We start from the raw sequence: 56,263 nt of genomic DNA, 5'->3' as shown, positions 1-56,263 counted from the left end.
TGATGAGCCACACCCACGAAGCCTGGATCAGCAACAACAAAGGCTGGATGAACCTGGTGCGCCGCACCCGCTGGCACCTCAGCGGCCTGCAAGGCCTGGACTATCAACACTCGTACCTGATCACCAGCAACCACCAGAGCTGGGTCGACATCCTCGTGCTGCAATACGTGCTGAACCGACGCATCCAGCCACTGAAATTCTTCCTCAAACAGGAACTGATCTGGGTGCCGGTGATCGGCCTGGCGTGGTGGACGCTGGGCTTTCCGTTCATGAAACGCTATTCGAAAGCCTATCTGGAGAAGCACCCGGAAAAGAAAGGCAAAGACCTGGAAACCACCCGCAAGACCTGCGCGAAATTTCGCGACAACCCGGTGGGCATCTTCAACTTCGTCGAAGGCACACGCTTCACCGAAGGCAAGCACGCGCAGCAGCAATCACCGTTCAAATACCTGCTCAAGCCCAAGGCCGGCGGCATTGCCTTCGTGCTGGATGCAATGGGCGAACAGCTGGAATCAATCGTCAACGTGACCATCCACTACCCGGGCGGACATCCCGGCTTCTGGGACCTGCTGTGCGGCAACGTGCGGGACGTGGTGGTGCATTTTGAAGAACTGCAAATCCCGCCGCAGTTCATCGGCAAGAACTACGACCAGGACGGCGAATACCGCCTGCAATTCCAGGGCTGGATCAACCAGCTGTGGCAGGACAAGGATGCATTGCTGGAGCAGATGCATCGCGAATATCCAAACCACCGCTGATTACCATGAGGGAGCCCCTGACAGAACAGGCCGGCCGTCAGGCTGGCTCCCACAGGAAAGCAGTTCGCTATTGGCTTTTCGCTTCCCACCACTCAACACGATGAGCGTTAGCTCGAGTACCGCTTTTGACGTACCGGCCCCATCGGAAGGCTGAGTGGAGGGGGTCATCCGGGGGTGGGCGCGCAGCGCCGTTTGGCGAAGCCAAACACATCGAGAGGAGGTGCAGCGAAGCAAACCGTAGGCGATGCCCCCGGATGAGTCCCGTAACGAAGGAACACCGAGCCTAGGCGAGGTGCCGAACGCAGGGGCCCAGCCTTTTGGTTACTTTTTGGCGTTTGAAAAAGTGACCCGCTGTAAAAGCGGAACCGCCAGCCGCAACACCCGAAGAAACGGATATACACTCCAACCAACCCAAAAAAAGCCCGCCGATGATTGCTCATCGGCGGGCTTTTTCTTGCAGCTTGAAGCTGGAAGCTTGCAGCTGTTTTTCTGGCTTAAATCGCGCCACGCTTACGCAGCAGATCCAGCACTTGCTTCACACCCTCTTCCAGCGACAGCGACTGGGTATCGATCACCAGATCAGCATCCAGCGGCACGTCATACGGGAAGGACTCACCCGGAATGTTATCGCCACCCGCAGCATACAACCCTTGCGGATCACGCTCGGCGCAAACAGTCGGCGAAGCCTGGACATAAACCGTCAGCAGACGCTCCTTGCCGATCAGGTCCCTCGCCTGTTCACGACCCTCAGCGCTCGGCGCCACAAACGCAGCAAGCGTCAGCAGGCCGGCTTCGTTGAACTGACGCGCCACATGCGCGGCACGACGCCAGTTCTCGGTGCGACCGGCGCGATCCTGCGGCAGACCTTTATTCAGGTCGTGACGCAGGTTCTGGCCGTCGAGTACAAACACCGCACGCCCCATGTCGAACAGCTTGCGCTCGACCGCGTAGGCCAGCGTGCTTTTACCCGCGCCCGACAGACCGCTGAACAGCACGGTGGCCGGTTGCTGACCGAAACGCTGGGCGCGCTCGGTGGTCGCTACATGGGCCAGTTTGCCGTGATGGGTGGCAGTGCCATGAGCCAGCGGCTGGGCGACGATCATGCCGGCGCCGACGGTGCCGTTGGTCAAACGGTCGATGACGATGAACGCGCCGGTAGTGCGGTTGCTGTCGTAACCGTCGAGGGCGATCGGCGCATCGAGCGCGATCTTCACCTTACCGATTTCGTTGAGCTGCAACGCGCTCGCCGGGCCTTCCTCGAGGGTGTTGACGTCGACCTTGTTGACGATGCTGGCAATGGAGCCCGGCACGTAACTGGTGGCGCGCTTGATGTCGTATTTCTTGCCCGGCAGCATCGGCTCCTCAGCCATCCAGACCAGCATCGCTTCGAAACTGTCGGTCACCGGCGGAACGTTGTCGGCGTGTACCAGCAGGTCGCCACGGGAGATATCGATCTCGTCTTCCATGGTCAGCGTCACCGCCTGACCCGGGCCGGCATGCTCCAGCTCACCTTCGAAGGTGACGATGGATTTCACGCGGCTGCTCTTGCCCGACGGCAGGACCACGACTTCGTCGCCTTTCTTGACGATGCCGCTGGCCAGGGTGCCGGCGAAGCCGCGGAAGTTCAGGTTCGGACGGTTGACGTACTGCACCGGGAAACGCAAATCGGTGAAGTTGCGGTCGCCCGCCACTTCCACGGTCTCGAGGATTTCCATCAGCGACTGGCCGGTGTACCACGGCGAGCGCTCGGACTTGTTCACCACGTTGTCGCCCTTCAGGGCGGACATCGGCACGAAGTGCATGCTGGTCGGCTTCATCTTCAAGCCTTCGGCGAACTTCAGGTAGTCGGCCTTGATCGACTCGAACACGCCCTGATCGAAGCCCTTCAGGTCCATCTTGTTGATGGCGACAACGATGTGCTTGATGCCCAGCAGGGAGGCGATGAAGCTGTGGCGACGGGTCTGGGTCTGCACGCCGTAACGGGCGTCGACCAGGATGATCGCCAGGTCACAGGTGGAAGCACCGGTGGCCATGTTGCGGGTGTACTGCTCATGGCCGGGGGTGTCGGCGATGATGAATTTGCGCTTGGCGGTGGAGAAATAGCGGTAAGCGACATCGATGGTGATGCCCTGCTCGCGCTCGGCCTGCAGGCCGTCGACCAGCAATGCCAGGTCGATGTCGTCACCGGTGGTGCCGACTTTCTTCGAATCACGGGTAATGGCTTCGAGGTGATCTTCGTAGATCATCTTCGAGTCGTGCAGCAGGCGCCCGATCAGGGTGCTCTTGCCGTCATCGACGTTACCGCAGGTCAAAAAGCGCAGCAGTTCTTTACGTTCGTGCTGGCCCAGGTAGGCGAGGATGTCCTCGCTGATCAAATCAGATGCGTGGCTCATTGCATTCAAGCTCCGAGCTGTAAGCTTCAAGCGGCAAGCTTGTCGGCGTACAGCTAGTCAGAAATTTTGTTGATCAACCCGCCCAGCATTCGAGAAAGCTCGCGAGTTTCCATAATCCAGTTTTCAGCCAGCGGGGCAGCGATGTATGCAATGTCTCGAGCGATAAGGACCTGGGTTCGCAACTCCCCACAAGAGCCTTTAGCAACCCAAAGAAAATGAATTTTCTCTCTGGCACTACGACGCTCCATGCCTTCAGCGATATTGGAAGGCACTGAGAGTGCTGAGCGGGTGATTTGATCCTTGAATCCAAAATCCCCACATCGTGCAAACTCTCTGTAGATCTCTACCGCCAAACATTTGCTTCGCTGCCAGACAACCAGCTTCTCGAAATCCATTACGAGCCATCCGATTCCGGCTCACAGCAACCGACTGCAAGCACCAAACTGCAAAGTTACGCATACCGCCTTTAACTCGCAGCTTGCGGCTTGTAACTCGAAGCTTAAAAGTACCCTTGACGTTTCTTGTCTTCCATCGAGCCGGCGCCATCGTGGTCGATGACACGGCCCTGGCGCTCGGAAGTTCGCGTCAGGAGCATTTCCTGAATGATGTCCGTCAGGCTTTCGGCCTCGGACTCCACCGCGCCCGTCAACGGGTAGCAGCCAAGGGTACGGAAACGCACTTTCTTTTTGACGATGCGCGCCTTGTCCTCATCGGACAGGTGCTCGAGGATGCGCTCGTCGTCGATCATGATCAGCGTGCCGTTCTTCTCGATCACTTCGCGTTCGGCGGCGAAGTACAGCGGAACGATCGGGATGCCTTCGAGGTAGATGTATTGCCAGATGTCCAGCTCGGTCCAGTTCGACAACGGGAATACGCGGATGGATTCGCCCTTGTTGACCTTGCCGTTGTAGACGTTCCACAGCTCCGGACGCTGGTTCTTCGGATCCCAGCGGTGCTTGCTGTCGCGGAACGAGTAGACGCGCTCCTTGGCGCGTGACTTCTCTTCATCGCGACGGGCACCGCCGAAAGCGGCGTCGAAACCATGCTTGTCGAGTGCCTGCTTCAGGCCCTCGGTCTTCATGATGTCGGTGTGTTTGGCGCTGCCGTGGGTGAACGGGTTGATGCCCTGCGCAACGCCATCCGGGTTGACGTGGGTGATCAGGTCCAGGCCCAGCTCTTCGACCATCTTGTCGCGGAACTTGTACATCTCCTGGAATTTCCAGCGGGTGTCGACGTGCATCACCGGAAACGGCAGTTTGCCCGGGAAGAACGCCTTGCGTGCCAGATGCAGCATCACGGCGGAGTCTTTACCGATGGAGTACAGCATCACCGGGTTGTCGAACTCGGCGGCCACCTCGCGGATGATGTGGATGCTTTCCGCCTCCAGCTGTTTCAGATGCGTCAGTTTGTCGACCATGGCTACTCACGAAAGCTTTCTTATGAACGGCCAGCGGGCCGTGTTCGAGCGGGGAATCCTAGCACAGCGCCCTTCTTCTAATCAGGGCGCGGACTAGAACGAAAGAGCATATGAATATGCCCGCCCGTTCGGGTGCTTTCAGGGAAAGTCAGATCGGATTCGGGCAGTCGATGAAGATGTGTTCCAGGGCAAACCGCTTCGCCAGATAATCGCCCAGCGCCTGCACGCCGTAGCGCTCGGTGGCGTGGTGGCCGGCGGCGATGAAGCTGATGTCGTTTTCCCGGGCACTGTGGAACGTCTGCTCGGACGCCTCGCCACTGATGAACAGATCGACGCCGGCGGCAATGGCGTTGTCGATGTAGCCCTGGCCGCCGCCGGTGCACCAGCCGACCCGGCGAATCATCGCGCTGCCCTCGATCAGCAGCGGCTCGCGGCCCATGCGTTCCTGCACGCGACGGGCGAAGTCGCGGGCGGTCACCGGCTCGTCCAGCGAACCGACCAGCCCGACGATCTTCAGGTTATCCGGGTCCAGCGGCCCTTCGACAGTGATGTCGAGCTGCCGGGCCAGTTGCACGTTGTTGCCGACGTCCGGGTGCAGATCCAGCGGCAGGTGATAGGCCAGCATACTGATGTCGTGCTTGAGCAGGGTTTTCAGGCGCCGCTGCTTCATGCCGGTGATGCACGGGTTCTCGCCCTTCCAGAAGTAACCGTGATGCACCAGCACCAGATCGGCCTCGGCTTCGACGGCGGCATCGAGCAATGCCTGGCTGGCGGTGACGCCGCTGACGATGCGCATCACCTGCGGACGGCCCTCGACCTGCAGGCCGTTGGGGCAATAATCGGCAATTTTCGCACTGCCGAGGTAGCGGTCGGCTTCTTCGATCAGGGTACTGAGGGCAACGGCCATGAAAGACTCCTGAAAATCCCGTTCAGAGGCGCGCGCGGCCTCGTATAATGCGCGACATTATGGGCGGTCTGACCCCGCCTGCAACTTTTCCAGGACGTGCTTAATGCTCAAGGCGCTGCGTTTTTTCGGCTGGCCACTGTTGGCCGGTGTGCTTATCGCTCTGTTGATTATTCAGCGTTACCCGCAGTGGGTCGGGCTTCCGAGCCTCGACGTCAACCTGCAACAGGCTCCGCAGACCACCAGCGTGCAACAGGGGCCGGTGTCCTACGCCGACGCGGTGGTGATTGCCGCGCCGTCGGTGGTCAACCTCTACACCACCAAAGTCATCGCCAAACCGGCGCATCCGCTGTTCGAGGATCCACAGTTCCGCCGTTTCTTCGGTGACAACTCGCCGAAACAGAAGCGCATGGAGTCGAGCCTCGGCTCCGGCGTGATCATGAGCCCGGAAGGCTACATCCTGACCAACAACCACGTCACCACCGGCGCCGACCAGATCGTCGTGGCGCTCAAGGATGGCCGTGAAACCCTGGCCCGGGTGATCGGCAGCGACCCGGAAACCGACCTGGCGGTGCTGAAGATCGACCTGAAAAACCTGCCGGCGATCACCGTCGGTCGCTCCGACAACATCCGCATCGGCGACGTCGCACTGGCCATCGGCAACCCGTTCGGGGTCGGCCAGACCGTGACCATGGGCATCATCAGCGCCACTGGCCGTAACCAACTGGGCCTGAACAACTACGAAGACTTCATCCAGACCGACGCGGCGATCAACCCCGGCAACTCCGGCGGCGCACTGGTGGATGCCAACGGCAACCTCACCGGCATCAACACCGCGATCTTCTCCAAGTCCGGTGGCTCGCAAGGCATCGGCTTTGCAATCCCGGTGAAGCTGGCAATGGAAGTGATGAAGTCGATCATTGAGCACGGTCAGGTGATTCGTGGCTGGCTGGGGATCGAGGTGCAACCGCTGACTCAGGAACTGGCCGAGTCGTTTGGTCTGTCCGGGCGTCCGGGGATTGTGGTGGCGGGGATTTTCCGCGACGGCCCGGCACAGAAGGCCGGCCTGCAACTGGGTGACGTGATTCTCAGCATCGACGGCGAACCGGCCGGCGATGGCCGCAAATCGATGAACCAGGTGGCGCGGATCAAGCCGACCGACAAGGTCACGATCCAGGTGATGCGCAATGGCAAGGAGTTGAAGCTGACCGCCGAGATCGGTCTGCGTCCGCCGCCGGCGCCAGTGAAAGAAGAAGAGTAAGTACAAAAAAAGATGGGAGCACATTCGCTCCCATCTTTTTATCGGCCAGTCACAGGTCGCCGAGACCGTCGATCAACGCCTGATTCTGCTCCGGCGTACCGATCGAGATCCGCAGGAACTGGGCAATCCGCTCCTGCTTGAAGTGGCGCACGATCACACCCTGCTCACGCAGTTTGGCCGCCAGCCCGGCCGCATCGTGTTGCGGATGCCGTGCGAAGATGAAGTTGGCCGCTGACGGCAGCACTTCAAAGCCTTTGGCCTGCAACTGGGCAACCACCCATTCGCGACTCTCGATGACCAGTGCACAGGTCTTGTCGAAGTATTCGCGGTCCTCGAACGCCGCCGCCGCACCGACATTGGCCATGCGATCGATCGGGTAGGAGTTGAAGCTGTTCTTGACCCGCTCCAGCGCCTCGATCAGGTCCGGATGGCCGACCGCCAGACCGACCCGCAGGCCCGCCAGCGAACGGGACTTGGACAGGGTCTGGGTCACCAGCAGGTTCGGATAACGGTCCACCAGACTGATCGCGGTCTCGCCGCCGAAGTCGATGTAGGCCTCGTCGACCACCACCACCGAATCCGGACTTGCCTTGAGGATCTGCCCGACCGCTTCCAGCGCCAGCAGGCAACCGGTCGGCGCGTTCGGGTTGGGGAAGATGATCCCGCCGTTCGGTTTGGCGTAGTCCGCCGGGTTGATACGGAACTGTGCATCCAGCGGCACCGCATCGAACTTGATGCCGTACAGGCCGCAGTAAACCGGATAGAAGCTGTAGCTGATATCCGGGAACAGCAGCGGCTGATCGTGTTGCAGCAGGCCGTGGAAGATGTGCGCCAGCACTTCGTCCGAACCGTTGCCGAGGAACACCTGATTGCTCTGCATGCCGTAGTAGTTGGCGACGGCGTTTTTCAGCAGATCGCTGTTCGGGTCCGGGTACAGGCGCAGGTTGTCGTTGAGTTCAGTCTGCATCGCCGCCAGGGCTTTTGGCGACGGGCCGTACGGGTTCTCGTTGGTGTTGAGTTTGACCAGACGGGTCAGCTTCGGCTGCTCGCCCGGCACGTAAGGCACCAGATCCTTGACGAACGGGCTCCAGAATTTACTCATGTTCAGTTCCCCTTCACTTCGTCTTTGATGCGGTATTCGGCGCTGCGCGCGTGAGCACTCAGGGATTCACCACGGGCCAGGATCGATGCGGTCTTACCCAGTTCCGAAGCGCCGGCCTCGGAGCAGAAGATGATCGACGAGCGTTTCTGGAAGTCGTACACACCCAGCGGCGAGGAGAAACGCGCGGTGCCGGAGGTCGGCAGCACGTGGTTCGGACCTGCGCAGTAGTCGCCCAGGGCTTCGGAGGTGTGACGGCCCATGAAGATCGCGCCGGCGTGGCGAATCTGCGGCAGCCAGGCCTGCGGATCGGCGACCGACAGTTCAAGGTGTTCCGGAGCGATGCGGTTGGCGACTTCGATGGCCTGAGCCATATCACGCACGTGAATCAGGGCGCCACGGCCATTGATCGAGGTTTCGATGATGGTGGCGCGATCCATGGTCGGCAGCAGTTTGTCGATGCTCGCGGCGACCTTGTCGAGGAACTCGGCGTCCGGGCTGACCAGGATCGCCTGGGCGTCTTCGTCGTGCTCGGCCTGGGAGAACAGGTCCATGGCGATCCAGTCCGGATCAGTCTGGCCGTCGCACACCACGAGGATTTCCGACGGGCCGGCGATCATGTCGATACCGACCTGACCGAACACGTGGCGCTTGGCAGTCGCCACATAGATGTTGCCCGGGCCGACGACCTTGTCCACCTGCGGCACGCTTTCAGTACCGTAGGCCAGCGCTGCAACCGCTTGCGCGCCACCGATGGTGAAGACCCGGTCGACACCGGCGATGCACGCCGCCGCCAGTACCAGTTCGTTGACCTCGCCACGCGGGGTCGGCACCACCATCACCACTTCGGTGACGCCGGCGACCTTGGCCGGAATCGCGTTCATCAAGACCGACGACGGGTACGACGCCTTGCCGCCCGGCACATACAGACCGGCGCGGTCCAGCGGCGTGACTTTCTGGCCCAGCACCGTGCCGTCGGCTTCGGTGTAGCTCCAGGAGTCCTGCTTCTGTTTTTCGTGGTAGCTGCGAACGCGGGCGGCGGCTTTTTCCAGCGCTTCGCGCTGCGCCACGGTGATCCGGGTCAGAGCCAGTTCCAGACGTTCGCGCGGCAGGATCAGGTCTGCCATGGAGGCGACTTCGAGGCCATCGAATTTCTGGGTGAACTCGACCAGCGCCGCGTCACCGCGCTCGCGCACAGCCTTGATGATGTCCAGCACCCGCTGATTGACCGAGTCGTCAGACACACTTTCCCAGCTCAGCAGATGATCCAGATGATGCGCGAAATCCGGGTCAGCAGCGTTGAGTCGGCGAATTGCAGTCGGTGCGGTCATAGCGAGAGCCTCATAGGAATGGCAAAAACTCAGGCGCCCTAACTTAGCAGTCGTTTCCGCTTGGGCACCTGAGATTCTGGCTATGAGGCGGATAGACGGGCGCGACTTAACGTCGCGCAGGTACATCAGCCGCGGTGTCGAGACTCCACTGCCTTGCGCAGTGTGTCGATCAACGCCTGGATTCGGGCGTGTTGCATTTTCATCGAAGCTTTATTGACCACCAGACGCGAGCTGATCGTGGCGATCAGTTCCTGGGGTTCGAGACCGTTGGCGCGCAGGGTGTTGCCGGTGTCGACCACGTCGATGATCTTGTCGGCCAGACCGATCAGTGGTGCCAGTTCCATCGAGCCGTACAGCTTGATGATGTCGACCTGACGGCCCTGTTCGGCGTAGTAACGCTTGGCAACGTTGACGAATTTGGTCGCAACGCGCAGACGGCCCTTGGGCTCGACGGCGCCGACCTTGCCGGCGGTCATCAGCTTGCACTGGGCAATCTGCAGGTCCAGCGGCTCGTACAGACCTTGACCCGTGTATTCCATCAGCACGTCTTTACCGGCAACGCCGAGGTCGGCCGCGCCATGCTCGACATAGGTCGGCACATCGGTGGCGCGCACGATCAACAGGCGTACGTCTTCCTGGGTCGTGGGAATGATCAGCTTGCGGCTTTTGTCCGGATTCTCGGTCGGCACGATGCCCGCTTCGGCGAGAAGCGGCAGGGTGTCGTCAAGGATGCGGCCCTTGGACAGTGCGATGGTCAACATGGGAAACGTCAGTCCTTATCAAGGTACTCATGCCCGGTCGCAATCGGCGCCGGACATACATCGAGGGCGTTACCACCCCCGATCAAAACGAATTCAACGGACACTTCCCTGTGTCCAGATGCAGCGACTAGCCCGGAACGCGACGGATTTTGGCGCCCAGCATCTGCAGTTTTTCCTCGATGCACTCGTAACCACGGTCGATGTGGTAGATGCGGTCGATCAGGGTATCGCCTTCGGCCATCAGGGCCGAAATCACCAGGCTGGCCGAAGCCCGCAGGTCGGTTGCCATCACTGGCGCGCCCTTGAGGATTTCAGTGCCGGTGACGATGGCGGTGTTGCCTTCGACCTGGATCTTGGCGCCCATGCGGTGCAGTTCGTAGACGTGCATGAAACGGTTTTCGAAGATCGTCTCGATCACGGCACCAGTGCCTTCGGCAATGGCGTTGAGCGAAATGAACTGCGCCTGCATGTCAGTCGGGAACGCCGGGTACGGCGCGGTGCGCACGTTGACCGCTTTCGGGCGTTTACCGTGCATGTTCAGCTCGATCCAGTCTTCACCGGTGGTGATTTCTGCACCGGCTTCACGGAGCTTTTCCAGAACCGCTTCGAGGATGGTCGGATCGGTGTCCTTGACCTTCACGCGACCGCCGGTGACCGCAGCGGCCACCAGGTAGGTGCCGGTTTCGATACGGTCAGGCATGACCTTGTAGAAGGCTGAACCCAGACGCTCGACGCCATCGATGGTGATGGTGTCGGTACCGGCGCCGGAAACCTTGGCGCCCATGGCGTTCAGGAAGTTGGCCAGGTCGACCACTTCAGGTTCGCGGGCGGCGTTCTGCAGCACGCTGCGGCCTTTGGCCAGAGCAGCGGCCATCATGATGTTTTCGGTACCGGTCACGCTGACGGTATCGAAGAAGAAGTGCGCACCGCGCAGGCCGCCTTCAGGCGCCTTGGCCTTGATGTAACCACCTTCGACGTCGATGATCGCACCCATGGCTTCGAGGCCACGGATGTGCAGGTCAACCGGACGCGAACCGATGGCGCAACCGCCAGGCAGGGCGACTTCGGCTTCACCGAAACGGGCGACCATCGGGCCGAGCACCAGGATCGACGCACGCATGGTTTTCACCAGCTCGTACGGAGCGACCAGGGTCTTGATGGTGCGCGGGTCGATTTCGACGCTGAGCTTCTCGTCGATCACAGGCTCGATGCCCATGCGGCCGAACAGCTCGATCATGGTGGTGATGTCGTGCAGGTGCGGCAGGTTGCCGACGGTCACCGGGCCATCGCACAGCAAGGTGGCGGCCAGGATCGGCAGGGCGGAGTTCTTCGCCCCGGAAATGCGGATCTCGCCATCAAGACGAGCGCCACCGGTAATAATCAATTTATCCATAACAATCTCGACGCCCTAGGGCTCAGGTGCGCTCGGCCCAGGCCGCGCTGCTGAAAAATTTCATAGTGACCGCGTGGATGCTGCCATCGGCGATCCATGGGTTCAAATGGGCATAGATGCTTTGCTGACGCTTGACCGGGCTCAACGCCGCCAGTTCATCGCTAATCACGTTCAGCTGAAAGTTGCAGCCTTCGCCTTCAACTTCCACCCGGGTTCCGGGCAGATTTGCTTCAAGGAAGCTTTTCACTTCTACGGCCTGCATGCTCAACCTCAATCGGCGCCCTGTGCGCACGGGTCGGACATCATACAAAAAAGCCCCGCGCCTGCGAACCCCGCTGCGCAGGACTCTGACGGGGGGCTTCTTTATAGATGCGGGTTCAGGGTTGCGCCAACAGCTCGGTCAGCTCGCTGACCTGAGCAATTTCACGCATGTCTTCCGGCATCCCGCGGATGCTGACCGCCTTGCCGGCGGCTTTCGCATCGCGAATGAAGCACAGCAGCAACGACAGGCCGACGCTGCTGGACTTTTCCACTGCCGAACAATCGATCACCAATGCCGGGGCATTGCACGACTTGATCAGCGCCCGGCCTTGCTCGCGAAGGGCGGGACCGGTGCGGTAATCCAACACACCGGTGAGCTGAAGCTGACTGGCTTCGTCCAGACTAATGGCCGACTCGGTCATTGGGCAGGCTTCTCTTGTTTCTCGGCAGTCTGCTTGGCCTTGGCCACTTCGCCGGCCCAGCCGTTGATGGTCTTGTCCAGGTCGTTGCCGTTGCGCTGCATCGCGTCGGCGAACTGGTCACGGAACAGCTTGCCGATGTTGATGCCGTTGATGATCACGTTGCGCAGCTTCCACTCGCCGTTGATCTTCTCCAGCGTGTACTGAACCGGATAGATCGCGCCGTTGTTGCCCTTGACGGTCATGCCGACGCTGGTGCGGTCGCCCGACTCATCCTTCGGCGCATCGACAGTGATGCCCTGGTTGTTGTATTCCAGCAAGGCGTTGCCATAGAACTGGAACAGGCCACGCTTGAAGTTTTCCTGGAAGGTCTGCATCTGCGCCGGGCTGGCCTTGCGCGAGTACTTGACCGTCATGATGCTTTTGGAAATGCCTTCGGCATCCACCACCGGACCCACGATGGTATTCAGCGCGGTGTAGAAGTCCTGCGGGTCCTGCTTGTACTTCTCTTTATTCGCCGCCAGATCGGCGAGCATCCGGTTGGTGGTGTCCTGGACCAGATCGTGCGCCGACTGGCCGGGCGCAGCGTTCGCCAGCAGCGGCAGTGTCGCGAGCAACACCAACAGGCCACGTCGCAAGGTAGAGATCATTCAAAAGCTCCTCATTTGGCGTCTTTGCTAACGGTATTGAGCAGGAATTTACCGATCAGGTCTTCCAGCACCAGAGACGACTGGGTGTCGTGAATGGTTCCACCATCCTTGAGGCGGGTTTCTTCTCCGCCCACGCTGATGCCGATGTACTTCTCGCCCAACAGGCCAGCCGTCAGGATAGACGCTGTGGAGTCGGTCGGCAGGTTGTCGACCTTTTTATCCACCAGCAGGGTCACCCGGCCGGTAAAGCTGTCGCGGTCCAGATCGATCGCCGTGACCTTGCCGATGGTCACACCAGCCATGGTCACTTTGGCTCTGACCGTCAGACCGGCGATATTGTCGAAGTAGGCATACAGCTTGTAGGTATCGGTAGTCGAAGTCGGAGACAGGCCACTGACCCGCAGGGCAAGCAGCAACAAGGCCAGGATCCCTGCCAGCAGGAACAGGCCGACACCGATTTCCAGGGTGCGGTTTTGCATCAGAAATCTCCAAACATCAAAGCGGTCAGAATAAAGTCCAGGCCGAGCACTGCCAGCGAGGCGAATACTACGGTCTTGGTGGTGGCACGACTGATTCCCTCGGAAGTGGGCTCACAGTCATAGCCTTGGAATACGGCGATCCAGGTCACGACAAAGGCGAAAACGATACTTTTGATCACGCCGTTGAACACGTCGCTGGAGAAGTTGACGCTGTTCTGCATGTTCGCCCAGTAGGAGCCTTCATAGACGCCCAGCCAGTCGACCGCGACCCAGGAACCGCCCCAGATGCCGACCACGCTGAAGATCATCGCCAGCACCGGCAGGGAAATGAAACCGGCCCACAGACGCGGAGCGATGATGTACTTGAGCGGATCGACACCGATCATTTCCAGGCTGGACAACTGCTCGGTGGACTTCATGTTGCCGATTTCCGCCGTCAGCGCCGAACCGGCACGACCGGCGAACAGCAGCGCCGTCACCACCGGGCCCAGCTCACGCAGCAAGGTCAAGGCAACCATCTGCCCCACCGCCTGCTCCGAGCCATAGCTCGACAGGATGTTGAACCCCTGCAGCGCCAGCACCATGCCGATGAAAATCCCGGAGACCACAATGATCACCAGCGACATCACACCGACCGAGTGCAGTTGCTTGACCAGCAGGCCGAAACCGCCGCCTATGCCACCACGCCCCAGCAGGGCATGAAACAGGAACAGCGTCGCCCGTCCGAATACCGCGACGGCATCGATAGCCGATTCGCCGAACCGGCGTACGCGTTCTATTAATGAGATTCTGCGCATCAACGTTTCCCCAGAAGATCTGCGCGGTAATCCGTCGCTGGAAAGTGATACGGAACCGGACCATCGGGATCGCCGGTCATGAACTGACGGATACGCGGCTCATCCGAGTTCATCAACTCGTCCGGCGTACCCTGCCCCAGCACCTGACCATCGCCCACCACATAGATGTAATCGGCAATGCTCGCGGTTTCGGCGAGATCGTGGGAAACCACGATACTGGTGATCCCCAACGCATCGTTGAGCAGGCGGATCAGGCGCACCAGAACGCCCATGGCGATCGGGTCCTGGCCGACGAACGGTTCGTCGTACATGAGAATCTGCGGATCAAGCGCAATCGCCCGGGCCAGAGCCACGCGGCGCTTCATGCCGCCGGACAGCTCATCGGGCATCAACTCGATGGCGCCCCGCAGACCGACCGCCTGCAATTTGAGCAGCACGATGTCGCGGATCATTTCTTCCGGCAGCTGGGTATGAACGCGCAGGGGAAAGGCGACGTTCTCGAACACATCGAGATCGGTGAACAGCGCGCCGCTCTGAAACAGCACGCCCATGTGCTTGCGCGCATCGAACAGATCGCTGCGCGACAGCTTCGGCAGGTTCTGGCCGTTGACCCAGACCTCGCCCTGCGATGGTCGCAACTGGGCCCCCATCAGGCGCAGCAGCGTGGTCTTGCCACACCCGGAAGGCCCCATGATGCCGGTGACCTTGCCGCGCGGGATGCGGATATCGACGTTATTGAAAATGCTCCGCGCACCGCGCTTGAAGGAGACTCCCTTCAGCTCGACCGCGTAGGCGTTATCGGCACTCATCTAAACTCCTTGCGATGCAGCCTCTCACTCGGACGCCTGGCTTTCTGGAGAAAGCCCTTACATCCCGGGCAGGCCGAACTGGCGGCGAACTATATCACTGCAAAGGGCAAGCGCCCAAGGCCTCTCCCCGGCCACGTTCAGCGATATGACAGGCCCGAGGCTTCTATAAAAGGGTTTTAGTAACCGGGAATGACAAAGCACGACGAACTTGCGTGAGGCTTTTCAACATAACCGCTATAATCGCCGCCTTTTCATCGGGCTATACGATTTCTGACATGAGCCAAACCAGCGACCTGATTCAATCGGCACAACGCACCATCCGCCTCGAAGTGGAAGCCGTACAAGGCTTGTTGCCCCATATCGACGCCGATTTCGTACGCGCTTGCGAGATGATTCTGGCCAGCAAGGGCCGTGTAGTGGTGGTCGGCATGGGCAAGTCCGGGCACATCGGCAACAAGATTGCCGCGACCCTGGCCAGCACCGGCACCCCGGCGTTTTTCGTACATCCGGCCGAGGCCAGTCATGGCGACATGGGCATGATCACCCGTGATGACGTGATCCTGGCCCTGTCGAACTCCGGCTCCACCAACGAAATTGTCACCCTGCTGCCGCTGATCAAGCGCCTGGGCATCCAGTTGATCAGCGTGACCGGCAACCCGCAATCGCCTCTGGCAAAAGCGGCGGAGGTCAATCTCAACGTTCACGTCGAGCACGAAGCCTGCCCGCTGAACCTGGCGCCGACTTCCTCGACCACTGCCGCACTGGTCATGGGCGACGCTCTGGCCGTGGCATTGCTGGAAGCCCGCGGTTTCACCGCCGAAGATTTCGCCTTTTCCCACCCGGGTGGCGCACTCGGCCGACGCTTGCTGCTGAAAGTGGAAAACGTCATGCACGCAGGTCAGGAGTTGCCGCAGGTTCAACGCGGCACCCTGCTCAAGGACGCACTGATGGAAATGACCCGCAAGGGTCTGGGCATGACTGTCATTCTCGAAGCCGACGGCAAGCTTGCCGGGATCTTCACCGACGGCGACCTGCGCCGCACACTGGATCGCAGCATCGATATCCACAGCGCGACCATCGATCAGGTGATGACCGTGCACGGCAAGACCGCACGCGCCGAGATGCTCGCCGCCGAGGCCCTGAAAATCATGGAAGACCATCGAATCAACGCGCTTGTCGTCGTGGATGAGGACGATCGCCCGATCGGCGCCTTCAACCTCTCCGACCTGCTGCGCGCAGGAGTGATGTAAATGAGCACCGATCTGCTGCAACGCGGCAAAGCCATCAAACTGGCGGTTTTCGACGTCGACGGCGTCCTCACCGACGGACGCCTGTACTTCCTTGAAGACGGTAGCGAGTTCAAGACTTTCAATACACTCGACGGCCAGGGCATCAAGATGCTGATGAACGCGGGCGTACAGACCGCCATCATCAGCGGTCGCAAGACCCCGGTGGTCGAGCGTCGGGCAAAAAACCTCGGTATTCCGCACCTGTTTCAGGGCCGTGAAGACAAACTCGTCGTCCTCGACGGCCTTCTTGAGCAACTGGGCCTAAGCTATGAACAGGTCGCCTATCTCGGTGACGACCTGCCCGACCTGCCGGTGATCCGCCGGGTGGGACTTGGCATGGCGGTGGCCAACGCGGCGCCCTTTGTGCGCGAGCATGCCCATGGCGTTACCCAGGCCCGTGGTGGCGAGGGTGCCGCCCGTGAATTCTGCGAACTGATCCTGCGCGCCCAGGGCAGCCTCGATGCCGCCAACAACGCGTACCTGTGAGTCAAACCATGTTTAGCAAAAAGTTTCGCAACATACTGCTGTTCGGTTGCATCGCTGCGATTTTCGGCGCGGTCGGTTACTGGAACATCAGCCCGGAACGCTTCCTCGACAAGCCCCCTGTCTCGACAGCAGAGAGCCCGATCGACTGGTACGCGACCAACACCCACACCTTGCAATACCTGGAAGACGGCAAGGTGCAGTACGAAATGACCTCCGACAAGGCCGAACACGTCAAGGCGACCGACATTACACTGGTCACCAAACCCGACCTGAACATGTTCCGTGGCACCGACTTCCCGTGGCATGTGACCAGCGAGCGCGGCGAAGTGAATTCCGGCGGCACCGAGGTCGAACTGATCGACTCGGTTCGCGTCAAGCGCACCGATGAAAAGAACCGCGACACCCTGATCACCAGCACCCGTATGACGGTGTTCCCTCAGCAGCAATATGCGCAGACCCAGCAACCCGTTAGAATCGACGGCGCTGGCGGTGTATCGACCGGCGTGGGAATGAAAGCGTATTTGAAGGAAAGCAGGATACACCTGCTATCGAACGTAAGAGGACAGTATGAGGCTCGTTAAAACCCTCCCTATTTTGCTCAGTCTGGGCGCAGCACTGGGAAGCGTGAGCGCCTGGGCTCTGCCGAACGATCAGGAGCAGCCAATCCGCATTCAGGCCGACGATGCCCAGCTGGACGACAAGAATGGCGTTGCCACTTACAAGGGCGCCGTGATCATCACCCAGGGTTCGATGATCGTCAAAGGCGACACTGTAACGCTGACGCGCAACCCGGCCGGCGAGATCGACGTGGTGACTTCGGTAGGCAACCTGGCCTATTTCGAACAACTGCAGACCGCTGGCGACAAGAAACCCGTTCAGGGCTGGGGTGTGACCATTCAGTATCACGCGCAGCAAAACCGCGTCGTGCTGATCGACAAGGCCAAGGTCGTCGACAAGGACAACAACACCACTCAAGGCGAGAAGATCGTCTATGACACGGTGAAAAAACTCGCCAGCGCCGGTCGCGCTACCGGCAACAAGGTCACCGAGGCGCGTCCGCGCATCGACATGGTGATCCAGCCGAAGAAGAAAACCGACGAGAAAACCCAGTAATGGCAACTCTGAAAGCTCAGCACCTGGCCAAGGCCTATAAAAGCCGCCAGGTCGTGCGTGACGTCAGCCTGTCGATCGATAGCGGTCAGATCGTGGGCCTGCTCGGCCCCAATGGTGCCGGCAAGACCACCTGCTTCTACATGATCGTGGGCCTGGTGCAGGCCGATCAAGGCCGCGTGCTGATCGACGATCTGGACGTCAGCCACCAGCCGATGCACGGTCGCGCCAAGGCCGGTATCGGCTATCTGCCGCAGGAAGCCTCGATCTTCCGCAAGCTGTCGGTGGCCGACAACATCATGGCCATCCTCGAGACCCGCCAGGAGCTCGACAAGGCCGGCCGTCGCAAGGAGCTGGAAAGCCTGCTGCAGGAATTCCACATCAGCCATATCCGCGACAACCTCGGCATGAGCCTGTCCGGTGGCGAGCGTCGCCGGGTGGAAATCGCCCGTGCACTGGCCACCGCACCGAAATTCATCCTGCTCGACGAACCGTTCGCCGGTGTCGACCCGATCTCCGTGGGCGACATCAAGCAGATCATCCACCACCTCAAGGCCAAGGGCATCGGTGTACTGATCACCGACCACAACGTCCGCGAGACGCTGGATATCTGCGAAACGGCCTACATCGTCAATGACGGCCAGCTGATCGCCGAAGGCGACTCCGCGACCATCCTCGCCAACGACCTGGTGAAGGAAGTGTATCTGGGTCACGAGTTCCGCCTGTAAGCGCGACAGCATTCGACCAGCCATCCGGGTGCTGTAACGTTGAAGCGCATTTTTCTACGCTTTTATTGTTACAGCGCTCTAGGCAAACACGACAGTTTCAGGCATATAATTTGCTTAAGTTTGGCGCCTCGGCGCCCTGTAGTGGATGGCGCATAGCGCCGGCGAATAAGGTGTTAAGCCCCTGCCATGAAACCATCGCTAGTCTTGAGAATGGGCCAGCAGCTGACGATGACACCGCAGCTGCAACAGGCCATCCGCCTGCTCCAATTGTCGACCCTGGATCTGCAACAGGAAATCCAGGAGGCGCTGGAATCCAACCCGATGCTCGAACGCCAGGAAGACGGCGACGACTTCGACAATTCCGACCCGCTGGCCGACAACGCCGAACAGAAGCCCAATACCGAGATCCAGGAACCTTCCTACCAGGAAACCGCGCCGACGGTCGACAATCTCGAGGACGGCGAATGGAACGAGCGAATCCCCAACGAACTGCCGGTAGACACCGCCTGGGAAGACGTCTACCAGACCAGCGCGAGCAGCCTGCCGAGCAGCGATGACGATGAGTGGGATTTCACCACCCGCACTTCCGCCGGCGAAAGCCTGCAAAGCCACCTGCTGTGGCAGTTGAACCTGGCGCCGATGTCCGACACGGATCGCCTGATCGCCGTGACCCTGATCGATTGCATCAACAATCAGGGCTACCTCGACGAAACCCTCGAAGAAATCCTCGACGCCTTCGATCCGGAACTCGACATCGAGCTGGACGAGATCGAAGCAGTCCTGCATCGCATCCAGCAATTCGAACCCGCCGGCATTGGCGCACGCAACCTGGGCGAATGCCTGCTGCTGCAATTGCGCCAGCTGTCGGCCAAGACTCCTTGGCTGGCCGAAGCCAAGCGCCTGGTCACCGATTACATCGACCTGCTCGGCAGCCGCGACTACAGCCAGCTGATGCGCCGCATGAAGCTCAAGGAAGATGAACTGCGCCAGGTCATCGAACTGGTCCAGAGCCTCAACCCGCGCCCCGGCTCACAGATCGAATCCACCGAAGCCGAATACGTGGTCCCTGACGTGATCGTGCGCAAGGACAACGAGCGCTGGCTGGTCGAGCTGAACCAGGAGTCGGTGCCGCGCCTGCGGGTCAACGCCCAGTACGCCGGTTTCGTCCGTCGCGCCGACACCAGCGCCGACAATACCTTCATGCGCAATCAGTTGCAGGAAGCCCGCTGGTTCATCAAGAGCCTGCAGAGCCGCAACGAAACCCTGATGAAGGTTGCCACCCAGATCGTCGAGCATCAGCGCGGCTTCCTGGAATACGGCGACGAAGCGATGAAGCCACTCGTGCTGCATGACATCGCCGAGGCAGTCGGCATGCACGAGTCGACGATTTCCCGGGTGACCACGCAGAAATTCATGCATACCCCCCGGGGCATATATGAACTGAAATACTTTTTCTCCAGCCACGTAAGCACCTCCGAAGGCGGCGAATGCTCGTCCACGGCGATCCGCGCGATCATCAAGAAACTGGTCGCCGCTGAAAATCAGAAAAAGCCGTTGAGTGACAGCAAGATCGCTGGTTTACTGGAGGCACAAGGCATTCAGGTGGCTCGCCGCACCGTCGCCAAGTACCGCGAATCCCTCGGGATCGCGCCTTCGAGCGAACGCAAGCGGTTGATGTAAGCCACGTTACAGCGTTCCAGTGGCAGGCTTTTCGGCCTGCCGCTTTATGCACTGGCAACGAAGGAGAAGCTGTATGCAAGTCAACATCAGTGGACACCAACTGGAAGTTACCCAACCTCTCCGTGAATACGTTGAGCAGAAGCTCAAGAGGCTTGAGGGACATTTCGACAAGATCACCAACGTGCAAGTCACGATGTGCGTCGAAAAGCTGAAGCAGAAAATCGAAGCCACGCTGCATATTCCCGGCAACGAGGTCGTCGCAAACGCGGAACATACCGATATGTACGCAGCGATCGACGCGCTGACCGACAAGCTTGATAAACAACTCAAAAAGCATAAGGAAAAGACCCAGAGCCTGCTTCAGGGCGCTACCGGTCGATAACCCCCACCCCCATGATCCGACTTGAAAGCATCCTGACCCCCGGCCGTTCCCTGGTGAACGTGCCGGGCGGCAGTAAAAAAGAAAGCCCTCGAACAAATTGCCAACCTGATCGCCCGGGAAAAACCGGATCTGGAGATGCAAGATGTCTTCGAGGCGCTGATTGCCCGTGAAAAACTCGGTTCGACCGGTTTTGGCAACGGCATCGCCATTCCTCATTGCCGCCTCAAGGGCTGTGAATCGCCCATCAGCGCCTTGATGCACCTTGAAGCCCCTATCGATTTCGATGCCATCGATGGCGCACCGGTGGACCTGCTGTTCGTGCTGCTGGTCCCGGAAGCTGCCACCGATGCACACCTGGAACTGCTGCGCCAGATCGCCAGCATGCTCGATCGCAAGGAAGTACGCGAAAAGCTGCGTCGCGCCACCACCAACGAAGCCTTGTATCAGGTTGTCCTGGACGAGCAAAACGGGCACTAAACATGCGCTTGATCATCGTCAGTGGCCGCTCCGGCTCGGGCAAAAGTACGGCCCTGGATGTCCTTGAGGACAACGGTTACTACTGCATCGACAATCTGCCGGCCGGCCTGTTGCCGGAACTGGCGGAGCGCGCCCTAATTCATACGGAACTGTCTCAGCCACTGGTCGCGGTATCGATCGATGCGCGCAACCTGCCAAGCCACCTTTCGCGTTTTCCGGAGTTGCTCGAGGAAGTCCGCAGCCGGCACATCCAGTGCGACGTTCTGTACCTGGATGCCGATGAAGAAACCCTGCTCAAGCGCTTCTCGGAAACCCGTCGCCGTCACCCGCTGAGCAGTGCCAATCGCTCGCTGGCTGAAGCCATCAACGATGAAACAGCCCTGCTGGGCCCGATCGCCGATCTGGCCGACCTGAAGGTCAACACCACCAATCTGAACCTGTACCAGTTGCGCGACACCATCAAGCTGCGACTGCTGAACCAGCCGGAGCCCGGTACGGCGTTTCTGGTGGAGTCGTTCGGTTTCAAACGCGGCATGCCGGTAGATGCGGATCTGGTGTTCGATGTACGCTGCCTGCCCAACCCGTACTGGAAACCGGAATTACGTGCGCAATCCGGGCTCGATGAGCCGGTAGCCGAATATCTGGCGGCACAGCCGGAAGTCGAAGAGATGTTCCAGGACATCTATGCGTATCTGTTCAAATGGTTGCCGCGCTTCGCTGCGAGCAATCGTGCCTACGTGACCATTGCCATTGGCTGCACCGGCGGACATCACCGTTCCGTCTACCTGACCGAACGCCTGGGTCAGGCCCTGCAGAAAACCCTGAAGAACGTCCAGGTTCGCCACCGCGACCTCAGCTAAAGGATTCACACCGCGATGCCTGCTCTGGAAATCGAAATCATCAACAAGCTGGGCCTGCATGCCCGGGCGTCGGCAAAGTTCGTGGGCGTGGCGGGTCAGTTTCCCGACTGCACGATCAGAGTGGGTCGCACCCCGGAAACCACGGTAGATGGCAAAAGCATCATGGCGATGATGATGCTCGCTGCCGGCAAGGGCACCAAAATCCACCTGAGCACCGAGGGTCATCAGGAACAGGAAGCCATGGATGCTTTGGTGGCACTGATCAACAACTACTTCGACGAAGGCGGTTGAAAGTCCTTTGTGGCGAGATATGCGCCTCTCGCCACGCTTATCCCAGCGCTGTATCCATCACCATCATCAGGCAGAACCCGATCAACAATCCCAGGCTCGCCAGTTTGTCGTGACCATTGCGTCGCGATTCCGGGATCACTTCGTGGGTCACCACCAGCAACATTGCCCCGGCCGCCAGCGCCAACCCCAAGGGTAACAACAATTCCGCCAGGCTGACCAACCACGCACACAACAGCGCGAACACCGGCTCGACCAGACCTGACGCCGCCCCGATCAGAAACGCCTTGACCCGCGACATCCCCGCCCCGGCCAGCACCAGCGCAATAACCAGCCCTTCCGGCACGTCCTGCAAGGCGATCCCCATCGCCAGGCTGTCAGCGTCCGGCATGCCGCCACCCGCAGAGACGCCGACGGCCATGCCTTCCGGGATGTTATGGGCAATGATGGCAAACACGAACAGCCAGATCCGCGGCGGAATCACCGGATGCTCGACGGTGCCGATGAGCATTTCCGGTGAAGCACCGGACAACCTGCGGTCGACCAGATAGAGAGCGAAAGCACCGAGCATGATGCCGAAACAGATCAGGCCACTGGCGCCCCAAGGACTCAGCCCCAGACTTTCTGCGGCGGCAATCCCTGGAACGATCAGTGAAAATGCGGTCGCCGCCAGCATCACACCAGCACCAAACCCCAGCAATGTGTCGCCCAGCGCCTGCGGCATGTTGCGGATCACCAGCACCGGAACGGCCCCGAGTGCCGTGCCGAGCGCGCAGATCGCACCACCTTGCAATGCCCGGGACAGTTTCGGCTCCAGGTTCAGCCATTCGAGTCCGTGAGCCACCAGCAAGGTCATGCCCGCCAACAGCAGCAGCGACCCGAATGCGTAACGAAACATACGCCCACTTCCGATCGCCAGTGTTTCAGTGCCCATAGTCAGCCCTGGATTGTTTTTATAGGAGACTTAAACCAGTGCAGCCTGATAACGCGCAGCGACTTCAGGCCAGTTGATCACGTTGTAGAACGCGCTGATGTATTCCGGGCGGCGGTTCTGATAACGCAGGTAGTAGGCGTGTTCCCACACGTCGAGTCCGAGAATCGGTGTGTTGCCGTTCATCAGCGGGCTGTCCTGGTTGCCGCTGCTTTCCACCACCAGTTTCTTGTCCGGGGTGACACTGAGCCAGGCCCAGCCGCTGCCGAAACGGGTCAGCGCAGCCTTGGTGAAGGCTTCCTTGAAGCTGTCGAGGCCGCCGAGCTGCTCATCGATCGCCCTGGCCAGCGCGCCATCCGGCTTGCCGCCACCGCCAGGCACCATCACTTCCCAGAACAACGAATGGTTGGCGTGACCGCCACCTTGATTGATCACCGCCGCACGCAGTTTTTCCGGCAGCTGCTGAACGCTGGCGACGAGTTTTTCCACCGGCCACTCGGCGTATTCCGTGCCCTCGACCGCGGCGTTCAGGTTATTGATGTAGGTCTGGTGATGCTTGGTGTAGTGGATCTCCATGGTCTGCGCATCGATGTGCGGTTCCAGTGCGTCGTAGGCGTAAGGCAGGGCTGGCAGGGTAAAAGCCATTTCAGTGGACTCCATGGTGATGTTGGGCTGGGGCGCGGCGCGCATTGCCGGTATCCGGGTGCAGCAAGCGCTGGGTGCGCGGGTATTCGCCGTGTTCGCTGATGAAATTGAGCAGTTCGATATAGGTCTTGCTGCTCTGGCGCAACGCCGCTTCACGCAGGGCCGGGCGCAGACGCTCGTCCTGCATGGTCTGTAACAGCCGTTGATGGATCGCGCACAGGTATTCGGCGCTCTCCTCCGGCTGGTTCAGACGCAGATGCAAATCGGCGAGGTTGTGATGGGAAATGACGCAGGCCGCCACCGCTTCGTCGGCATCGGCCCAGCGCTCGAACAGCACCTGCGCCAAAGCGAGGGCCTGCAGATAGGCCTCGCGGGCGTCGATCAACTCGCCCAGCATGAAGCAGCGATTGGCCCGTTCGATCGTGCGTTTCCAGTGCTCCATGATGAGCCTCCAAAGCGGTTGCGGTGTTTACACGCCGCCGGCGGTGAGTTTCTCGGGATTGAGCAACTCTTCCAGCTGGCTGCGCGACAGGTCGGTGTGTTCCAGCGCGACGTCGATCACCGGACGGCCCTGTTTGTAGGCCTGCTTGGCGATTTCGGCGGCCTTCTGGTAACCGATGATCGGGTTGAGCGCGGTGACCAGAATCGGGTTGCGCGACAGCGCTTCCTTGAGCCGCGATTCGTTGACTTTGAAGGTGGCAATCGCCTTGTCACCCAGCAGACGGCTGGAACTGGCCAGCAACTCGATGCTGCTCAACAGGTTCTGGGCGATGATCGGCAGCATCACGTTCAGTTCAAAGTTGCCTGACTGACCGGCGATGGTGATCACCGAGTCATTGCCGATCACTTGCGCGGCAACCATGGCGGTAGCTTCCGGAATCACCGGATTGACCTTGCCCGGCATGATCGACGAGCCCGGTTGCAGGCCTTCCAGCTCGATTTCACCGAGTCCGGCGAGCGGGCCGGAGTTCATCCAGCGCAGGTCGTTGGCGATTTTCATCAACGACACGGCGGTGGCCTTGAGCTGGCCGGAAACGGCCACGGCGGTGTCCTGCGAACCGATCAGCGCGAACAGATCCTTGCCCGGGGTGAATTGCACGTTGGTCAGTTGGCTCAACTGACGGCTGAAACGCGCGGCGAATTCCGGATGCGCATTGATCCCGGTGCCGACCGCCGTACCGCCCTGGGCCAGGGATTGCAGGCTTGGCAGCAAGTCCTGCAAATGACCGATATTGGCCTTGAGCTGCTGCGCCCAGCCTTTGAGCACCTGGCTCATACGCACCGGCATGGCGTCCATCAGGTGAGTGCGACCGGTTTTGACGTGGTGATGCACCTGCTCGGCCTTGCGTTCGATGACTTGCACCAGATGCAGCAGCGCCGGCAGCAGTTGTTCGTGCAGGGCCAGCGCGGCGCTGACGTGAATGGTGGTCGGGATGATGTCGTTGCTGCTCTGCCCGCAGTTGACGTGATCGTTGGCATTCACCGGCTCGTCGAGCAGGCGGCTGGCCAGGGTGGCGATCACTTCGTTGGCGTTCATGTTGGAGCTGGTGCCGGAACCGGTCTGGAAGATATCCACCGGGAAATGCTGCATGAAGTCGCCTTCAAGCAGCCCTTGGGCCGCGTCGCTGATGGCCTTGCCTTGAGCGGCGCTGAGCTGATTGAGTTCGACGTTGGCCCGGGCGGCAGCGGCTTTTGCCAGGATCAGCGCGCGGATGAACTGGGTCGGCATCGGCTTGCCGCTGATCGGGAAGTTATCCACTGCGCGCTGGGTCTGCGCGCCGTAGAGAGCGTCCACCGGCACCTGCAGTTCGCCCATGCTGTCGCGCTCAATACGTGTCTTGGTCATCGGTAAATCCTTGGACTAATTCAATGAGAGGAATCGAGGGTTGCAACTCGCAGGTGGCGAGCTGCCAGGTGTAGCTTTGCCAGCGTTTGAGCCGGCATTTGCACAGCGACAGGCGTTCCATTTCACGCAGCGGGCGCCAGGCCTGATCGAGACATAGACTGCGCCAGTGCCACGGCAACGCGGTGTCGGTGGCCGTGTCGAGCAGCAGACGGAAAGAGGTTTCAGCGACAGTCCAGGGCGAGGTCGCCGTGCAACAGGCGAGGTACCGGCCTTCGGCCAGGTAGTGTTCGATCAGACGCGGTTCGTCGGGATCCATGGCGCAACGGATCTGGCGGCTCATCCAGCGCCAGCTTTCGAGGTACGGCTGCTCGTGCAAGGCAGAACTCATGATCCTGGGCTCATCCGATAATGAGATTTATTATTAAATGATAATGAGAACCAAAACAAGAGCGGCTTTTTTAGCTGCTCCGACCCGCTCAAACAAATTCCGGACACAAAAAAGGCGCGCCACCCAATCGGGTGGCGCGCCTTTTTGTATTGGCCCGGGCTTAGCTGCCGGCGACAGTCATCCGCTCGATCAACACCGAACCGGTGCGAATGTTGCTGCGCAGTTCCAGATCATTACCGACCGCGACGATCTGCTTGAACATGTCACGCATGTTGCCGGCGATGGTCACTTCCTGCACCGCGAACTGGATTTCACCGTTCTCGACCCAGAAACCCGCCGCACCGCGCGAATAATCACCTGTCACCATGTTCAGGCCATGGCCCATCAACTCGGTGACCAGCAGCCCACGGCCCATGCGCCGCAGCAAAGCCGCCTGATCTTCATCACCATGGGTGACGAACAGGTTGTGCACGCCGCCAGCATTGGCGGTGCTCGGCATGCCGAGTTTGCGCCCGGAATAAGTGCCGAGGATGTACGACACCAACTCGCCCTTCTCGACGAACGGTTTGGCATAGGTCGCCAGACCGTCACCGTCGTACGACGCACTGCCCATGGCACGCATCAGGTGCGGACGCTCGTCGATGGTCAGCCACTCCGGGAACAGCTTCTGCCCCAGCGTGCCCTCAAGGAACGACGACTTGCGATACAGGCTACCGCCGGAAATCGCCGACAGAAAGCTGCCGAACAACCCGCCCGCCAGCTCGGCGGAAAACAGCACCGGCACTTCGCAAGTCGGCACCGGGCGCGCGCCCAGACGGCTTGCGGCCCGTTGCGCTGCACGCTGGCCGATGGTCACCGGGTCGGCCAGCAAGCTGCCCTGGCGATTAACGTCATACCAGTAATCACGCTGCATCTGGCCATCGGCCTCGGCGATCATCACGCAGCTCAGGCTGTGCCGGGTCGACGCATAACCGCCGATGAAACCGTGGCTGTTACCGTACACGCGGCAGCCCTGATGAGTGCTCAACGTGGTGCCATCGGCATTCTTGATGCGGGCATCGGCGTCGAACGCGGCGGCTTCGCAGAGCAGCGCCTTCTCGATGGCCTGTTCCGGAGTGATGTCCCATTGGTGGAACAGGTCGAAATCCTGAATATCCCTGGCCATCAGCGCGGCATCGGCCAGTCCCGAGGCTTCGTCTTCGGAAGTGTGCTTGGCAATCGCCAGCGCAGCAGCAACGGTTTCGCGAATCGCATCCGGCCCGGTGGCGGAAGTGCTGGCCGAGCCCTTGCGCTGACCGACATACAAGGTGATGCCAAAACCCTGATCGCGGTTGAACTCGACCGTTTCGACTTCACGCTGACGCACCGAGGTCGACAGGCCCTGCTCCAGCGACACCGCCACTTCGCACGCGCTGGCACCCTGACGCTTGGCTTCGGCGATGATCTGCTCGACCTGTTCCTGCAGTGCCGGCAATGCCTGTGGGCCGACGCTTTCAACTGCACTCATGCTCATCTCCACTCAAATTCTGCTTTCGGCTGGGGCCTTCGAGCGACCGGGCCGGACAAGCGGCCCCCGACTGGTTATCATGGCGGCGTTTCTTTGCGGACTGCCACCATGGTTGATTCTTACGACGACTCCCTCGATACGGGAGAAAAAAGCAAATCCCAGGTCAAACGCGAGCTGCATGCTCTGGTTGACCTTGGCGAGCGCCTTACAACGCTCAAGCCCGACTTGCAGGCGAAACTGCCATTGACCGACGCCTTGCGCCGGGCCCTGGCCGATGCGCCCAAGCACACCGCGAACATCGCGCGTAAACGGCACTTGCAGTTCATCGGCAAACTGATGCGCGATCAGGACACTGACGCGATTCTCACCCTGCTCGATCAACTCGATGCCTCTACCCGTCAGTACAACGAGCGTTTCCACAACCTCGAACGCTGGCGTGACCGCCTGATCAGCGGTGACGATGCCGTGCTGGAAAAATTCGTCGTCGAGTACCCGGACGCCGACCGCCAGCAACTGCGCTCCCTGATCCGTCAGGCCCAGCACGAGGTTGCGCATAACAAGCCTCCTGCCTCGAGCCGTAAAATCTTCAAGTACATCCGTGAGCTGGACGAGACTCAACGCGGTCTGCGTTGATATTCGCCACCGGGTGGCCGCACCGCGCGCCACCCGAAGCTCCATCCCTTCTTACGCGCCCGTGCCACCCACGGTGATCGCATCGATTTTCAGCGTCGGTTGACCCACGCCCACCGGCACCGACTGCCCGTCCTTGCCGCACGTGCCCACACCGCTGTCCAGTGCCAGATCGTTGCCGACCATCGACACCCGGCTCATCGCTTCCGGGCCGTTGCCGATCAACGTCGCTCCCTTGACCGGCGCGGTGATCTTGCCGTCCTCGATCAGGTACGCCTCACTGGTGGAGAACACGAACTTGCCGCTGGTGATGTCGACCTGACCGCCACCGAGGTTGGCGCAATAGATGCCCTTCTTCACCGACGCGATGATTTCCGCCGGATCGCTCTGGCCGCCGAGCATGTAGGTATTGGTCATCCGTGGCATCGGCAGGTGTGCGTAGGATTCGCGACGACCGTTGCCGGTACGGGCCACGCCCATCAGGCGTGCATTGAGCTTGTCCTGCATGTAGCCCTTGAGCACGCCGTTTTCGATCAATGTAGTGCACTCGGTCGGCGTACCTTCGTCATCGACGCTCAGGGAGCCGCGACGACCGGCCAGCGTGCCGTCATCGACAATGGTGCAGAGTTTGGATGCAACCATCTCGCCCATGCGTCCGCTGTAGGCCGAACTGCCCTTGCGGTTGAAGTCACCCTCCAGACCGTGGCCGACCGCTTCGTGCAGCAGCACGCCGGACCAGCCCGAGCCCAGAACCACCGGCAAGGTGCCGGCCGGTGCCGGAATCGCTTCCAGATTCACCAATGCCTGACGCAGCGCCTCACGGGCGTAACCCATGGCACGGTCTTCGGCGAGGAAATAACGGTAGTCGGTACGCCCGCCGCCGCCATGGCCACCACGCTCGCGACGGCCATTCTGCTCGACGATCACGCTGACATTGAAACGCACCAGCGGACGCACATCGGCCGCCAGGCCGCCGTCGGTCGAAGCCACCAGAATCCGCTCCCAAACCCCGGCCATGCTCACGCTGACCTGCTGGATACGGGGGTCGAGGGCACGAGTGGCAACGTCGATGCGCTTGAGCAGTTCGACTTTTTCGGCGCGGCTCAGCACTTCCAGCGGGTTGTCCGGCGCATACAACTGAGCAACGTCCTGGGTGCTGAACGCCTGCACCGTACCGTTCTGCCCGGCGCGGGAAATCGAGCGGGCCGCACGGGCCGCCGCGCCGAGGGCTTCGAGGGTGATCGCGTTGCTGTAGGCAAAACCGGTTTTTTCCCCGGACTGCGCACGCACGCCGACACCCTGGTCGAGGTTGAAACTGCCTTCTTTGACGATGCCGTCTTCCAGCGACCAGGACTCGGAAATCTGCCCTTGGAAATACAGGTCGGCCGCATCGATCCCTGGGCCCGCCAGATCACCGAGCACGCCTTGCAGGCTCTCGATCGTCACGCCGCCGGGCGCCAACAGATGATCACTGACTGAGGACAACAACTCGCTCATAGGTTTTACGCCTTAAATTCGTGTTCTGAAGCAGGTCGCTGTGCGCCCTGCGAAAAAAACCGCCGATGACCGGTCACCGGCATTCGCGCCCGGATGGACGCCTGTTCGTTGCTGTCGCGCTCGGCCAGCAACACGGCTTCGCCTTGTTCCTGCTGCGCCAGCACGCGTCCCCACGGATCGACAATCGCCCCGTGGCCAAAGGTTTCTCGCGGCCCCGGATGCGTTCCGCCCTGGGCCGCCGCCAGCATGTAGCACTGGGTTTCAATCGCCCGTGCCCGGATCAACACGTCCCAGTGCGCCGCACCCGTCACCGCGGTGAAGGCCGACGGTGCGGTAATCAATTCAGCCCCGGCCGCACGCAACTCGCTGTACAGCTCGGGGAAGCGCAGGTCGTAACACACCGTCAGCCCCAGCCGGCCGACCGGTGTGTCCGCCACCACCACATGACTGCCATAAGCATAGTCATCGGATTCGCGGTAACGCCCACGATTGTCCGCCACGTCCACATCGAACAGATGCAACTTGTCATAGCGGGCAACGATTTCGCCCTGATCGTCCACCAGCAACGAGCAGGCATTTGACTTCGCTTCGGGTTGCCCCGCCGGTGGCAACGGCAAGGTGCCGGCCACTATCCATAACCTGAGGTCGCGGGCGGTCTGTTTCAACCACGGCAGGATCGGGCCTTCGCCAAGTGCTTCGGCGCGGCCGATATCCGCGATGTCGCGACGCCCCATGGCGGCGAAGTTTTCCGGCAGTACCGCCAGCTTCGCGCCAGCGCTGGCCGCTTGTTCGAGCAAACGCCGGGCATCGCGCAGATTGGCCAGCACGTCGCTCTGGCTGACCATTTGAATCACCGCAAAAGACATGGCGAACTCCGCAAGAGGTAAGCAGCCATGCTACTCCATCGGTTTGCGGCCTGGCTGATCAAAAAGGCTTGTCGAAGGTGATTTTCGGCTCTTTCCACGGGCCCTTGACCGTGTATTTGACGCTGGCGAACCGCGCCACGCGATCACCGATCAGTTTGTCGATCAGGAACAGCGCGCCGCCGACCGCCGGTGCACCGACAATCAGTGCGGCAATCGGCAGGTTGTTGGTCACCGGCAGGGTCACCAGCAATTTGGCGTCGACTTGGTCACCCACCAGATCCAGCGTGCCGTTCAGCTCAATGTTGCTCGACGGTCCGGTCAGTTTGATCGGTTCCTGCGTCACGTAGACGCCGTTGTTCGCCACCAGCAAACCCTTGACCCGGTCATAGCTCAAGCCTTTGCCGAACAGGTCGGAGAAGTCCAGGCGCAGACGGCGACCAATGGAGTTGAAGTTGAGCAGACCGAACACCCGCAGCGCCTGAGCGCCGCCCTCGACCTCGACGAACTGGCCCTTGTTCAGCGACGCATCGAGCGTGCCGGAGAAGCGTTTGGTCGCCAGCCATGCCGGCGAGCCCGGCCAGCGGCCATCGACATCCATATGGAATTCTTCACTGGTCACGCTCGGCGCAAAGCCCCAGCCCTTGAGCACGTCGGCGAGATTCTTGCCGCCGATCCGGCCCTTGTACCAACTGCTGGTGGCGCCGGGTGTCCCTTCCCAACCGCCGTTGCCCTGCAACAGGATGCCTTTGAGGCCCAGATCAAGGTTGTTCAGGGCGATACCTTTGGCCGTCGGCCGGACTTTCAGCGACCAGCCGCCGACCAGATCCTGCCCCTGGAACAGCTGATTGATGGTGATATCGAGCGCCGGGATCTTGGTCGGATCGACCGAGGCCAGCGGGTCAGGCGCGTTCTCGTCGGCCTGCACCGTCGGGTCCGGCGCCGGCAGGCGAACATATTGCAGGTTCACCACAATCGGCGCGGCCTTGGCGTCTGGAATGGCTGCGGTGCCTTTGGCCTGCTGACTGTCGAGGGCCAGGGCCCAGGCGCCGGGCTTGCGATCCAGTTGCACCGCTGCCTGATCCAGCGTAGTGCCGAAGGCCGTCAGTTTGCCGACCTTGAAGTCCGCGCTGCTGAGCAGTTGCTTGGCGCTGCCGCCCGGGTCCTGACCGGCGTACTTGTCCACCAGATCCTGCCAGGGTTTGACGTCCAGCTCCGACAGCACGCCGCGTATGCGCAAGCCTTTGCTGCCCGGCAACACCGCTTCGCCAGCGCCGAGGAACAACTCGCCACGACCATCGGCGAAATTGCTCGGTGGCGCGGCAAACGTGAAGTTGGCCAGTTGATCGTAATTGACCCAGTAACGCCGCTCCTGCCCTTGCAGGGTCATGCGGAACACCGTGTCACGCCCGACATCGGCGGTCATGCCGAACGGCGCAGGCAGATCCACCGCCACGCCCTTCAGATTGGAGCTGACCATCAACTGGCTGTCGGCACCGTCCAGATTCACTTGCAACTGGTAAGGAATCGTCCCGGACACCGGCAATGGCTGAGTCACGCCGAGCCAGTCAGTGAGTTTCTTGACCTCGACCTGCCCCGACGCCGCCACCCGGGTCTTGAGCTTGCCGGGGCCGCCGTCGGCGAAGATCTGCGCGGTGACCGGTTTGTCGAAGGCTCGCGCACTGATGTTCTGCCCGCTCAAACCCTTGGCGCTGTCGAAGCGGAAGTCGCCCTTGAGCTGGCTCAATTCCAGCTTGGGCTCGGCCAGCTTCAATCGCGCATTGGCGGTTTTGAAGTCCACGAGGATCTTCGGCTGATCGCCCTTGGCCAACGGCACGTCCAGTTTGAGCTTGCCTTGCAGGTCGCCCTCGCCTTCCCAGCCGGCGAAAGTGTCGGCGGTGCCGATCGGCGCGTCCTGGAGAATCTTCAAGCCATCACCCAGGCCGCCGGCAAATGCGCCGTCGAGGAACATATGGCTGTGTTCGCCACTCGGCACATGGGGAATATTGACGAAGACGTCGCTGACCTGAGTGTCAAGCAACTGCCCCTTGCTGGCGACAATTCTCACGCCGCTGTCCTCGATGAACACATCGCCGCTGACCTTGCTCACGTGCGGCCAGCCTGGCTGGAACGCCAGTTCGGCGTCGTGCACCTTGAAGAACAGGCTGATGCTGCGATCCGCATCTGCGGCACCTTTGTTCAGCGATCCTTGATACTGGAAGAACCCTTGATCCACCGCGCCTTTGAGAATTGCCGTGCGCAGCCACTCGTCGAGGGCCGGGCTCAGGACTTCCGGCAGGTATTTGGCGGTGTAACGACCGTCGCCGTCCACCAGACCGACCCGCAGGTCCATGTAGTCTTCCTGGTCGTGGTCGAAATGCAGGCGGATCAGGAAGTCACCGGCAATCTTGCCTTCCTCGCCGAGCACCTTCAGGTACGGCGCGATCAGGGTGAAGCCTTCTTTATCGAGTTTCCAGGTCAACCGGGCGTTGGCCTGAATGTATTGCCATGGTTTGGCGAAGATCGGATCGAGGTGCAGGACGAAGTCCTTGCTATCCATGCGCAGCTCACCACCGCCGAGGTTGCCGGTCAGGCTGCCGCTGACATTCCGTGCGGCCGGCGCGCCGTGATAGGCGTCGAAGCCGACCTGATCGAGGTTGGCGGCGAAACTGAATTTGCTGTCGTCGGTGGCGTTCGGGCGGAAATCCAGCAGCACGTTGCGCAAGCCACCGGTCACTTTCAAATGCTCGACTACGGTGGCAAAGCCTTGTGGCAGCGGGCCCAGTGCATTGAGTAACGGCGTGATCGGCGTCAGATCGAGGCGATCGGCCTGCAGGTGCCAGAGCTCGTCAACCTTGTCGGTGGCGGCGGTCTGCTTGACCTGAACATGGGACTCCCAACGGGTTTCGCCAAAATTCATCGCCAGGGAATCGAGAGTGACGGTCGCGCCCTCGGCACTGCGCTGGAAGTAACCGTTGAGGGCCAGGTTGTTGATCTGGATCGGCTTGCGCTCGCCGTAAGCACCGTTCAATTGCGGAGCGTTGAGGCGGATGGCGGCGCTCTGCAACGCGCCCTCGCTCCAGTTGACCCACAGCTCGCCGCCGGCCTTGATCTCGGAGAAATTCCATTGCTGGGTCAGGCGCTCGGGCAACCATTTCGCCCAGTCGCTTTGCGGCAGGCTGACATAGCCTTCGACCGCACTGTCCTGCAACTGGCTGGCGCGAATCCGCGTACGCAGGCTCAGTGCGACGGGCTGTCCGTCGGGCAAGGTCAACCGCACGTCGAGGCGCTGGCGATTGAGGCCGGTCTTGAGGTTGAGCCCGACATAGGTAAGGGTCAGCGGTGCCTGCTCCAGCGGCTGCAAGGTCACCTGACTGTCGAGCACCGATAATTGCTGGACCATTTGCATGCGGTTGAACAGTTGCTCGGGATCCATGGGCTGATCCTTTTGCACCGGCAATCCTTCGAGCGCCCACTGGCCGTCTTCACCCTCTTTGAGGCTGATCTTCAGACCATTGAGTTCAAGATGCGCGATACGTACTTCCCGGGCCAGCAGACTGGCCCACAGATCCGGCACGGCACGCACCCGATCCAGGCGCAAGGCATTGGCACCGTCGCCGACCATTACGTCGTGAGCCAGCAGGATCGGCGCGAAGCCGCTCCAGTTGCCTTCCAGATCACCGATCTGCAACGGCATGCCCAGGGCGGCACTGGCCTTGTCTTCGATGTCAGTACGGTATTCGGCCACCAGTGGCGTGAGTTCCCGGCCGAGGCTGACGTACAACGCCATCAACACCAGAACCAACGCGCACAGGCCCAGACCCCAGCGAGTCAGTGCAGCCAAAATGCGTGTCAGACGTTCCATGTCAGTTGGCTCCCATGGCAAAAATACTGCAAAAAGCTGAGGCCAGCCGTTTCAGGAAAAAGGTGACGCAGGGGATCAGAGCAGCACCACGTCATATTGTTCCTGGGAATACATGGTTTCCACCTGGAAGCGTATGGTGCGCCCGATGAACCCTTCAAGCTCGGCGACGTTACCGGACTCTTCATCGAGCAGCCGATCGACGACTTTCTGGTTCGCCAATACGCGATAACCCTCGGCCTGATAGGCCCGCGCCTCGCGCAGGATCTCGCGGAAAATCTCGTAGCAAATGGTTTCCGGCGTCTTCAGCTTGCCGCGTCCCTGACAACTGCTGCATGGCTCACACAGCACCTGCTCCAGGCTTTCGCGAGTCCGTTTGCGGGTCATCTGCACCAGACCCAGCTCGGTGATGCCGATGATGTTGGTCTTGGCGTGATCGCGCTCCAGCTGTTTCTCCAGGGTACGCAACACCTGGCGCTGGTGTTCTTCATCTTCCATGTCGATGAAGTCGATGATGATGATCCCGCCCAGATTGCGCAGGCGCATCTGCCGGGCAATCGCGGTGGCGGCTTCGAGGTTGGTCTTGAAGATGGTTTCTTCGAGGTTGCGATGCCCGACGAACGCGCCGGTGTTGACGTCGATGGTGGTCATGGCTTCCGCCGGATCCACCACCAGATAACCGCCGGACTTCAGCGGCACCTTGCGCTCCAGGGCTTTCTGAATTTCGTCTTCGACGCCGTACAGGTCGAAAATCGGCCGCTCACCCGGATAGTGTTCCAGACGATCGGCGATCTCCGGCATCAGTTCGGCGACGAACTGCGTGGTTTTCTGAAAGGTTTCCCGGGAGTCGATGCGGATCTTCTCGATCTTCGGGCTGACCAGATCACGCAAGGTGCGCAGGGCCAGACCGAGGTCTTCGTAGATCACGCTCGGTGCACCGATGGTCTTGATCTGCTCGTTGATCTGATCCCACAGGCGGCGCAGGTAACGGATATCCATGAGAATTTCTTCAGCCCCGGCCCCTTCGGCTGCGGTGCGCAGGATGAAGCCGCCCGCCTCCTTGATGCCTTCTTTGGCCACGCAATCGCTGACCACCTGTTTCAGGCGTTCGCGCTCGGCTTCGTCTTCGATCTTCAGGGAAATGCCGACGTGGGCGGTGCGCGGCATGTACACCAGGTAACGCGAAGGGATCGACAGTTGAGTGGTCAGACGCGCCCCTTTGGAGCCGATCGGGTCCTTGGTGACTTGCACCACCAGGCTCTGGCCTTCATGCACCAGCGCGCTGATGCTTTCCACGGCCGGGCCTTCGCGCAAGGAAATTTCCGAAGCGTGGATGAACGCCGCACGGTCCAGACCGATATCGACGAATGCCGCCTGCATGCCCGGCAGTACGCGCACGACCTTGCCTTTATAAATGTTGCCGACGATCCCGCGTTTTTGCGTGCGCTCGACGTGCACTTCTTGCAGCACACCGTTTTCGACCACCGCCACGCGCGATTCCATCGGCGTGATGTTGATCAGAATCTCTTCACTCATGGCAGGGTCTCGTTCAGGCATGTTCACAATGATGGCCGCATCTTGATCTGTTCGACGGTTACTGCGCACTCGGGTTTTGCCAACAGGGTATGCCGAAATGGCCGAGCAGTTCTGCGCTTTCGCACACCGGCAAACCGACCACGGCTGAATAGCTGCCGTTGAGACCGGCGACGAACACCGCGCCAAGCCCCTGAATGCCATAACCGCCGGCCTTGTCCCGGGGTTCGCCGCTGGTCCAGTAGGCGGCGGCTTCTTCGCGGCTGATCGCCCGGAACCGTACCAGACTGCGCACCACTTGCGACTCGCAGCGCTCACCGTCAAGCACGGCGATGGCGGTCAGCACTTCGTGCTCCTTGCCGGACAACATCATCAGCATGGCGCATGCGTCGGCTTCGTCCACCGGTTTACCGAGAATTTTGCCGTCCAGCACCACAGCGGTATCGGCACCCAACACGCAAAACGGTTTATCGCTGACGACAGCGCGTCGCCCGGCCTCGGCCTTGCCGCGCGCCAGGCGCTCGACATAGGCCGACGGGGATTCATTGGCGAAAGGGGTTTCATCGATATCCGCACTGATGGCGGTGAACGGAACGCCGATCTGCGTGAGCAGCTCACGCCGACGCGGCGATCCTGAGGCGAGATAAAGCGGCTTCATCCAAACATCTCCCTGTTGAGTGCCCTGCCTCATGGCACCGGTGAGGGCCCATGCCTGACCGAATCAGTTGATTTTGTAGCGCCGGCGCAATCCACGCAAAGCGAAGCTGACCCAGGGCCAGAGCAAGGCACTGGTCAGTGCCGGCAGGACCAGGGCCAGGGTCGGCTGTCGGTTGCCGGTCAAGGCGCTGAGCCAGAGTTGTACGAGTTGTGCGAGACCGAAGATCACCAGGATCACCAGGCTTTGCTGCCACATCGGGAACATCCGCAGACGTTGCTGCAACGACAGCACCAGAAACGTGACCAGGGTCAGGATCAAGGCGTTCTGCCCCAGCAACGTGCCATACAGCACGTCTTCGGCCAGGCCCAGGCAAAAAGCGGTCACCATACCGATCATCTGCGGCATGTACAGCGCCCAGAATGCAAGGAGCAACGCCAGCCACAACGGGCGGAGAATCTCCATGAACTGGGGCAACGGCGACACGCTGAGCAGCATGCCGATCAGAAAGGTCAGCCAGACGATCCAGCCATTTCGGGAGGCTTTGACACCGACCATTATTCTCGTCCCCCAGTGGTGGCCGGTGCAGTGACCGGTGGTTTGGCGGCCGGCCTTGTGCTTGCAGGTTGAGCCGCCGGTGGCTTGCTGGCTGCTGCGGGTGGCTTGGCCGGCGTCGCTGGCGGCTTGCCTGTAACAGGTTTGGCCGGCGCGGCGCTGGCGGGAATTGCCGGCGCCGCGGCAGGCGTCGCAGTCGGAGTATTCACCGTTTTCGGCACAGTCGCCGGAATCACCGGACCACCGCCAAATGCATCAAGATTTTCCTGAGCCTGGGCGGCATCGTTGGCGCGCTCTTCCGCCGTACGGTTGTCGCTGAATACCAGCAGCAAGTAGCGGCTACGGTTCAATGCGGCCGTCGGCACGGCGCGGACAACCGCAAATGGCTGGCCGGAATCGTGGATCACTTCCTTGACCGTCGCCACCGGATAACCGGCCGGGAAGCGCTGACCCAGGCCGGAGCTGACCAGCAGATCACCTTCCTTGACATCGGCCGTATCGGCCACATGCCGCAACTCCAGACGCTCAGGGTTACCGGTGCCGCTGGCAATTGCCCGCAGACCGTTCCGGTTCACCTGCACAGGAATGCTGTGGGTCGAGTCGGTCAGCAGCAGGACACGGGAGGTGTACGGCATCAATTCGACCACCTGCCCCATCAGGCCGCGCGCATCGAGCACCGGCTGACCGAGCACCACGCCGTCGCGCTCACCTTTATTGATGATGATGCGATGGGTGAAGGGATTGGGGTCCATGCCGATCAGTTCGGCCACTTCGACCTTTTCGTTGACCAGCGCGGAGGAATTGAGCAACTCGCGCAGACGGACGTTCTGCTCAGTGAGGGCGGCAAGCTTTTGCATGCGACCCTGCAACAGCAGGTTCTCGGTCTTGAGTTTTTCGTTTTCGGCGACCAGCTCGGTGCGGCTGCCGAACTGACTGGCGACACCTTCCCACAGCCTGCCGGGCAGGTCGGTGATCCAGTAAGCGTCCATCAGCACCAGCGACATCTGGCTGCGGGCAGGCTTGAGCAGGCTGAAACGGGCATCGACCACCATCAGCGCGACCGACAGCACGGCCAGCACCAACAAGCGCACGCCCAGTGAGGGGCCCTTGGCGAAAAGCGGTTTAATAGGCCGCTCCTCCCAGGCAAATGTTCTGTTTATTCATACGGCATCAAACCGGCCTGGATGAAGACTGACAGAAGATAAACGCCAGCAGGCAGCACTGCAAAGTGCTGCCTGCGCGCTCACCCACGTATTGCACCCGGCGACTTATTCGCTGGAGAGCAGGTCCATGGTGTGCTTGTCCATCATTTCCAGTGCACGGCCACCGCCGCGAGCCACGCAGGTCAGCGGATCTTCGGCAACGATCACCGGCAGACCGGTTTCCTGGGCCAGCAACTTGTCGAGGTCACGCAGCAGCGCGCCACCACCGGTCAGCACCAGGCCACGCTCGGCGATGTCGGAAGCCAGTTCCGGCGGTGATTGCTCCAGGGCGCTTTTCACGGCCTGAACGATGGTGGCCAGGGACTCTTGCAGAGCTTCCAGCACTTCGTTGGAGTTCAGGGTGAATGCACGTGGAACGCCTTCGGCCAGGTTGCGACCGCGAACGTCGACTTCGCGAACTTCGCCGCCCGGGTAGGCCGTGCCGATTTCCTGCTTGATGCGCTCGGCGGTGGATTCGCCGATCAGGCTGCCGTAGTTGCGGCGCACGTAGGTGATGATCGCTTCGTCGAAGCGGTCGCCGCCAACACGTACGGATTCGGCATAGACCACACCGTTCAGGGAGATCAGCGCGATTTCAGTGGTACCACCACCGATATCCACGACCATCGAGCCGCGTGCTTCTTCAACCGGCAGGCCGGCACCGATCGCAGCAGCCATCGGCTCTTCGATCAGGAACACTTCACGGGCACCGGCGCCAAGGGCCGATTCACGGATGGCGCGACGCTCAACCTGGGTGGACTTGCATGGAACGCAGATCAGCACACGTGGGCTGGGCTGCAGGAAGCTGTTTTCGTGAACCTTGTTGATAAAGTATTGCAGCATCTTTTCGCAGACGCTGAAGTCGGCGATCACGCCGTCCTTCATCGGACGAATGGCAGCAATGTTGCCCGGCGTACGGCCGAGCATGCGCTTGGCCTCGGTGCCGACAGCAACGACACTTTTCTGGTTACCGTGTGTCCGAATGGCCACAACCGATGGCTCATTCAGGACGATACCGCGCTCGCGCACGTAAATAAGGGTGTTGGCAGTGCCCAGGTCAATGGAAAGATCGCTGGAAAACATGCCACGCAGTTTCTTGAACATGGGAAAGGGACCCTAGGCAACGCGTGGGTAAAAAAGTGCGGCAAACTCTAACAACGACAGGGATTTTGGGCAAGGCGCCAATATGTTAAATTGGCCGCTTTTCTGTGCACCAAGCCCCACAATCGCGGCCTTATGACCGTAGAAGTGCGGTAGTGTTCCGACAATCTAACACACGGACGCCGTCCGTCCTGTTTTCCACTGGAGAAACCCGATGGCGCTAGAACGCTCCGACGTGGAAAAAATCGCTCATCTGGCCAGCCTTGGCCTGAATGACGCCGATCTTCCACACATCACTTCGGCCCTCAACAGCATTCTCGGGCTGGTCGACGAAATGCAGGCGGTCAATACCGACGGTATCGAGCCGCTGGCCCACCCGCTGGAAGCCAGTCAGCGCCTGCGCGCCGACGTCGTGACCGAAAGCAATAACCGCGAGGCTTATCAGTCCATCGCACCAGCGGTCGAAAACGGCCTGTATCTGGTTCCGAAAGTCATCGACTAAAGGGAAAGAGCCTGCAATGCATCAAATGACTCTGGCCGAGATCGCCCGCGGTCTCGCCGATAAAAAGTTTTCCTCCGAAGAGCTGACCAAGGTCCTGCTGGCGCGCATTACCCAGCTCGATCCGCAGCTCAACAGTTTCATCAGCCTCACCGAAGAGCTGGCCCTCGAGCAGGCGAAAGCCGCCGACGCGCGCCGGGCCAACGGTGAGAGCGGCGCGCTGCTCGGCGCGCCGATCGCCCACAAAGACCTGTTCTGCACCCAGGGCATTCGCACCAGCTGCGGCTCGAAGATGCTCGACAACTTCAAGGCCCCGTACGACGCCACCGTTGTGTCGAAGCTGGCCGCCGCCGGCACCGTGACTTTGGGCAAGACCAACATGGACGAATTCGCCATGGGTTCGGCCAACGAGTCGAGCTGGTACGGCGCGGTGAAAAACCCGTGGAACCTGGAACACGTACCGGGCGGTTCGTCCGGTGGTTCGGCGGCGGCCGTTGCCGCTCGTCTGTTGCCAGCCGCCACGGCCACCGACACCGGCGGTTCGATCCGCCAGCCGGCCGCGTTCACCAACCTCACCGGCCTGAAACCGACCTACGGTCGAGTTTCGCGCTGGGGCATGATCGCGTACGCCTCCAGCCTCGATCAGGGTGGCCCCCTGGCTCGTACTGCCGAAGACTGCGCGATTTTGTTGCAAGGCATGGCCGGCTTCGACCCGAACGACTCCACCAGCATCGATGAGCCGGTGCCGGACTACGCCGCCGGTCTGAATGGCTCGCTGCAAGGCCTGCGTATCGGCGTGCCGAAGGAATACTTCGGTGCCGGTCTCGACCCGCGCATCGCCGACCTGATCCAGAACAGCATCCAGGAGCTGCAGAAGCTCGGTGCCGTGATCAAGGAAATCAGCCTGCCGAACATGCAGCACGCGATTCCTGCGTACTACGTGATCGCCCCGGCAGAAGCCTCTTCCAACCTGTCGCGTTTCGACGGCGTGCGCTTCGGCCACCGCTGCGAAGATCCGAAGAACCTGGAAGACCTGTACAAGCGCTCCCGCGGCGAAGGCTTCGGTGCCGAAGTACAGCGCCGGATCATGGTCGGTGCCTATGCGCTGTCCGCCGGTTACTACGACGCCTACTACCTGAAAGCGCAGAAGATCCGTCGCCTGGTGAAGAACGACTTCATGGCTGCCTTTAATGAAGTCGACATCATCCTCGGCCCGACCACGCCGAACCCGGCCTGGAAACTCGGCGCCAAGAACAGCGACCCGGTCGCTGCCTACCTGGAAGACGTCTACACCATCACCGCCAACCTCGCGGGCCTGCCGGGCCTGTCGATGCCGGCCGGTTTCGTCGACGGTCTGCCGGTCGGCGTGCAACTGCTCGCTCCGTATTTCCAGGAAGGTCGCCTGTTGAACGTTGCCCACCAGTATCAGCTGAACACTGACTGGCACACCCGCACCCCAACCGGCTTCTGAGGAGACACACATGCAATGGGAAGTCGTGATCGGGCTGGAGATTCACACCCAGCTCACCACCCGGTCGAAAATCTTTTCCGGTAGTTCCACCCAGTTCGGTTCCGAGCCGAACACCCAGGCCAGCCTGATCGACCTGGGCATGCCCGGCGTGTTGCCGGTGCTCAACCAGGAAGCGGTGCGCATGGCGGTGATGTTCGGTCTGGCGATTGACGCCGAGATCGGTCAGCACAACGTGTTCGCCCGTAAAAACTATTTCTACCCGGATCTGCCGAAGGGCTACCAGATCAGCCAGATGGAATTGCCGATCGTCGGCAAGGGCCACCTGGACATCGCCCTGGAAGACGGCACGGTCAAACGCGTCGGTATCACCCGCGCGCACCTGAAGAAGACGCCGGCAAGAGCCTGCACGAAGAATTCAGCGGCGCCACCGGCATCGACCTGAACCGTGCCGGCACGCCGCTGCTGGAAATCGTTTCCGAGCCTGACATGCGCAGCGCCAAGGAAGCCGTGGCCTACGTCAAGGCGATCCACGCGCTGGTGCGTTACCTGGGCATCTGCGACGGCAACATGGCCGAAGGTTCGCTGCGTTGCGACTGCAACGTGTCGGTGCGGCCGAAAGGCCAGGTCGAGTTCGGCACCCGCTGCGAGATCAAGAACGTCAACTCGTTCCGTTTCATCGAGAAGGCGATCAACTCCGAGATCCAGCGTCAGATCGACCTGATCGAAGACGGCGGTAAAGTGATCCAGCAGACCCGTCTGTACGATCCGAATAAGGACGAGACCCGTCCGATGCGCAGCAAGGAAGAAGCCAACGACTACCGTTACTTCCCCGATCCGGACCTCCTGCCGGTGGTCATCGAGGACTCGTTCCTCAATGACGTGCGCGCCACCCTGCCGGAACTGCCACCGCAGAAACGCGAGCGCTTCCAGAGTGCCTTCGGTCTGTCGGCCTACGACGCCAACGTGCTGGCCACCAGCCGTGAACAGGCGGACTACTTCGAGAAAGTCGCGAGCATTGGCGGCGACGCCAAACTGGCGGCGAACTGGGTGATGGTCGAGTTGGGTAGCCTGCTCAACAAGCAGAACCTGGACATCGAGGATTCGCCGGTTTCCGCCGAGCAACTGGGTGGCATGCTGTTGCGCATCAAGGACAACACCATCTCCGGCAAGATCGCCAAGGTTGTGTTCGAAGCGATGGCCAACGGCGAAGGCAGCGCAGACGAGATCATCGAGAAACGCGGCCTGAAGCAGGTTACCGACACCGGCGCGATCTCGGCGGTGCTGGACGAAATGCTCGCGGCCAACGCCGAGCAGGTCGAGCAATACCGTGCGGCGGACGAAGCCAAGCGCGGCAAGATGTTCGGTTTCTTCGTCGGTCAGGCCATGAAAGCCTCCAAGGGCAAGGCCAACCCGCAGCAAGTGAACGAACTGCTGAAAAGCAAGCTCGAAGGCTGACCACAATGGAGCCAGATTTCAAACCTGGCTCTAATCCCTGTGGGAACGCCGGACCGGCGTTCCCACAATGGTTTCTGGAAACCTTTGAATGAAGCGTCTATTCATCAGCTGCGCCCTGCTTTCCCTGCTCGCCGGTTGCGCCAGCACCGATGTCATCGACCCGCATGGTTACGACCAGACCGGCGTCGCCTCCTATTACGGCGCCAAACACCACGGTAAACGCACCGCCAGCGGCGAAGCGTTCAACCAGAATTCTCTGACCGCCGCCCACCGTCAGTTGCCGTTCGGCACGCGGGTGAAGGTCACCAACCTGAAAAACGACAAATCCTGCGTGGTGCGCATCAATGACCGCGGGCCGCACACCCGTGGGCGCATCATCGATGTTTCACGCGAAGCCGCCGAACGTCTCGGCATGATTGGCAGCGGCACGGCACGGGTTCGCGTGCAGGCCCTCGACGACTGATGGAGCACCGCCCATTTTCGGACTGACCGATTTACCGCTGATCAACGTGATCGAATTGCTCTGCGGGCTGTTCCTGCTGATCGCCGGTGCCGAACTGATGGTGCGCGCCGCTGTACGCCTGGCTGCGCGCCTGCATGTACGGCCGCTGATCATCGGCCTGACCATCGTCGCCCTCGGCAGCAGCGCCCCGCAAATGGCGGTCAGCCTGCAAGCGACCCTGACGCACAACCCCGACATCGCCGTCGGCAGCGTGATCGGCAGCAGCATTTTCAACATCCTCGTGACCCTCGGCCTGTCGGCGCTGATCATCCCGTTGCGCGTCTCACGGCAACTGGTGCGCCTCGACATCCCGCTGATGATCGGCGCCAGCCTGCTGGTGTTCGTGCTGGCCTGGAACGAAGAGATCGGCCGCTTCGACGGCCTCCTGCTGCTGGCGGCCCTGGGGCTTTATCTCGGCTTGCTGTTGCGCCAGTCGCGCCACTCGGGCCGGCCACACTCCGATCATCCTCAGACTCAGCCCGCCCCCTGGTTCACCAGCCTGCTGATGATCATCGCCGGTCTCGCCATGCTGGTGTTCGCCGGGCATTTGCTGCTGGGCGCCGCTGTCGCAGTGGCCACCGATCTCGGGTTCTCCGAACGGGTGATCGGCCTGACCGTGGTCGCGGTCGGCACCTCGCTGCCGGAGCTCGCCACTTCGTTGATCGCCGCATTGCGCGGCCAACGGGACATCGCCGTGGGCAACGTGATCGGCGCCAACCTGTTCAACCTGCTCGGGGTCCTCGGCATCACGGCGCTGATTGCACCGACGCCACTGTCGGTGTCGCCCAACGCGCTGGATTTCGACCTGCCGGTGATGCTCGGCGTCGCCACGCTGTGCCTACCGGTGTTCTATTCCGGCTACCGCGTGACCCGGGCCGAAGGCTTGCTGCTGCTCGGCTTGTACCTGGCGTATGCGCTGCATGTGGTGTCGTTCACCACCGGCATGCCGCTGGCCGGCAAGCTCGAACGGTTGATGCTGTTTTATGTCCTGCCGGCGCTGCTGACGTTTCTGTTTTTCACGTCCGTGCGCGCCTGGCGCCGCCAACACCACAAGAGGGATGTGCCATGACCGAATCGAAGAAATCCGGGGTCGAAATCCGCCGCCAGGTAATGGGCGACACGTTTGTCGACCGTGCTCTGGGCAACGCCACAGAATTCACTCAACCACTGCAGGACTTCGTCAACGAACACGCCTGGGGCGGCGTGTGGAATCGTGAAGGTCTGCCGCTGAAGACCCGCAGCCTGATCACCCTCGCCGCGCTGACCGCGCTGAAGTGTCCGCAGGAATTGAAGGGCCACGTGCGCGGCGCGTTGAACAATGGCTGCACGGTCGACGAGATCCGCGAGGCGCTGCTGCATTGCGCGGTGTATGCCGGAGTGCCGGCGGCGATCGATGCGTTTCGGGCGGCGCAGGAAGTGATCGACAGTTACCAGAAGCCTGAGTAACAGCCAGCCTCAGATCCACCCGCCCCACTGCAACAGAAAGATCCCGACGTTGGTGGTCACCGCCGCCATCAACGTGGTCAACACGATGATCGCCGCCGCCAGCTCATGATTGCCCTGGGCCGCCCGGGCCATAACAAAACTGGCGGCCGCCGTCGGGCTGCCGAAGTACAGAAACAGAATCCCCAGCTCCGCCCCACGAAAGCCCCACAGCCGTGCGCCCAACGTGGCGAATACCGGCAGACCGATCATCTTCACCAGACTGGAACTGAGCGCCATGCTCCCGCTCTTGCGCAGCGCCGCCAGCGACAGCGTGCCGCCGATGCAGATCAGTGCCAGCGGCAGTGTGGTTTGCGCCAGGTACTGGCCGGACGTTTCCAGCCATCCCGGCAGACCGATCTTGAACCAGGCAAACGGCGCCGCCGCGATCACGCTGATGATCAGCGGATTGCTGAACACGCTTTTGCAGATGCTCCACGGATCGGACTTTATCACCGGGCTGTAGACCGCCAGCACAATGGTCGACAGGGTGTTGTAGAACAGGATCACCAGCGCCGCGAGAATCGCCCCGAGGGAGATCCCGTAGTCGCCATACATGCTCGCCGCCAGCGCCAGACCGATCACCCCGTTGTTGCCACGAAACGCACCTTGCGTGTAGATGCCGCGATCCTCGCGCGGGCAGCGGAGAATCGCCCAGCCCCAGGCCAGGGCAAAACTGGCCAGCGTGGCGACGGCGAAGTAGATCAGCAGCGCCGGTTGCAGCGCGGCGTGCAGGTCGGCATGGAGGATGCCGAGAAACAGCAGCGCCGGCATGCTGACGTTGAACACCAGCGATGACGCCGTGTGGATGAAGTTGTCGTTGATCCAGTCGATGCGCTTGAGCAGCACACCCAGAAACAGCATGGCAAACACCGGCGCGGTGATGTTCAGGGTTTCGAGGAAGATAGCCAGCATGCCGGGGAGCCTTGGAGGTGAGCGTCGTTAGGGGGCTAATGATAAGCCACTTCGGGCCGTTTGCCCCTCAAAAGCCCCTCACCCCAGCCCTCTCCCGGAGGGAGAGGGAGCCGAATGGGGGATATTCAAGAGGTCCGCCGACCTGAACTGACTTTGTCGAATCCATAATCAACGCGGTATTTCAGGTCGACGCATAGCGCAAGACAACTCGGTCAGCTCCCTCTCCCCCGGGAGAGGGTTGGGGTGAGGGCATGGCCGGTGCCGACACCAAATCCTTCAAGCCGAACACTCAACGATCAAGTGATCGGCGCCGGATTGAACAACGTAATGTCGTTATGCAGCTTGTGCTTCTCGGCCCACGTCTGCTGTTTGCCGCTCGCCACATCCAGATAGTAGTGGAACAACTCCCAGCCCAACTCCTCGATGGACGCGCGACCGGTAGCAATCCGCCCGGCATCGATGTCGATCAGGTCCGGCCAGCGCTGTGCCAGTTCGGTCCGGGTCGACACCTTCACCACCGGCGCCATGGCCAGACCATAAGGCGTGCCACGCCCGGTGGTGAACACATGCAGGTTCATACCCGCCGCCAGTTGCAACGTACCGCAGACAAAATCACTCGCCGGCGTTGCACAGAAAATCAGCCCCTTCTGCTTGAAGCGTTCCCCAGGGCCGAGCACACCGCTGATCGCGCTGCTGCCGGACTTGACGATCGAGCCCAGCGACTTCTCGACAATGTTCGACAACCCGCCCTTCTTGTTGCCCGGCGTGGTGTTGGCGCTGCGATCCGCCTCGCCTTTGGCCAGGTATCGGTCGTACCAATCCATCTCGCGCACCAGTTCCTCGGCAACGGTTTTGCTCTGGGCCCGGGAGGTCAGCAGGTAAATCGCGTCGCGCACCTCGGTGACTTCGGAAAACATCACCGTCGCCCCCGCCCGAAGCAGCAAATCCGAGGCATAACCCAGCGCCGGGTTGGCGGTGATCCCGGAAAACGCATCGCTGCCACCGCACTGCATGCCAAGGATCAGCTCGGACGCCGGCACGGTTTCCCGGCGGCGCTGGTCGAGTTTCTTCAGGCGGGTTTCGGCCAGTTCCATGATCTGCTCGATCATCTCGGTGAAACCGTGACTGGAATCCTGCAAACGATACAGCCAAGGCTCGCTCAGATCCACCGACGCATCGTCCTCGTGCATCACCTGTCCGGCCTGCAATTTCTCGCAGCCCAGACTGATCACCAGCGCCTCGCCACCGAGGTTCGGGTTGCGCGCCAGATTGCGCACAGTACGGATCGGGATGTAGGCGTCGGTGGCCGTGATGGCCACGCCACAACCGTAACTATGGGTCAGCGCCACCACGTCATCGACGTGGGGGTACTTCGGCAACAGTTCATCCTTGATGCGCTTGACCGCGTGATCCAGCACCCCGGTGACGCACTGCACGGTGGTGGTGATCCCGAGGATGTTGCGCGTGCCGACGGTGCCGTCGGCATTGCGATAACCCTCGAACGTGAAGCCTTCCAGCGGTGCCTGGGCGGCCGGCACATCGGTGGACAGCGGCAGGCTGTCCAGCGGTGGCGCGGTCGGCATGCGCAGTTGATCTTCCTTGACCCAACTGCCACGGGGAATCGGCTGCAACGCATAACCGATGATCTGGCCGTAGCGAATCACCGTGCCGCCCTCGGGGATGTCCACGAGGCTGACCTTGTGGCTCTGCGGCACAAAATCCACCGTCACCAGGCCATCGGCGAAAGCGGTGCCGGCCGGAACGCCCTGGTCATTGACCACGACCACTACGTTGTCCCGCTCGTGCAGGCGGATGTAGCGCGGCGAGTCGGAATGTTCAATCAACTGCATGGCGCCGCTCCTCAGGAATGCGCTTGAGACAATTTACCGGTGGCTTCGGAACCGCCATGGGTTGGCGGCTCTTTCAGTACCACACGTTTGATCGGGCCGACGATCACCAGGTAGCTGAACACCGCCACAAGCGCGTTGGCACCGACGAACACCAGCGCCCACTTGAACGAACCGGTGGAGCTGATGATGTAGCCGATGACGATCGGCGTGGTGATCGAGGCGATGTTGCCGAAGGTGTTGAACAGGCCACCGCTCAGACCGGCGATCTGTTTCGGCGAAGTGTCGGAGACCACCGCCCAGCCCAGCGCACCCACGCCTTTGCCGAAGAAGGCCAGGGCCATGAAGCCGACCACCATCCATTCCACTTCAACATAGTTGCACGCGACGATGCTGCTGGAGACCAGCAGGCCGGCGATGATCGGCGCCTTGCGGGCGAAGGTCAGCGAATGGCCCTTGCGCAGCAGGTAATCGGAAATCACCCCGCCGAGGACGCCGCCGATAAAACCGCAGATCGCCGGCAACGAGGCGATGAAACCGGCCTTGAGGATGGTCATGCCGCGCTCCTGCACCAGGTACACCGGGAACCAGGTCAGGAAGAAATAGGTGATGCCGTTGATGCAGTACTGGCCCAGGTACACGCCGAGCATCATGCGGTTGGTCAGCAACTGACGGATGTAGTCCCACTTCGGGCCGTCAGCCTTTTTGCCTTGTTTCTGGTCCATGTCGACCATGCCGCCGTTGTCGGCGATGAACTTCACTTCCGCTTCGTTGGCCATCGGGTGCTGGCGCGGGCTGTGGATAACCTTCAGCCAGATCAGCGAGAACAGGATGCCGAACACGCCCATGACAATGAACACGTGCTCCCAGCCGAAGGCATAGACGATCCAGCCCATCAGCGGCGCGAACAGCACGGTGGCGAAGTACTGCGCCGAGTTGAAGATCGCCGAAGCCGTACCGCGTTCGGCGGTCGGGAACCAGGCCGCCACGATGCGTGCATTGCCGGGGAACGATGGCGCCTCGGCCAGACCCACGAGGAAGCGCAACATGAACAGCGCCACGATAGCCGTGGACATACCGAACTCACCGACGAAGCCTTGCAGCACGGTGAACAGCGACCAGGTGAAAATGCTCAGGGCATAGACTTTTTTCGAGCCGAAGCGATCGAGCAGCCAGCCGCCGGGAATTTGCCCGGCCACGTAGGCCCAACCGAATGCAGAGAAGATGTAGCCGAGGGTGACCGCGTCGATGCCGAGGTCTTTTTGCAAACTGGAACCGGCGATCGCGATGGTGGCGCGGTCGGCGTAGTTGATCGTGGTCACCAGGAACAGCATGAGCAGAATCAAATAGCGGACGTGAGTCGGCTTGGACGATTGCATGTAGATGTACTCCCACTGATTATTTTTATGCGGGTAAAACATTCTTTGGTCTTGTGCCGCGCAGGGCCTTGGCAATAACCCTGCGCGGGTGCAGCGACTTACGAACCGATGTAGGCGGTTTTCACCACGGTGTAGAACTCTTGCGCATAGCGGCCTTGCTCACGTGAGCCATAGGATGAACCCTTACGGCCCCCGAACGGAACGTGGTAATCGACGCCAGCGGTCGGCAGGTTGACCATCACCATCCCGGCCTGGGAATGACGCTTGAAGTGGTTGGCGTACTTCAGCGACGTCGTGGCGATACCCGCCGACAGACCGAATTCGGTGTCGTTGGCCATGGCCAGTGCAGCGTCGTAATCCGCCACGCGGACGATGTTGGCCACCGGGCCGAAGATCTCTTCGCGGCTGATACGCATCGACGCTTCGCTGTCGGCAAACAGCGTCGGCGCGAGGAAATAACCCTCGGTGTCGCAGGTCACCAGACCACCGCCGCTGACAACGCGCGCGCCTTCGGACTGACCGATGTCGATGTATTTCAGGTCCTGCTCAAGCTGCGCTTGCGAGACTACCGGACCGATGTCGGTGCCGGCCTTCAGCGCGTGGCCGACCTTGATCGACTTCATGCGCTCGGCCATGGCTTCGACGAACTTGTCGTGAATCCCGGCGGTAACGATCAAGCGGCTCGACGCGGTGCAACGCTGCCCGGTGGAGTAGAACGCGCTTTGCACCGACAGCTCGACCGCCTGCTTGAGGTCGGCGTCGTCGAGAATGATCTGCGGGTTCTTGCCGCCCATCTCCAGTTGCACCTTGGCCTGGCGCGACACGCAGTTGACTGCGATCTGACGGCCCACACCGACGGAGCCGGTGAAGCTGATGCCGTCGACTTTCGGGCTGTTGACCAGCGCTTCACCGACCACGCGACCGCTGCCCATCACCAGGTTGAACACGCCGGCCGGGAAGCCTGCGCGGGAGATGATTTCGGCCAGCGCCCAGGCGCAACCCGGCACCAGATCCGCCGGCTTCAACACCACGCAGTTGCCGTAGGCCAGGGCCGGGGCGATTTTCCATGCAGGAATCGCAATCGGGAAATTCCATGGGGTGATCAGACCGACCACACCGAGCGCTTCACGAGTGACTTCAACGTTGACGCCCGGACGCACCGACGGCACGTAGTCGCCGGACAGACGCAGGCACTCGCCCGCGAAGAATTTGAAGATGTTGCCGGCGCGGGTCACTTCGCCGATGGCTTCCGGCAGGGTCTTGCCCTCCTCCCGGGCCAGCAGGGTGCCGAGTTCTTCGCGACGGGCGAGGATTTCAGTACCGACCTTGTCCAGCGAATCGTGGCGAGCCTGAATGCCCGAAGTCGACCACGCCGGGAACGCGGCGCGTGCGGCGTCGATGGCGGCGTTGACCTGAGCCAGATCAGCCTTGGCGTAGTCGCCGATGGTGTCGCTCAGCTCGGACGGGTTGATGTTGACCGAGTAATCGTTGCCGGCGACCCATTCACCGTTGATGTAGTTGTCATAGCGCTTGGTCACGAATCATTCTCCTGACGCAAAAGGCCGCTGATTGCTCAGCGGCCTTGTTTATAGGGTTGTGTTACTGCGCACCTTGCTTGTCGATCAGCGCGGCGAGCATTTCGTACTCTTCGCGGGTCAGGTCGGTCAGCGGCGCCCGCACCGGGCCTGCGTCATAGCCGGCGATCTTGGCGCCTGCCTTGACGATGCTCACGGCGTAACCGGCCTTGCGGTTGCGGATGTCCAGGTACGGCAGGAAGAAGTCGTCGATGATCTTGCCGACGGTGGCGTGATCTTCGCGGGCGATGGCGTGGTAGAAGTCCATCGCGGTTTTCGGAATGAAGTTGAACACCGCCGACGAGTAGACCGGCACGCCCAGGGCCTTGTAAGCCGCGGCATAGACTTCCGCGGTCGGCAGGCCACCGAGGTAGCTGAAGCGATCGCCGAGGCGACGACGGATCGACACCATCAGCTCGATATCACCCAGACCATCCTTGTAGCCGATCAGGTTCGGGCAGCGCTCGGCCAGACGTTCCAGCAGCGGCGCGGTCAGGCGGCAGACATTGCGGTTGTATACCACCACGCCGATGTTCACCGATTTGCACACCGCCTCAACGTGAGCGGCAACGCCGTCCTGGCTGGCTTCGGTCAGGTAGTGCGGCAGCAGCAACAGGCCTTTGGCGCCCAGACGCTCGGCTTCCTGAGCGTATTCGATGGCCTGGCGGGTCGAACCGCCGACACCGGCGAGGATCGGCACGCTGCTGGCGCAGGTATCGACCGCAGTCTTGATGATTTCCGAGTATTCGCTGGCGGCCAGGGAGAAGAACTCACCGGTGCCACCAGCGGCGAACAGGGCCGAAGCACCGTACGGGGCCAGCCATTCCAGGCGTTTGATGTAGCCCGCGCGGTTGAAATCGCCCTGGGCATTGAAATCGGTGACCGGGAAAGACAACAGGCCGGCGGAGAGGATGGACTTCAGTTCTTGTGGATTCATTATTCGAACACCCTGGTAGCAACGTTTTTTGTGAGTGGACCGTTCAGCCTTCGCTGAAGTTGTAGGTCATCGTACAACTTAAAAGATAACCGTCAACTGCATTTCATCGCTGGGGGGCATTTTTTGTCGGACAAGATTTCTTTTTGACGTAGGAGATTTCTCGACTAGGCTCGATTTAACTGTATATGCATACAGTTAAATAAGAACCCACCGACGACATATCAAGGAGAAAGAAATGTCCGGTCTACAACCAAAATGCCTTGAACAACCCACACCGGTCATCGCCCGTTTCGATGATCTTTTTACCCCCGGCGGCATCGCCTTCAGTGCTGAAAATCCGCATCTGGTGCTGCACATTGCCGACTCCCACAGCGATGTCGAACCCGCCCTCGCCTCGCCAGGCAAAGCCATGAAAGTCAAACCGCCGCTGCGCTTCGAAGGCGCGGAACACACGGCGATCGGCGATAACACCCGGCTGCGTTTCGTTGAAAACGCCGAGCCGGTGCTCGCGCAAAACGTGCCCCTGCATCTGCCGAACGGATTGGCGCTGACCTATGGCCAGGTGCTCTCGCTGGGAGGCGATTTCTACGGAATCGCCGACCGGCCAATCAACGAAGGCGCCACCCCGGCGGATCGTCTTCAGCGCTTTTCAGCGGCGTTCGACACCCTCGCCACCCTGCCCGCCTCTCGGGCCGAAGCGCCACAAATTCTCGCGATCATGCAAAAAGAGATCGACGCCGTTAAACAGGCGATCAAGGACGGCAAAACACCCCACGAAGCCTATGACGCGCTGGGAGATACGTTGTCGGAAGAGTGGAACAAAATCACTGGCGGCGGCAGTTTCGTCTCGGCGCTGTTCCCCCTCGGTCGCTATCTGAAACTGGCAGCCAACAACGCCGACCACTTCGGTGAATGGGCCCGGCAGGCCTACATCGCCGGGCATACCGCCGCCCTGCAAACCGCCGCTGCCGCCCACGCCAGTCAGGACGAGCTGCAACTCGAACGGGCCTATGCGATGAATGCGTTCGCCGACCACTACCTCACCGACCTGTTCTCCTCCGGTCATTTGCGGGTGCCACGCAAGGCCATGGCCGCCGTCGTAACGCCGAGCGATCTGGGCTCGTTGATTACCCGCTTCATGCACGACGAAGACAGCAAGTTCGGGCTCAAGGTACGCAACGGACATGGCGAGCAATGGCGCGCGTTCGGTGACAAGCGCTACTTCGACGCCACGGACGCTGACAATCGCAATCAGGTGAATCAGGCGGTGCAGGATTCGGCGGACGAGGTGTATGCCGCGTATTCAACAGGCAACGTGCCGACCACCTTCAACGCGCTGCAACGGCTGCCGGACCTGACTGCCGTGATGAACCTGGCCAACAACTTCTCGCCACTGTTCCGCCTTCAGGGCAACAAAGTCCTGCGCCGCAAGGACGTTAACAACCTCAATGACACCGCCACCGTCGACGACTGGTGGGGCTGGAGCACTTACCTGCTGCTCAAGGACTATCACCCGACCGGCAACACGAATTAAGGAGCGATTCGATGAGCATCAAATTGAAACTGGAACTGGCCTCGGGCCAATCGTTGAAAGGTGCGCCGCTGCAATTGCTGCGCGACGGCGTCGCCATCGCCCGGGCGTCGGTGGACGCTCAGGGGCACGCAACATTCGACGTCAGGCCCGGCCCGGGCAAACTGGCGGTCAGGGTCGATCGTTCGATTCTGCCCAGGAGCTGAAATGCCCGGACAAGATTGCCCCGGCGCGCCTCAGCGGTTCGCCGGGTAAAGTGCGACGACTGCCGCGAAGGATCGCGGCAGATCTTTCAAGGAGAACGAAGCATGACGTTTGCCGCTGCACACCTTCCGCAGTTCCCCGATCACGCCAGCGACTCGATCATCCTGCGCTTATCGAACCTGGATGATGAGCTGATCGTCCGCGTACCCGACGGCCAGAATACCCCACCGAACTGGGATGTGTACCCGATCCTCGGCGAGGACCCGGAAGAGCCTGAATGGCTGGGCCTGTCGGAGCCGACCGGTGTCTGGGACGACGCACTGGATGACATGGTCGGCCTGACCGGAATCGAACTGAGCATCCCGAAATTCGAGCTCGAGAAGTACCTGAACAGCACCGTCGAACTACGCTACAAGTTCGCCGACGAGTCCAGTCTCGAACCTTGCTCGGAGCCACTGAGACTCTACGTCGAAGCCTGATTCCTCAGCCCTGTGCCTGCGCCTCTTCATGGGCCTGACGCAGTCGTTCGCGGCTGTTGGTCAGGTGCAGGCGCATGGCCGCGCGGGCGGCATCGGCATCCTGGCGGGCGATGGCCTCGTAGATTTCCTCGTGCTCGCGGCTCAGGCGATTCATGTAGTGCTGCTGATCGTCATGGGCCAGGCGCGCCGAGTTCAGGCGGGTACGCGGAATGATGCTGGTGCCCAGGTGAGTCATGATGTCGGTGAAGTAGCGGTTGCCGGTGGACAGGGCGATTTGCAGGTGAAACTGGAAATCCGACGCCACCGCATCGCTGGCATGGGCAACGCTTTCGTTCAGCGCATCGAGGGCGGCGCGCATCGCGGCCAGTTGTTCAGCGCTGCGACGTTGCGCGGCGAGGCCGGCGGATTCGACTTCCAGGCTGATGCGGAATTCGAGAATCGCCAGCACATCACGCAGGGTGACCACGGTGGCCGGGTCGATCCGGAAACCGCTCGGGCTCGGGGTGTCGAGCACGAAGGTGCCGATGCCGTGGCGGGTTTCGACCTGCCCCGCAGCCTGCAGCCGGGAAATCGCCTCGCGTACTACGGTGCGGCTGACGCCATGGGCTTCCATGATCGCCGACTCGGTGGGCAACTTGTCGCCACGCTTGAGCAGACCGTCGCGGATCTGCTCGGTCAGCACCGTCACCAGTTCCTGTGCCAGGCTGCGGCGCTTGCGAGGGAGGCGCGGGGTGTCGATCGGGGTTTCCATGGTCTGCGTTTGTCTCGAAAATTCGGTAAGAGGGGCATCATAGCCCAAGGGAGTTGTACGATCACCGTCCTCTAAGGGAGCAGGCTCCCACAGAGGACGGTGCACATCAGGCCGTCACGGTCTGCTCGACCAGATGCCCGCTGTCGATCCGTACATGCCGTGGATGGAAGCGCTTGAGACTGCTGCGATGGCCGACGCTGACGATACTCAGGCCCGGCAACTGATCGATCAGCGCCTGATACAGCGTGGCCTCGTCTTCTTCGTCCATCGCCGACGTCGCTTCGTCCATGTACAGCCAGTGCGGTGCGTAGAGCAGCGCACGGGCGAAGGCCAGACGTTGCTGCTCACCCGGCGAGAGCATGCGTTGCCAGTGGTTGGCTTCGTCCAGACGTGCCACCAGATGCGGCAGACGGCAGGTTTCCAGCACTTGTGCATAACGTTCCGGCGCGTAGGTGTCGCCCGGTTGTGGATAACTCAAGGCATCGCGCAGGGTGCCGATCGGCAGATACGGTTTCTGTGGCAGGAACAGATAACGGGCGGACGGCAAGCGGATACTGCCGTGACCCGACGGCCACAGATGCCCCATAGCTCGGAACAGCGTTGACTTGCCGCTGCCGGAGCGGCCACTGAGCATCACCCGGTCACCCGGTTCTACAGTCATCGTGGCACTGGTCAGCAGATGACGGCCATCGGCCAGATCGAGCCCGAGGTTGTGTACCTTCAATTCGCTGCCCTGGTTCTGCACGTCGATGGCCGGTGCACGCTCTTCGTTGCTGGTCATGGCCTGATGGAAGCTCAGCAGACGATCGCACGTGGCGCGCCAGGAAGCGAGGTTCTGGTAAGCACTGATGAACCAGCTGAAACTCTCCTGAACGTTGCCGAATGCCGAGCTGATCTGCATGAGTTCACCGAGCTCAATCTTGCCGGCGAGGTAACGCGGCGAGGCGACGATGAATGGGAAAATGATCGCGGCCTGGCTGTAACCGGCCGTGAAAAACGTCAGGCGCTTGGAGACTTTCATGATGTCCCAGAAGTTGTGCCAGACATTGCCGAAGCGGCCGCTCAAGCGACGATTCTCATTCGGTTCGCCGTTGTACAACGCAATGCTTTCAGCATTCTCACGAATCCGCACCATGGAAAAACGCAGGTCGGCTTCGAAGCGTTGTTGTTGGTTATTCAGACCGATCAGTCGTCGACCGATTAAATGCGTCAACCAGCTACCGACCACTGCATAAACCAGAACGCACCAAAACATGTAGCCGGGAATGGTGATGCCATAGACTTCGATGCTGCCCGAGACGCCCCACAAAATAATCGAAAACGACACCAGGCTGACGATATTGCGCAGCAGCCCGATACCCAGCTCAAGGGTATTGGAGGTGAAATTGTTGAGGTCTTCGGAAATCCGCTGGTCCGGGTTATCGGTGTAACCACCCTGCTCCAGCTGGTAGTAATTCTTGTCGGCGAGCCAACGGGAAAAATGCTTTTCAGTAAGCCAGGCCCGCCAGCGGATCGTCAGCATCTGAGTCAGGTAGAGCCGATACACCGCACCGACAATCGCGACCGCAGCAATCGCGCAGAAGTACAGGATCAGATGCCAGAACGCCGCTTCATCTTTCTTTTGCAGCGCATTGTAGAAGTCCTTGTACCAAGTGTTGAACCACACCGAGATGCCCACGCTGAGCAGCGAGAGTGCAATCACGGCAATCAGCAATGTCCAGGCCTTGCCCTTCTCTTCGCTGCGCCAGTAAGGCGTGGTCATGGCCCACACCTTGCGAAAAAACTGCCCGCGCACAGCATCGTTGACCGCGGAATATTCAGCGTTCTGATTCATGGATAAGGCTCGATAAAGAAAAGAACAGACACGCACCGATCATAGTTGATCGGTGCGCTTTATCGCGAGGGCTGGCGATGGCCGTTCAGCGCAGGTTCAGCGACGAACCGGGCGCTTCTGCAGCTTGCGCTGCAAGGTACGGCGGTGCATGCCCAG

General features: G+C 60.9%; 56 protein-coding genes and 2 pseudogenes (2 of these 58 cut by a window edge). 22 read left to right on the top strand and 36 right to left on the bottom strand.

Annotated elements, in window-relative coordinates; genetic code table 11:
- Window positions 1-758: the 3' portion of an acyltransferase gene (locus R1A29_RS04020; protein WP_438300714.1), read on the top strand. The gene continues 148 nt to the left of window position 1, outside the view; the window shows 758 of its 906 coding nt (coding positions 149-906); its start codon lies beyond the left edge, outside the window; it ends in the stop codon at window positions 756-758.
- 494 nt (window positions 759-1,252) lie between these two features.
- Here the strand turns inward: R1A29_RS04020 and cysN are convergent, their stop codons facing one another.
- From cysN to R1A29_RS04000, 4 genes are all read right to left on the bottom strand, one after another.
- On the bottom strand, window positions 1,253-3,151 hold the full coding sequence (gene cysN / locus R1A29_RS04015) for a sulfate adenylyltransferase subunit CysN (RefSeq protein WP_248743952.1): 1,899 nt from the start codon (window positions 3,149-3,151) through the stop codon (window positions 1,253-1,255).
- A 53-nt stretch (window positions 3,152-3,204) separates the two neighbouring features.
- Entirely contained in the window at window positions 3,205-3,546 is a 342-nt protein-coding gene (locus R1A29_RS04010; protein ID WP_438300713.1) for a four helix bundle protein, read from the bottom strand.
- Between the two features lie 104 nt (window positions 3,547-3,650).
- Window positions 3,651-4,568 (bottom strand): sulfate adenylyltransferase subunit CysD, encoded by a 918-nt coding sequence (cysD, locus tag R1A29_RS04005; RefSeq protein ID WP_007953546.1) that lies wholly within the window; start codon window positions 4,566-4,568, stop codon window positions 3,651-3,653.
- Window positions 4,569-4,716: 148 nt separating this feature from the next.
- A complete protein-coding gene (locus tag R1A29_RS04000) occupies window positions 4,717-5,475 on the bottom strand; it encodes a Nif3-like dinuclear metal center hexameric protein (protein ID WP_438300712.1) in 759 nt (252 codons plus the stop codon).
- Between the two features lie 103 nt (window positions 5,476-5,578).
- Here R1A29_RS04000 and algW point away from each other — a divergent pair, with 103 nt between their 5' ends.
- Window positions 5,579-6,733 (top strand): Do family serine endopeptidase AlgW, encoded by a 1,155-nt coding sequence (gene algW / locus R1A29_RS03995; RefSeq protein WP_114881433.1) that lies wholly within the window; start codon window positions 5,579-5,581, stop codon window positions 6,731-6,733.
- 49 nt (window positions 6,734-6,782) lie between these two features.
- Here algW and hisC read toward each other — a convergent pair whose 3' ends face one another.
- The 10 genes from hisC to R1A29_RS03945 all read right to left on the bottom strand — a co-directional run bounded on the left by hisC (window position 6,783) and on the right by R1A29_RS03945 (window position 14,732).
- Window positions 6,783-7,835 carry a histidinol-phosphate transaminase gene (gene hisC / locus R1A29_RS03990; protein WP_438300711.1) on the bottom strand — a complete coding sequence of 351 codons (1,053 nt, stop codon included), beginning with the start codon at window positions 7,833-7,835 and terminating at the stop codon, window positions 6,783-6,785.
- 2 nt (window positions 7,836-7,837) lie between these two features.
- Window positions 7,838-9,163 (bottom strand): histidinol dehydrogenase, encoded by a 1,326-nt coding sequence (gene hisD, locus R1A29_RS03985; protein WP_085711773.1) that lies wholly within the window; start codon window positions 9,161-9,163, stop codon window positions 7,838-7,840.
- Window positions 9,164-9,288: 125 nt separating this feature from the next.
- Window positions 9,289-9,924 (bottom strand): ATP phosphoribosyltransferase, encoded by a 636-nt coding sequence (hisG, locus tag R1A29_RS03980; RefSeq protein WP_007953554.1) that lies wholly within the window; start codon window positions 9,922-9,924, stop codon window positions 9,289-9,291.
- Between the two features lie 127 nt (window positions 9,925-10,051).
- The gene (gene murA, locus R1A29_RS03975) at window positions 10,052-11,317 is read right to left on the bottom strand and encodes a UDP-N-acetylglucosamine 1-carboxyvinyltransferase (RefSeq protein WP_114881431.1); all 1,266 of its coding nucleotides are present in this window, start codon (window positions 11,315-11,317) and stop codon (window positions 10,052-10,054) included.
- Window positions 11,318-11,339: 22 nt separating this feature from the next.
- Window positions 11,340-11,579 carry a BolA family protein gene (locus R1A29_RS03970; protein WP_096818978.1) on the bottom strand — a complete coding sequence of 80 codons (240 nt, stop codon included), beginning with the start codon at window positions 11,577-11,579 and terminating at the stop codon, window positions 11,340-11,342.
- Window positions 11,580-11,694: 115 nt separating this feature from the next.
- Window positions 11,695-12,000 (bottom strand): STAS domain-containing protein, encoded by a 306-nt coding sequence (locus R1A29_RS03965; RefSeq protein ID WP_438300710.1) that lies wholly within the window; start codon window positions 11,998-12,000, stop codon window positions 11,695-11,697.
- Entirely contained in the window at window positions 11,997-12,647 is a 651-nt protein-coding gene (locus R1A29_RS03960) for an MlaC/ttg2D family ABC transporter substrate-binding protein (RefSeq protein WP_438300709.1), read from the bottom strand. The genes R1A29_RS03965 and R1A29_RS03960 overlap by 4 nt, the downstream gene beginning before the upstream one ends.
- Window positions 12,648-12,658: 11 nt before the next feature.
- The gene (mlaD, locus tag R1A29_RS03955; protein ID WP_085711777.1) at window positions 12,659-13,126 is read right to left on the bottom strand and encodes an outer membrane lipid asymmetry maintenance protein MlaD; all 468 of its coding nucleotides are present in this window, start codon (window positions 13,124-13,126) and stop codon (window positions 12,659-12,661) included.
- Window positions 13,126-13,923, bottom strand: coding sequence for a lipid asymmetry maintenance ABC transporter permease subunit MlaE (gene mlaE / locus R1A29_RS03950; RefSeq protein ID WP_438300708.1), 798 nt, complete (start codon window positions 13,921-13,923; stop codon window positions 13,126-13,128). Before mlaE ends, mlaD begins: the two co-directional genes overlap by 1 nt.
- Complete coding sequence (locus R1A29_RS03945) at window positions 13,923-14,732, bottom strand: ATP-binding cassette domain-containing protein (protein WP_085711779.1); 810 nt, start codon at window positions 14,730-14,732, stop codon at window positions 13,923-13,925. Before R1A29_RS03945 ends, mlaE begins: the two co-directional genes overlap by 1 nt.
- 275 nt (window positions 14,733-15,007) lie before the next feature.
- Here R1A29_RS03945 and R1A29_RS03940 point away from each other — a divergent pair, with 275 nt between their 5' ends.
- The 10 genes and pseudogenes from R1A29_RS03940 to R1A29_RS03895 all read left to right on the top strand — a co-directional run bounded on the left by R1A29_RS03940 (window position 15,008) and on the right by R1A29_RS03895 (window position 22,035).
- Complete coding sequence (locus R1A29_RS03940) at window positions 15,008-15,982, top strand: KpsF/GutQ family sugar-phosphate isomerase (protein WP_085711780.1); 975 nt, start codon at window positions 15,008-15,010, stop codon at window positions 15,980-15,982.
- Window positions 15,983-16,507 (top strand): KdsC family phosphatase, encoded by a 525-nt coding sequence (locus tag R1A29_RS03935; RefSeq protein WP_039769294.1) that lies wholly within the window; start codon window positions 15,983-15,985, stop codon window positions 16,505-16,507. It begins immediately after the preceding gene.
- A gap of 8 nt (window positions 16,508-16,515) precedes the next feature.
- Complete coding sequence (gene lptC / locus R1A29_RS03930) at window positions 16,516-17,088, top strand: LPS export ABC transporter periplasmic protein LptC (RefSeq protein WP_438300707.1); 573 nt, start codon at window positions 16,516-16,518, stop codon at window positions 17,086-17,088.
- On the top strand, window positions 17,075-17,620 hold the full coding sequence (gene lptA / locus R1A29_RS03925; RefSeq protein WP_065260850.1) for a lipopolysaccharide transport periplasmic protein LptA: 546 nt from the start codon (window positions 17,075-17,077) through the stop codon (window positions 17,618-17,620). The genes lptC and lptA overlap by 14 nt, the downstream gene beginning before the upstream one ends.
- Window positions 17,620-18,345: an LPS export ABC transporter ATP-binding protein gene (gene lptB / locus R1A29_RS03920; RefSeq protein WP_007953572.1), complete on the top strand. Its 726-nt coding sequence runs from the start codon at window positions 17,620-17,622 to the stop codon at window positions 18,343-18,345. Before lptA ends, lptB begins: the two co-directional genes overlap by 1 nt.
- 186 nt (window positions 18,346-18,531) lie before the next feature.
- Window positions 18,532-20,025, top strand: coding sequence for an RNA polymerase factor sigma-54 (locus tag R1A29_RS03915; protein ID WP_085711783.1), 1,494 nt, complete (start codon window positions 18,532-18,534; stop codon window positions 20,023-20,025).
- Between the two features lie 73 nt (window positions 20,026-20,098).
- On the top strand, window positions 20,099-20,407 hold the full coding sequence (hpf, locus tag R1A29_RS03910; protein WP_007953578.1) for a ribosome hibernation-promoting factor, HPF/YfiA family: 309 nt from the start codon (window positions 20,099-20,101) through the stop codon (window positions 20,405-20,407).
- A gap of 11 nt (window positions 20,408-20,418) precedes the next feature.
- Window positions 20,419-20,884 (top strand): annotated as a pseudogene (ptsN, locus tag R1A29_RS03905) (PTS IIA-like nitrogen regulatory protein PtsN).
- Window positions 20,885-20,886: 2 nt separating this feature from the next.
- Window positions 20,887-21,744 (top strand): RNase adapter RapZ, encoded by an 858-nt coding sequence (gene rapZ / locus R1A29_RS03900; RefSeq protein WP_096818961.1) that lies wholly within the window; start codon window positions 20,887-20,889, stop codon window positions 21,742-21,744.
- A gap of 15 nt (window positions 21,745-21,759) precedes the next feature.
- Entirely contained in the window at window positions 21,760-22,035 is a 276-nt protein-coding gene (locus R1A29_RS03895) for an HPr family phosphocarrier protein (RefSeq protein WP_438300706.1), read from the top strand.
- Between the two features lie 37 nt (window positions 22,036-22,072).
- Here R1A29_RS03895 and R1A29_RS03890 read toward each other — a convergent pair whose 3' ends face one another.
- The 6 genes from R1A29_RS03890 to pmbA all read right to left on the bottom strand — a co-directional run bounded on the left by R1A29_RS03890 (window position 22,073) and on the right by pmbA (window position 27,349).
- The gene (locus R1A29_RS03890) at window positions 22,073-22,966 is read right to left on the bottom strand and encodes a ZIP family metal transporter (protein ID WP_085711787.1); all 894 of its coding nucleotides are present in this window, start codon (window positions 22,964-22,966) and stop codon (window positions 22,073-22,075) included.
- Window positions 22,967-22,996: 30 nt separating this feature from the next.
- Window positions 22,997-23,608, bottom strand: coding sequence for a superoxide dismutase (locus tag R1A29_RS03885; protein WP_085711788.1), 612 nt, complete (start codon window positions 23,606-23,608; stop codon window positions 22,997-22,999).
- Window position 23,609: 1 nt separating this feature from the next.
- Window positions 23,610-24,050 (bottom strand): hypothetical protein, encoded by a 441-nt coding sequence (locus tag R1A29_RS03880; protein ID WP_438300705.1) that lies wholly within the window; start codon window positions 24,048-24,050, stop codon window positions 23,610-23,612.
- A gap of 27 nt (window positions 24,051-24,077) precedes the next feature.
- Window positions 24,078-25,454, bottom strand: coding sequence for a class II fumarate hydratase (locus R1A29_RS03875; protein ID WP_438300704.1), 1,377 nt, complete (start codon window positions 25,452-25,454; stop codon window positions 24,078-24,080).
- Window positions 25,435-25,842, bottom strand: a complete 408-nt coding sequence (locus R1A29_RS03870; protein ID WP_248743961.1) for a FagA protein — start codon at window positions 25,840-25,842, stop codon at window positions 25,435-25,437. The genes R1A29_RS03875 and R1A29_RS03870 overlap by 20 nt, the downstream gene beginning before the upstream one ends.
- A 160-nt stretch (window positions 25,843-26,002) precedes the next feature.
- Window positions 26,003-27,349: a metalloprotease PmbA gene (pmbA, locus tag R1A29_RS03865; RefSeq protein WP_438300703.1), complete on the bottom strand. Its 1,347-nt coding sequence runs from the start codon at window positions 27,347-27,349 to the stop codon at window positions 26,003-26,005.
- A 108-nt stretch (window positions 27,350-27,457) separates the two neighbouring features.
- On the opposite strand from pmbA, the gene yjgA reads away from it, so the two are divergent.
- Window positions 27,458-27,982, top strand: a complete 525-nt coding sequence (gene yjgA, locus R1A29_RS03860; protein ID WP_085711793.1) for a ribosome biogenesis factor YjgA — start codon at window positions 27,458-27,460, stop codon at window positions 27,980-27,982.
- 51 nt (window positions 27,983-28,033) lie between these two features.
- On the opposite strand, the gene tldD is transcribed toward yjgA, so the two are convergent.
- From tldD to mreB, 8 genes are all read right to left on the bottom strand, one after another.
- Window positions 28,034-29,476 (bottom strand): metalloprotease TldD, encoded by a 1,443-nt coding sequence (gene tldD / locus R1A29_RS03855; protein WP_085711794.1) that lies wholly within the window; start codon window positions 29,474-29,476, stop codon window positions 28,034-28,036.
- Between the two features lie 5 nt (window positions 29,477-29,481).
- On the bottom strand, window positions 29,482-30,342 hold the full coding sequence (locus R1A29_RS03850) for a carbon-nitrogen hydrolase family protein (RefSeq protein ID WP_438300702.1): 861 nt from the start codon (window positions 30,340-30,342) through the stop codon (window positions 29,482-29,484).
- A 58-nt stretch (window positions 30,343-30,400) separates the two neighbouring features.
- Window positions 30,401-34,204: a YhdP family protein gene (locus R1A29_RS03845; RefSeq protein WP_438300701.1), complete on the bottom strand. Its 3,804-nt coding sequence runs from the start codon at window positions 34,202-34,204 to the stop codon at window positions 30,401-30,403.
- 75 nt (window positions 34,205-34,279) lie between these two features.
- Complete coding sequence (rng, locus tag R1A29_RS03840) at window positions 34,280-35,737, bottom strand: ribonuclease G (RefSeq protein WP_260522221.1); 1,458 nt, start codon at window positions 35,735-35,737, stop codon at window positions 34,280-34,282.
- Between the two features lie 58 nt (window positions 35,738-35,795).
- Entirely contained in the window at window positions 35,796-36,392 is a 597-nt protein-coding gene (locus tag R1A29_RS03835; RefSeq protein WP_438300700.1) for a Maf family protein, read from the bottom strand.
- 63 nt (window positions 36,393-36,455) lie between these two features.
- Window positions 36,456-36,947, bottom strand: coding sequence for a rod shape-determining protein MreD (gene mreD, locus R1A29_RS03830; protein ID WP_438300699.1), 492 nt, complete (start codon window positions 36,945-36,947; stop codon window positions 36,456-36,458).
- The gene (mreC, locus tag R1A29_RS03825) at window positions 36,947-38,071 is read right to left on the bottom strand and encodes a rod shape-determining protein MreC (RefSeq protein WP_438302005.1); all 1,125 of its coding nucleotides are present in this window, start codon (window positions 38,069-38,071) and stop codon (window positions 36,947-36,949) included. The genes mreD and mreC overlap by 1 nt, the downstream gene beginning before the upstream one ends.
- Window positions 38,072-38,212: 141 nt before the next feature.
- Complete coding sequence (mreB, locus tag R1A29_RS03820) at window positions 38,213-39,250, bottom strand: rod shape-determining protein MreB (RefSeq protein ID WP_002555108.1); 1,038 nt, start codon at window positions 39,248-39,250, stop codon at window positions 38,213-38,215.
- A 211-nt stretch (window positions 39,251-39,461) separates the two neighbouring features.
- On the opposite strand from mreB, the gene gatC reads away from it, so the two are divergent.
- From gatC to R1A29_RS03790, 6 genes and pseudogenes are all read left to right on the top strand, one after another.
- Window positions 39,462-39,749: an Asp-tRNA(Asn)/Glu-tRNA(Gln) amidotransferase subunit GatC gene (gene gatC, locus R1A29_RS03815; RefSeq protein WP_007953612.1), complete on the top strand. Its 288-nt coding sequence runs from the start codon at window positions 39,462-39,464 to the stop codon at window positions 39,747-39,749.
- 16 nt (window positions 39,750-39,765) lie between these two features.
- Window positions 39,766-41,217, top strand: coding sequence for an Asp-tRNA(Asn)/Glu-tRNA(Gln) amidotransferase subunit GatA (gene gatA / locus R1A29_RS03810; RefSeq protein WP_438300698.1), 1,452 nt, complete (start codon window positions 39,766-39,768; stop codon window positions 41,215-41,217).
- A 10-nt stretch (window positions 41,218-41,227) separates the two neighbouring features.
- Window positions 41,228-42,672: pseudogene (gene gatB / locus R1A29_RS03805) on the top strand (Asp-tRNA(Asn)/Glu-tRNA(Gln) amidotransferase subunit GatB).
- 88 nt (window positions 42,673-42,760) lie between these two features.
- Window positions 42,761-43,135 (top strand): septal ring lytic transglycosylase RlpA family protein, encoded by a 375-nt coding sequence (locus R1A29_RS03800; RefSeq protein ID WP_085711801.1) that lies wholly within the window; start codon window positions 42,761-42,763, stop codon window positions 43,133-43,135.
- Between the two features lie 46 nt (window positions 43,136-43,181).
- Window positions 43,182-44,243: a calcium/sodium antiporter gene (locus R1A29_RS03795; protein WP_408986629.1), complete on the top strand. Its 1,062-nt coding sequence runs from the start codon at window positions 43,182-43,184 to the stop codon at window positions 44,241-44,243.
- Window positions 44,240-44,620, top strand: a complete 381-nt coding sequence (locus R1A29_RS03790) for a carboxymuconolactone decarboxylase family protein (protein ID WP_438300697.1) — start codon at window positions 44,240-44,242, stop codon at window positions 44,618-44,620. Before R1A29_RS03795 ends, R1A29_RS03790 begins: the two co-directional genes overlap by 4 nt.
- Before the next feature lie 9 nt (window positions 44,621-44,629).
- On the opposite strand, the gene R1A29_RS03785 is transcribed toward R1A29_RS03790, so the two are convergent.
- The 5 genes from R1A29_RS03785 to kdgD all read right to left on the bottom strand — a co-directional run bounded on the left by R1A29_RS03785 (window position 44,630) and on the right by kdgD (window position 51,308).
- Window positions 44,630-45,571 (bottom strand): AEC family transporter, encoded by a 942-nt coding sequence (locus R1A29_RS03785; RefSeq protein WP_438300696.1) that lies wholly within the window; start codon window positions 45,569-45,571, stop codon window positions 44,630-44,632.
- A gap of 296 nt (window positions 45,572-45,867) precedes the next feature.
- Window positions 45,868-47,421, bottom strand: a complete 1,554-nt coding sequence (garD, locus tag R1A29_RS03780; protein ID WP_119426689.1) for a galactarate dehydratase — start codon at window positions 47,419-47,421, stop codon at window positions 45,868-45,870.
- Window positions 47,422-47,432: 11 nt separating this feature from the next.
- Entirely contained in the window at window positions 47,433-48,797 is a 1,365-nt protein-coding gene (locus R1A29_RS03775) for an MFS transporter (RefSeq protein WP_438300695.1), read from the bottom strand.
- Window positions 48,798-48,895: 98 nt separating this feature from the next.
- A complete protein-coding gene (locus R1A29_RS03770) occupies window positions 48,896-50,335 on the bottom strand; it encodes an aldehyde dehydrogenase family protein (RefSeq protein WP_438300694.1) in 1,440 nt (479 codons plus the stop codon).
- A gap of 61 nt (window positions 50,336-50,396) precedes the next feature.
- Window positions 50,397-51,308, bottom strand: coding sequence for a 5-dehydro-4-deoxyglucarate dehydratase (gene kdgD, locus R1A29_RS03765; RefSeq protein ID WP_007953624.1), 912 nt, complete (start codon window positions 51,306-51,308; stop codon window positions 50,397-50,399).
- 235 nt (window positions 51,309-51,543) lie between these two features.
- Between kdgD and R1A29_RS03760 the strand changes: the two genes are divergently transcribed.
- The 3 genes from R1A29_RS03760 (at window position 51,544) to R1A29_RS03750 (ending at window position 53,522) form a co-directional block, all read left to right on the top strand.
- Window positions 51,544-52,842, top strand: a complete 1,299-nt coding sequence (locus R1A29_RS03760; protein ID WP_438300692.1) for a phospholipase — start codon at window positions 51,544-51,546, stop codon at window positions 52,840-52,842.
- An 11-nt stretch (window positions 52,843-52,853) separates the two neighbouring features.
- Complete coding sequence (locus R1A29_RS03755) at window positions 52,854-53,045, top strand: hypothetical protein (RefSeq protein WP_438300691.1); 192 nt, start codon at window positions 52,854-52,856, stop codon at window positions 53,043-53,045.
- A gap of 102 nt (window positions 53,046-53,147) precedes the next feature.
- A complete protein-coding gene (locus R1A29_RS03750; RefSeq protein ID WP_438300690.1) occupies window positions 53,148-53,522 on the top strand; it encodes a hypothetical protein in 375 nt (124 codons plus the stop codon).
- 4 nt (window positions 53,523-53,526) lie between these two features.
- On the opposite strand, the gene R1A29_RS03745 is transcribed toward R1A29_RS03750, so the two are convergent.
- From R1A29_RS03745 to R1A29_RS03735, 3 genes are all read right to left on the bottom strand, one after another.
- Window positions 53,527-54,273 carry a FadR/GntR family transcriptional regulator gene (locus R1A29_RS03745; RefSeq protein ID WP_085711808.1) on the bottom strand — a complete coding sequence of 249 codons (747 nt, stop codon included), beginning with the start codon at window positions 54,271-54,273 and terminating at the stop codon, window positions 53,527-53,529.
- Window positions 54,274-54,379: 106 nt separating this feature from the next.
- A complete protein-coding gene (locus R1A29_RS03740) occupies window positions 54,380-56,107 on the bottom strand; it encodes an ABC transporter ATP-binding protein/permease (protein WP_085711809.1) in 1,728 nt (575 codons plus the stop codon).
- A gap of 96 nt (window positions 56,108-56,203) precedes the next feature.
- Window positions 56,204-56,263 carry the 3' end of a response regulator transcription factor gene (locus R1A29_RS03735; protein WP_003221630.1) on the bottom strand. It continues 501 nt past the right edge of the window, so 60 of the gene's 561 nt are visible here — the last part of the coding sequence; the start codon falls outside the window, past its right edge; it ends in the stop codon at window positions 56,204-56,206.

This window comes from Pseudomonas sp. NMS19W, from assembly GCF_051554255.1.
Taxonomy (GTDB): Bacteria; Pseudomonadota; Gammaproteobacteria; order Pseudomonadales; family Pseudomonadaceae; genus Aquipseudomonas; species Aquipseudomonas kribbensis.
This window is presented reverse-complemented; position numbering and strand designations above follow the sequence as displayed.

Coding starts and splice junctions, on each gene's coding strand:
- cysN (WP_248743952.1), bottom strand. CDS start 3,151: ATGAGCCACGCATCTGATTTGATCAGCGAGGACATCCTCGCCTACCTG.
- R1A29_RS04010 (WP_438300713.1), bottom strand. CDS start 3,546: ATGGATTTCGAGAAGCTGGTTGTCTGGCAGCGAAGCAAATGTTTGGCG.
- cysD (WP_007953546.1), bottom strand. CDS start 4,568: ATGGTCGACAAACTGACGCATCTGAAACAGCTGGAGGCGGAAAGCATC.
- R1A29_RS04000 (WP_438300712.1), bottom strand. CDS start 5,475: ATGGCCGTTGCCCTCAGTACCCTGATCGAAGAAGCCGACCGCTACCTC.
- algW (WP_114881433.1), top strand. CDS start 5,579: ATGCTCAAGGCGCTGCGTTTTTTCGGCTGGCCACTGTTGGCCGGTGTG.
- hisC (WP_438300711.1), bottom strand. CDS start 7,835: ATGAGTAAATTCTGGAGCCCGTTCGTCAAGGATCTGGTGCCTTACGTG.
- hisD (WP_085711773.1), bottom strand. CDS start 9,163: ATGACCGCACCGACTGCAATTCGCCGACTCAACGCTGCTGACCCGGAT.
- hisG (WP_007953554.1), bottom strand. CDS start 9,924: ATGTTGACCATCGCACTGTCCAAGGGCCGCATCCTTGACGACACCCTG.
- murA (WP_114881431.1), bottom strand. CDS start 11,317: ATGGATAAATTGATTATTACCGGTGGCGCTCGTCTTGATGGCGAGATC.
- R1A29_RS03970 (WP_096818978.1), bottom strand. CDS start 11,579: ATGCAGGCCGTAGAAGTGAAAAGCTTCCTTGAAGCAAATCTGCCCGGA.
- R1A29_RS03965 (WP_438300710.1), bottom strand. CDS start 12,000: ATGACCGAGTCGGCCATTAGTCTGGACGAAGCCAGTCAGCTTCAGCTC.
- R1A29_RS03960 (WP_438300709.1), bottom strand. CDS start 12,647: ATGATCTCTACCTTGCGACGTGGCCTGTTGGTGTTGCTCGCGACACTG.
- mlaD (WP_085711777.1), bottom strand. CDS start 13,126: ATGCAAAACCGCACCCTGGAAATCGGTGTCGGCCTGTTCCTGCTGGCA.
- mlaE (WP_438300708.1), bottom strand. CDS start 13,923: ATGCGCAGAATCTCATTAATAGAACGCGTACGCCGGTTCGGCGAATCG.
- R1A29_RS03945 (WP_085711779.1), bottom strand. CDS start 14,732: ATGAGTGCCGATAACGCCTACGCGGTCGAGCTGAAGGGAGTCTCCTTC.
- R1A29_RS03940 (WP_085711780.1), top strand. CDS start 15,008: ATGAGCCAAACCAGCGACCTGATTCAATCGGCACAACGCACCATCCGC.
- R1A29_RS03935 (WP_039769294.1), top strand. CDS start 15,983: ATGAGCACCGATCTGCTGCAACGCGGCAAAGCCATCAAACTGGCGGTT.
- lptC (WP_438300707.1), top strand. CDS start 16,516: ATGTTTAGCAAAAAGTTTCGCAACATACTGCTGTTCGGTTGCATCGCT.
- lptA (WP_065260850.1), top strand. CDS start 17,075: ATGAGGCTCGTTAAAACCCTCCCTATTTTGCTCAGTCTGGGCGCAGCA.
- lptB (WP_007953572.1), top strand. CDS start 17,620: ATGGCAACTCTGAAAGCTCAGCACCTGGCCAAGGCCTATAAAAGCCGC.
- R1A29_RS03915 (WP_085711783.1), top strand. CDS start 18,532: ATGAAACCATCGCTAGTCTTGAGAATGGGCCAGCAGCTGACGATGACA.
- hpf (WP_007953578.1), top strand. CDS start 20,099: ATGCAAGTCAACATCAGTGGACACCAACTGGAAGTTACCCAACCTCTC.
- rapZ (WP_096818961.1), top strand. CDS start 20,887: ATGCGCTTGATCATCGTCAGTGGCCGCTCCGGCTCGGGCAAAAGTACG.
- R1A29_RS03895 (WP_438300706.1), top strand. CDS start 21,760: ATGCCTGCTCTGGAAATCGAAATCATCAACAAGCTGGGCCTGCATGCC.
- R1A29_RS03890 (WP_085711787.1), bottom strand. CDS start 22,966: ATGGGCACTGAAACACTGGCGATCGGAAGTGGGCGTATGTTTCGTTAC.
- R1A29_RS03885 (WP_085711788.1), bottom strand. CDS start 23,608: ATGGCTTTTACCCTGCCAGCCCTGCCTTACGCCTACGACGCACTGGAA.
- R1A29_RS03880 (WP_438300705.1), bottom strand. CDS start 24,050: ATGGAGCACTGGAAACGCACGATCGAACGGGCCAATCGCTGCTTCATG.
- R1A29_RS03875 (WP_438300704.1), bottom strand. CDS start 25,454: ATGACCAAGACACGTATTGAGCGCGACAGCATGGGCGAACTGCAGGTG.
- R1A29_RS03870 (WP_248743961.1), bottom strand. CDS start 25,842: ATGAGTTCTGCCTTGCACGAGCAGCCGTACCTCGAAAGCTGGCGCTGG.
- pmbA (WP_438300703.1), bottom strand. CDS start 27,349: ATGAGTGCAGTTGAAAGCGTCGGCCCACAGGCATTGCCGGCACTGCAG.
- yjgA (WP_085711793.1), top strand. CDS start 27,458: ATGGTTGATTCTTACGACGACTCCCTCGATACGGGAGAAAAAAGCAAA.
- tldD (WP_085711794.1), bottom strand. CDS start 29,476: ATGAGCGAGTTGTTGTCCTCAGTCAGTGATCATCTGTTGGCGCCCGGC.
- R1A29_RS03850 (WP_438300702.1), bottom strand. CDS start 30,342: ATGTCTTTTGCGGTGATTCAAATGGTCAGCCAGAGCGACGTGCTGGCC.
- R1A29_RS03845 (WP_438300701.1), bottom strand. CDS start 34,204: ATGGAACGTCTGACACGCATTTTGGCTGCACTGACTCGCTGGGGTCTG.
- rng (WP_260522221.1), bottom strand. CDS start 35,737: ATGAGTGAAGAGATTCTGATCAACATCACGCCGATGGAATCGCGCGTG.
- R1A29_RS03835 (WP_438300700.1), bottom strand. CDS start 36,392: ATGAAGCCGCTTTATCTCGCCTCAGGATCGCCGCGTCGGCGTGAGCTG.
- mreD (WP_438300699.1), bottom strand. CDS start 36,947: ATGGTCGGTGTCAAAGCCTCCCGAAATGGCTGGATCGTCTGGCTGACC.
- mreB (WP_002555108.1), bottom strand. CDS start 39,250: ATGTTCAAGAAACTGCGTGGCATGTTTTCCAGCGATCTTTCCATTGAC.
- gatC (WP_007953612.1), top strand. CDS start 39,462: ATGGCGCTAGAACGCTCCGACGTGGAAAAAATCGCTCATCTGGCCAGC.
- gatA (WP_438300698.1), top strand. CDS start 39,766: ATGCATCAAATGACTCTGGCCGAGATCGCCCGCGGTCTCGCCGATAAA.
- R1A29_RS03800 (WP_085711801.1), top strand. CDS start 42,761: ATGAAGCGTCTATTCATCAGCTGCGCCCTGCTTTCCCTGCTCGCCGGT.
- R1A29_RS03790 (WP_438300697.1), top strand. CDS start 44,240: ATGACCGAATCGAAGAAATCCGGGGTCGAAATCCGCCGCCAGGTAATG.
- R1A29_RS03785 (WP_438300696.1), bottom strand. CDS start 45,571: ATGCTGGCTATCTTCCTCGAAACCCTGAACATCACCGCGCCGGTGTTT.
- garD (WP_119426689.1), bottom strand. CDS start 47,421: ATGCAGTTGATTGAACATTCCGACTCGCCGCGCTACATCCGCCTGCAC.
- R1A29_RS03775 (WP_438300695.1), bottom strand. CDS start 48,797: ATGCAATCGTCCAAGCCGACTCACGTCCGCTATTTGATTCTGCTCATG.
- kdgD (WP_007953624.1), bottom strand. CDS start 51,308: ATGAATCCACAAGAACTGAAGTCCATCCTCTCCGCCGGCCTGTTGTCT.
- R1A29_RS03760 (WP_438300692.1), top strand. CDS start 51,544: ATGTCCGGTCTACAACCAAAATGCCTTGAACAACCCACACCGGTCATC.
- R1A29_RS03755 (WP_438300691.1), top strand. CDS start 52,854: ATGAGCATCAAATTGAAACTGGAACTGGCCTCGGGCCAATCGTTGAAA.
- R1A29_RS03750 (WP_438300690.1), top strand. CDS start 53,148: ATGACGTTTGCCGCTGCACACCTTCCGCAGTTCCCCGATCACGCCAGC.
- R1A29_RS03745 (WP_085711808.1), bottom strand. CDS start 54,273: ATGGAAACCCCGATCGACACCCCGCGCCTCCCTCGCAAGCGCCGCAGC.
- R1A29_RS03740 (WP_085711809.1), bottom strand. CDS start 56,107: ATGAATCAGAACGCTGAATATTCCGCGGTCAACGATGCTGTGCGCGGG.